Source organism: Bacillus sp. FJAT-25509 (genome assembly GCF_001420605.1).
GTDB lineage: Bacteria > Bacillota > Bacilli > Bacillales > Bacillaceae_G > Gottfriedia.
Map to the genome: position 1 here is coordinate 1 of NZ_LJIZ01000022.1, position 53181 is coordinate 53181.

At 31.6% G+C, this 53181-nt stretch carries 45 protein-coding genes; 9 read left to right on the forward strand and 36 right to left on the reverse strand.

The window, feature by feature from the left end; translation table 11 throughout:
- Positions 1–182: 182 nt before the first annotated feature.
- Positions 183–1394 carry a serine hydrolase domain-containing protein gene (locus AN960_RS15005; RefSeq protein ID WP_056473139.1) on the reverse strand — a complete coding sequence of 404 codons (1212 nt, stop codon included), beginning with the start codon at positions 1392–1394 and terminating at the stop codon, positions 183–185.
- Between the two features lie 172 nt (positions 1395–1566).
- Between AN960_RS15005 and AN960_RS15010 the strand changes: the two genes are divergently transcribed.
- Entirely contained in the window at positions 1567–2193 is a 627-nt protein-coding gene (locus AN960_RS15010) for a trimeric intracellular cation channel family protein (protein ID WP_056473142.1), read from the forward strand.
- 64 nt (positions 2194–2257) lie between these two features.
- Here the strand turns inward: AN960_RS15010 and AN960_RS15015 are convergent, their stop codons facing one another.
- A complete protein-coding gene (locus tag AN960_RS15015) occupies positions 2258–2809 on the reverse strand; it encodes an NADPH-dependent FMN reductase (RefSeq protein ID WP_056473145.1) in 552 nt (183 codons plus the stop codon).
- A gap of 385 nt (positions 2810–3194) precedes the next feature.
- Between AN960_RS15015 and AN960_RS15020 the strand changes: the two genes are divergently transcribed.
- Positions 3195–4109 (forward strand): DMT family transporter, encoded by a 915-nt coding sequence (locus tag AN960_RS15020; protein WP_056473147.1) that lies wholly within the window; start codon positions 3195–3197, stop codon positions 4107–4109.
- Positions 4110–4813: 704 nt separating this feature from the next.
- Here the strand turns inward: AN960_RS15020 and AN960_RS15025 are convergent.
- Positions 4814–5395, reverse strand: a complete 582-nt coding sequence (locus tag AN960_RS15025; RefSeq protein ID WP_056473149.1) for a MerR family transcriptional regulator — start codon at positions 5393–5395, stop codon at positions 4814–4816.
- A gap of 722 nt (positions 5396–6117) precedes the next feature.
- Positions 6118–9288 carry an ATP-binding cassette domain-containing protein gene (locus AN960_RS15030; protein ID WP_056473152.1) on the reverse strand — a complete coding sequence of 1057 codons (3171 nt, stop codon included), beginning with the start codon at positions 9286–9288 and terminating at the stop codon, positions 6118–6120.
- A gap of 317 nt (positions 9289–9605) precedes the next feature.
- Between AN960_RS15030 and AN960_RS15035 the strand changes: the two genes are divergently transcribed.
- The gene (locus AN960_RS15035; RefSeq protein WP_056473155.1) at positions 9606–11207 is read left to right on the forward strand and encodes a glycoside hydrolase family 10-like protein; all 1602 of its coding nucleotides are present in this window, start codon (positions 9606–9608) and stop codon (positions 11205–11207) included.
- Between the two features lie 52 nt (positions 11208–11259).
- On the opposite strand, the gene recQ is transcribed toward AN960_RS15035, so the two are convergent.
- The 11 genes from recQ to AN960_RS15090 form a co-directional block, all read right to left on the reverse strand.
- Positions 11260–13371 carry a DNA helicase RecQ gene (gene recQ, locus AN960_RS15040; RefSeq protein ID WP_056473157.1) on the reverse strand — a complete coding sequence of 704 codons (2112 nt, stop codon included), beginning with the start codon at positions 13369–13371 and terminating at the stop codon, positions 11260–11262.
- Between the two features lie 41 nt (positions 13372–13412).
- On the reverse strand, positions 13413–13853 hold the full coding sequence (locus AN960_RS15045; RefSeq protein WP_056473159.1) for a YaiI/YqxD family protein: 441 nt from the start codon (positions 13851–13853) through the stop codon (positions 13413–13415).
- On the reverse strand, positions 13837–14553 hold the full coding sequence (locus AN960_RS15050; protein WP_056473162.1) for a pseudouridine synthase: 717 nt from the start codon (positions 14551–14553) through the stop codon (positions 13837–13839). The genes AN960_RS15045 and AN960_RS15050 overlap by 17 nt, the downstream gene beginning before the upstream one ends.
- A gap of 83 nt (positions 14554–14636) precedes the next feature.
- Entirely contained in the window at positions 14637–15140 is a 504-nt protein-coding gene (locus tag AN960_RS15055; RefSeq protein ID WP_056473165.1) for an ankyrin repeat domain-containing protein, read from the reverse strand.
- 2 nt (positions 15141–15142) lie between these two features.
- Positions 15143–16087 (reverse strand): 5-oxoprolinase subunit C family protein, encoded by a 945-nt coding sequence (locus tag AN960_RS15060; protein WP_056473168.1) that lies wholly within the window; start codon positions 16085–16087, stop codon positions 15143–15145.
- Between the two features lie 4 nt (positions 16088–16091).
- Complete coding sequence (locus AN960_RS15065; RefSeq protein WP_056473169.1) at positions 16092–16850, reverse strand: 5-oxoprolinase subunit PxpA; 759 nt, start codon at positions 16848–16850, stop codon at positions 16092–16094.
- A complete protein-coding gene (gene pxpB, locus AN960_RS15070) occupies positions 16837–17580 on the reverse strand; it encodes a 5-oxoprolinase subunit PxpB (protein ID WP_056473172.1) in 744 nt (247 codons plus the stop codon). Before pxpB ends, AN960_RS15065 begins: the two co-directional genes overlap by 14 nt.
- Positions 17573–18184: a pyroglutamyl-peptidase I gene (locus tag AN960_RS15075; RefSeq protein ID WP_056473175.1), complete on the reverse strand. Its 612-nt coding sequence runs from the start codon at positions 18182–18184 to the stop codon at positions 17573–17575. Before AN960_RS15075 ends, pxpB begins: the two co-directional genes overlap by 8 nt.
- A gap of 525 nt (positions 18185–18709) precedes the next feature.
- Complete coding sequence (locus AN960_RS15080; protein WP_056473178.1) at positions 18710–22081, reverse strand: carbohydrate-binding protein; 3372 nt, start codon at positions 22079–22081, stop codon at positions 18710–18712.
- Positions 22082–23089: 1008 nt separating this feature from the next.
- On the reverse strand, positions 23090–23941 hold the full coding sequence (locus AN960_RS15085) for a hypothetical protein (RefSeq protein ID WP_056473180.1): 852 nt from the start codon (positions 23939–23941) through the stop codon (positions 23090–23092).
- A 205-nt stretch (positions 23942–24146) separates the two neighbouring features.
- Positions 24147–24980, reverse strand: coding sequence for a protein-glutamine gamma-glutamyltransferase (locus AN960_RS15090; protein ID WP_056473182.1), 834 nt, complete (start codon positions 24978–24980; stop codon positions 24147–24149).
- A gap of 469 nt (positions 24981–25449) precedes the next feature.
- Here AN960_RS15090 and AN960_RS15095 point away from each other — a divergent pair, with 469 nt between their 5' ends.
- Positions 25450–26295, forward strand: coding sequence for an MBL fold metallo-hydrolase (locus AN960_RS15095; RefSeq protein ID WP_056473185.1), 846 nt, complete (start codon positions 25450–25452; stop codon positions 26293–26295).
- Positions 26296–26792: 497 nt separating this feature from the next.
- Here the strand turns inward: AN960_RS15095 and AN960_RS15100 are convergent, their stop codons facing one another.
- From AN960_RS15100 to AN960_RS15140, 9 genes are all read right to left on the reverse strand, one after another.
- Positions 26793–27821, reverse strand: coding sequence for a Gfo/Idh/MocA family protein (locus AN960_RS15100; RefSeq protein WP_056473188.1), 1029 nt, complete (start codon positions 27819–27821; stop codon positions 26793–26795).
- 39 nt (positions 27822–27860) lie between these two features.
- Positions 27861–28829, reverse strand: a complete 969-nt coding sequence (locus AN960_RS15105; RefSeq protein ID WP_056473246.1) for a sugar phosphate isomerase/epimerase family protein — start codon at positions 28827–28829, stop codon at positions 27861–27863.
- Positions 28830–28853: 24 nt separating this feature from the next.
- A complete protein-coding gene (locus AN960_RS15110) occupies positions 28854–29570 on the reverse strand; it encodes a ThuA domain-containing protein (RefSeq protein ID WP_056473191.1) in 717 nt (238 codons plus the stop codon).
- 42 nt (positions 29571–29612) lie between these two features.
- Positions 29613–30359, reverse strand: coding sequence for a sugar phosphate isomerase/epimerase family protein (locus AN960_RS15115; protein WP_056473192.1), 747 nt, complete (start codon positions 30357–30359; stop codon positions 29613–29615).
- Between the two features lie 21 nt (positions 30360–30380).
- Positions 30381–31457 (reverse strand): Gfo/Idh/MocA family protein, encoded by a 1077-nt coding sequence (locus AN960_RS15120; protein ID WP_056473194.1) that lies wholly within the window; start codon positions 31455–31457, stop codon positions 30381–30383.
- Between the two features lie 86 nt (positions 31458–31543).
- Positions 31544–32395, reverse strand: coding sequence for an AraC family transcriptional regulator (locus AN960_RS15125; RefSeq protein WP_056473196.1), 852 nt, complete (start codon positions 32393–32395; stop codon positions 31544–31546).
- A gap of 170 nt (positions 32396–32565) precedes the next feature.
- Positions 32566–32940, reverse strand: a complete 375-nt coding sequence (locus AN960_RS15130; protein ID WP_056473198.1) for a DnaJ family domain-containing protein — start codon at positions 32938–32940, stop codon at positions 32566–32568.
- Positions 32941–33170: 230 nt separating this feature from the next.
- The gene (locus AN960_RS15135; protein ID WP_056473200.1) at positions 33171–33854 is read right to left on the reverse strand and encodes a hypothetical protein; all 684 of its coding nucleotides are present in this window, start codon (positions 33852–33854) and stop codon (positions 33171–33173) included.
- A 424-nt stretch (positions 33855–34278) separates the two neighbouring features.
- On the reverse strand, positions 34279–34764 hold the full coding sequence (locus AN960_RS15140) for an AraC family transcriptional regulator (RefSeq protein ID WP_056473202.1): 486 nt from the start codon (positions 34762–34764) through the stop codon (positions 34279–34281).
- A 220-nt stretch (positions 34765–34984) separates the two neighbouring features.
- Here AN960_RS15140 and AN960_RS15145 point away from each other — a divergent pair, with 220 nt between their 5' ends.
- The gene (locus AN960_RS15145; RefSeq protein WP_056473204.1) at positions 34985–35752 is read left to right on the forward strand and encodes a HipA family kinase; all 768 of its coding nucleotides are present in this window, start codon (positions 34985–34987) and stop codon (positions 35750–35752) included.
- Between the two features lie 65 nt (positions 35753–35817).
- Here AN960_RS15145 and AN960_RS15150 read toward each other — a convergent pair whose 3' ends face one another.
- Together AN960_RS15150 and AN960_RS15155 are read right to left on the reverse strand one after the other, a co-directional pair.
- Positions 35818–36321: a CcdC protein domain-containing protein gene (locus tag AN960_RS15150; RefSeq protein WP_056473207.1), complete on the reverse strand. Its 504-nt coding sequence runs from the start codon at positions 36319–36321 to the stop codon at positions 35818–35820.
- A 203-nt stretch (positions 36322–36524) separates the two neighbouring features.
- Positions 36525–36965, reverse strand: coding sequence for an NUDIX hydrolase (locus tag AN960_RS15155; protein WP_056473210.1), 441 nt, complete (start codon positions 36963–36965; stop codon positions 36525–36527).
- A 226-nt stretch (positions 36966–37191) separates the two neighbouring features.
- Here AN960_RS15155 and AN960_RS15160 point away from each other — a divergent pair, with 226 nt between their 5' ends.
- Positions 37192–37656 (forward strand): NUDIX hydrolase, encoded by a 465-nt coding sequence (locus tag AN960_RS15160; protein WP_056473213.1) that lies wholly within the window; start codon positions 37192–37194, stop codon positions 37654–37656.
- A gap of 175 nt (positions 37657–37831) precedes the next feature.
- Here AN960_RS15160 and AN960_RS15165 read toward each other — a convergent pair whose 3' ends face one another.
- The 4 genes from AN960_RS15165 to AN960_RS15180 all read right to left on the reverse strand — a co-directional run bounded on the left by AN960_RS15165 (position 37832) and on the right by AN960_RS15180 (position 41084).
- Positions 37832–38350 (reverse strand): hypothetical protein, encoded by a 519-nt coding sequence (locus AN960_RS15165; RefSeq protein ID WP_056473216.1) that lies wholly within the window; start codon positions 38348–38350, stop codon positions 37832–37834.
- Between the two features lie 247 nt (positions 38351–38597).
- Positions 38598–39653 (reverse strand): hypothetical protein, encoded by a 1056-nt coding sequence (locus tag AN960_RS15170; RefSeq protein ID WP_056473217.1) that lies wholly within the window; start codon positions 39651–39653, stop codon positions 38598–38600.
- Positions 39650–40528, reverse strand: coding sequence for an ABC transporter permease subunit (locus AN960_RS15175; RefSeq protein WP_056473220.1), 879 nt, complete (start codon positions 40526–40528; stop codon positions 39650–39652). The genes AN960_RS15170 and AN960_RS15175 overlap by 4 nt, the downstream gene beginning before the upstream one ends.
- Positions 40529–40562: 34 nt before the next feature.
- Positions 40563–41084 carry a hypothetical protein gene (locus AN960_RS15180; RefSeq protein WP_056473223.1) on the reverse strand — a complete coding sequence of 174 codons (522 nt, stop codon included), beginning with the start codon at positions 41082–41084 and terminating at the stop codon, positions 40563–40565.
- A gap of 219 nt (positions 41085–41303) precedes the next feature.
- On the opposite strand from AN960_RS15180, the gene pepF reads away from it, so the two are divergent.
- On the forward strand, positions 41304–43115 hold the full coding sequence (pepF, locus tag AN960_RS15185; RefSeq protein WP_056473226.1) for an oligoendopeptidase F: 1812 nt from the start codon (positions 41304–41306) through the stop codon (positions 43113–43115).
- 53 nt (positions 43116–43168) lie between these two features.
- On the opposite strand, the gene AN960_RS15190 is transcribed toward pepF, so the two are convergent.
- The 5 genes from AN960_RS15190 to AN960_RS15210 form a co-directional block, all read right to left on the reverse strand.
- Positions 43169–44557 (reverse strand): APC family permease, encoded by a 1389-nt coding sequence (locus AN960_RS15190; RefSeq protein ID WP_056473228.1) that lies wholly within the window; start codon positions 44555–44557, stop codon positions 43169–43171.
- A gap of 264 nt (positions 44558–44821) precedes the next feature.
- Positions 44822–45469, reverse strand: coding sequence for a nitroreductase family protein (locus AN960_RS15195; RefSeq protein ID WP_056473231.1), 648 nt, complete (start codon positions 45467–45469; stop codon positions 44822–44824).
- A gap of 11 nt (positions 45470–45480) precedes the next feature.
- Entirely contained in the window at positions 45481–47316 is a 1836-nt protein-coding gene (locus AN960_RS15200; protein ID WP_056473233.1) for an ABC transporter ATP-binding protein, read from the reverse strand.
- Positions 47297–49036 carry an ABC transporter ATP-binding protein gene (locus AN960_RS15205; protein WP_056473236.1) on the reverse strand — a complete coding sequence of 580 codons (1740 nt, stop codon included), beginning with the start codon at positions 49034–49036 and terminating at the stop codon, positions 47297–47299. The genes AN960_RS15200 and AN960_RS15205 overlap by 20 nt, the downstream gene beginning before the upstream one ends.
- A gap of 148 nt (positions 49037–49184) precedes the next feature.
- Entirely contained in the window at positions 49185–50966 is a 1782-nt protein-coding gene (locus tag AN960_RS15210) for a M3 family oligoendopeptidase (RefSeq protein ID WP_056473238.1), read from the reverse strand.
- A 627-nt stretch (positions 50967–51593) separates the two neighbouring features.
- Between AN960_RS15210 and AN960_RS15215 the strand changes: the two genes are divergently transcribed.
- Positions 51594–52148 carry a 3D domain-containing protein gene (locus tag AN960_RS15215; RefSeq protein WP_056473241.1) on the forward strand — a complete coding sequence of 185 codons (555 nt, stop codon included), beginning with the start codon at positions 51594–51596 and terminating at the stop codon, positions 52146–52148.
- An 11-nt stretch (positions 52149–52159) separates the two neighbouring features.
- Here AN960_RS15215 and AN960_RS15220 read toward each other — a convergent pair whose 3' ends face one another.
- Entirely contained in the window at positions 52160–52534 is a 375-nt protein-coding gene (locus tag AN960_RS15220; protein WP_056473243.1) for a hypothetical protein, read from the reverse strand.
- Between the two features lie 152 nt (positions 52535–52686).
- Between AN960_RS15220 and AN960_RS25100 the strand changes: the two genes are divergently transcribed.
- On the forward strand, positions 52687–52821 hold the full coding sequence (locus AN960_RS25100) for a hypothetical protein (RefSeq protein ID WP_056473244.1): 135 nt from the start codon (positions 52687–52689) through the stop codon (positions 52819–52821).
- Positions 52822–53181 lie beyond the last annotated feature (360 nt).

The window sequence follows — 53181 nt, forward strand, 5'->3', positions numbered from 1 at the left end:
TCCCCATAAAAAAATCCCCTCCATAATAGACAGTACGATCCTTTTTTTTGACTGTCTACTATAAGGGGATAATAACAATAAAATAGATCCTTTTTTCTTAGACTACAGATATTCAAACAATTTAAGTATGTGGGTGATTAAAAAGTGTATAGTTTAGATTCACTGTTTTTTCATTATTTACCTTAAATAAGTTTTAATACACGTTCACCAAGTACATGTTTAAAAATTACGTCTGCTAATTCTTTTTCTACTTCGAATCTAGAATTTTTTAATAAATCAAACTGACTTCCGTTCAAGATAAAGATCATGCCGAATTGTTTTTCTTCATGCCAATATAAATTACTGATTAATCCGTATGCTTCACCAGCATGTCCAATCATTTCTTTGTAGCCAGGTAAAAAGTCGTGGCTAATATGAAAACCAAGAGCCATTTTACTAAAGAAATGATTATTTTCTTCTCTAGACCATTGAATTGATTTCATTAATTTTGACGTTTTTTGTTCAAGAATTTGGTGCCCATTTAGACTCCCGTTTAACATATGTGCTCGTAAAAACTTACTTAATTCAACTGCAGTTGTTCTTAGTCCACCTTGAGGTTCAAATAATCCTCCATGGTTTCCGATGATGTATTGATCCCAATGAGTTTCCGAATATCCACTTTGCCTAACATCCTCAATTGTTACTTTATATTCGTTCGTATCTTTATTTTTTTCATATAAGTTTGCTAATTCATGGCTTTTATTAATATTTGAATAGGAAAAAGCTACATTCTTCATTTCTAGAGGTTCAAATATATTTTGATTGATATACTCGTCAAAGCGTAAATTAGTGACTTTTTCAATAATTGCACCGCATATGATCGCACCTATATTTGAATACATCCAATGATCTCCTGGTTTCCAATCCCCCCATATTTCTTTCGTAAAATACTTTCCATTTTCATCAAATAATTCTGTAAGTTGTAAAGAAAAATTAGAATGTCCATCTCTAATAAATTTTGCATACACACTATTTGATGCATCGTCTGAGTTAAGTGAAGATGTATGAGTTAAAATTTGTCTCAACGTAATATAAGATTTTGGGAATTTAGGATTTCTTATTTTAAATCCTAAATAATGACTAATATCTTGATCTAAATCTAGTATTTTTCTTTCAACTAATTGCATGATTGCTGTAGCAGTAAAAAGTTTTGAAATAGAAGCAATTCGAAACATCGTATTTTCCGTAACTAAGTCTCTTGTTTCTAAATTACGAAAACCATACGCATCAGACCAAATCAGTTTATCTTTTATAACGACTGCTGCTTGACACCCGACAATATTAAATTTGTCCATTATTAATTGAATTTCTCCCGATACCACTTCATTTTTTTGTTGTTTCATATTGTTTAGCATTTTAACCTCTCCAATCTATAAATTTCAAGTGAAATTTATGTAAAATACTGTAAATTTTTTATGTAAAAATTTTTTTTAAAATGAAGCGTTTTCAAAGTTATTTTAATATTGTAATACTCCCTACCTGTTGCTAAAATGAATCATAGAAAATGGAATTAAGGGGATAGAATGGATGATTTTGATCGAGGTTTTTGTTTATGCAGGAATTATAGCTGCTAGCATTTCTGGTACTTTGGTTGGTATTCAAAAGAAATTGGACTTATTTGGTGTTGTTTTTTTAGCAGCTTGTACTGCGCTTGGCGGAGGGTTAATTCGTGATATTATTTTAGGTCAAACGGTACCGAATGCTTTTGCAAAACCTCAATACTTTATCGTAAGTACAGTCGTTTCAATTGTAACATGGTTATTTTATCAACGAACAATGCAGTTCCAATCAACTTTAATCATTACTGATGCAATTGGTCTTGGTGTTTTTACTGCAGTTGGTTCATATTCGGCAATTGATCACGGTTTAAAAGGTTCTTTTTTAATTATTTCGATGGGTTTAATCACTGGAATTGGTGGTGGAATTATGCGAGATGTATTCGCAAGAGAAATTCCATTTGTATTCCGAAAAGAAATTTATGCAATCGCAGCAATTATTGGCTCTGTAACAATTTTGTTTACACATGGCGAATTTACTAAACTGCAATCTTTGTATATTTGTTTTCTAATTACAACAGCAATTAGAATTATTGCTGTACGATATAAAGTAAACTTTCCTATTAGAAATGTTAATGATAAATCGTTTTTACTTTAAGCTTAACAAATATGTTAAGCTATTTTTAATGGTCCTAACCATTAATTGATTAGGACCATTTTTATTACTTAGAAACACTATTTGATTCTATGTATTCTTTATATAAAATTTCTTTTTGTACATATTCTTTTAATTCATCAATTACTTCAGTTACTTTTGCAAAAGCTTCAGGCTTCACAATTGTATCATTTTCAAAATCAACAGGGTCTAAAACTAGTTGTTTTGGTAATGCATTTCCATAAACACCACGAATTACTGTTCTCAAACTATTTAAAGCATTAATACCACCTTTTCCTCCACCAGCTACTGCTAATAAAGAAATTGGCTTTTTCTTGAATGGCTCAGAACCTAATAGTTCAACTAGGTTTTTTAAAGCTCCACTCATCGCATTATTGTACTCCGGCGTACAAATAACGATTCCATCTGCTTTAACTAGTAATTCTCTAACTGCTTTAACTGCTTCTATTTCTTTTTGTTCAGCTTCCCCATTATAAAGAGGAATTTGTTCAAATGCTAAATCTAAATTTGTATAATTATTAGATTCCGCGATTTGTTTTGCTAAGAATCTAGTTCGACCATTTGCTCTAGGTGAACCATTTACTACGACGATATTCATTAAAATTCCCCTCACAATTTAAAATAGTTGCCAACTAATTGACAAATTTTAACTAAAAATACTTTAAAACTACAAAATATAGTATAAATGAAAACTATTTATTTGCCTATTAATTTAAACTGAATTTAATGAAAACTTCGATTGTATTAATCTTAAAAGTCGTGGAAAATATATTTATTTTGAACTTATGAGTAAGAGATTCTCATCTTCTTGATTTTTTTGCTCCTTATGAACACCTTATGAGGAAGTTAATCTCAACCCAAGAAACATCAATGAGTAAGGTTATTCCTTATACATACACTATTCGATTGATATAACACTAAAGTTTAGTATATACTTATTTGACAGAATATTGAAATTACACTTGGAATGGATGTGATACATATTGGGGAATTTGGCAGTAAATAAAAAGGCGACAATTAGTATCATTATTGCAATGGCTACTTTTGGAACAGTAGGTTTCGTCGCTCCTAAAACGGGCTTAAAAGCCATTGATTTAGTTTTTATTAGATGTGTTTTTGCGAGTATATTTTTATTGTCTGTTTGGTATTTTTCAGGGTTAGCTAAAAAAGAAATATTTAATAAAAAAGATATATCTCTTTCATTATTTAGTGGAATTTTATTAGTTTTAAATTGGGTATTTTTATTTAAATCATTTGAAAATTTATCAGTTACAATTTCAGTTTCAATTTATTACTTAGCTCCAGTTATTTTATTCTTATTAGGTAGTTTAATATATAAAGAAAAAATTACGCTAGTTCCATTACTTGGTGTTTTAAGTAGTTTTATCGGATCGATCCTTTTATCCGGGATTAATTCTGATTTTACAATTGATAAATTCCTTTCGTCTGGGGTCATTTGGGCATTTCTTGCTGCAATCTTTTATGGATTATTAATGATTGTGAATAAAGGGATTACACAAACAAGTTCATATTTTACGACTTTACTTCAGACAACATTAGGGTTTCTGCTTTTAATTCCTTTTGTTAAATTTGATTCTTTTCAAAACTTGCATTTAGAAAACTGGTCTTTTATTTTGATTATTGGATTTGTTCATACAGGCGTTATTTATGCATTATTCTTTGGTAATATTCGATTTTTACCTTCTAATATGATTGCTGTATTAACATTTTTAGATCCTGCAGTTGCAATTGTGTTAGATACAGTCATAACAGGTTTTAAACCAACACCAACCCAAGTTATTGGAATTTTTATGACATTTTTAGGTATCGCTTTAATTTTGCTCCTGAATTCACCAAAAAAGGTATCGCAAAATTCAAATGAAAAAATTGCAAATTAACGTTTATTCAGTTAAAAAGAACTTTAACTTCATTGTCAAACTATACTAAAAGGACTATAATAAAGTCATAAAGAATATACTAAAAAGGGATGTGCTGCGAACACACCCCTTCCGAGTAGTAATTGGTAAAGTTGCTTTCCTCGGATCCAGTGAAGAAATAATCACCACAACCTTTTCGAGGGGTAGGGTGGTTATTTTTTTTTGCTAATAGAAATGATTATACCGATTATGCTTAAGATTACAGTTGCAGTTATCCCAACACTTTGAATAATTAAATTTGCAATCTCATAACCAGTCACATTCTCACCTCCCTTCTTTACGAAGAAAGGCACCTACCACAACTCTACTCTAGCTAATTTTACCATAAGTATATTCAAAATACCAGAATGTATGTTCTGTTTTTGTGATATTTGATTACAACCCATTTCGTCAATTTATGAAGAGTAACCATTAACCATACCTCAACAGCATTTTTTGAACATAATAAGGATACTAGAATAATGGATTAATGAAAAACCTTCATTCCTGAAGAACGATCAATAAGAAACAAGTTTACATAATAATTTCAGTTAAAAAAAAGAACACTTGTTTTAAGTGCTCCCTAATTTCTGCTATTAATTATTAAGTGTAAAACTCCATATAAGTTGGCTATTATCATTACAACGAAAAAAAGCACTGCGAAATCGCTAAAATGTAATATAAGCTCAAATTTCGAAATACCATTTTTTTAATTCTACTATTTTTTCACTTACTTTCTTTCGTAATGAATTCTTTTCTTGAGTGGCTGCCGTTTCTAATAACAGTTGTTGATCTTGTTTTCTTTGTTCTCTCCATTCTTCTAACAGTAAGCTAGTCTGCTTTTCTCGTTGCTTTAATACTTCTTTATGTTGTCGATCCATCTTTTTAGAAAGTCTTTCTTCCATTTCATTCATTAGTTTTTCAATTGTTTGCAACTGGTGTTCATTGTTTATCTGTATTAGGTGCTCTGTTAAGTTTAAAGACTTTTCTTCGACTATCATGTCAGTATGAGGTATTAATCTATTGGTTTGCTCTTTTATCATTCTCGCAGACTTCTCTAACGTCATACCATCATGCTTACTTAATTCAATTAGTTTTTCGAAGATCAAGACATCATAATTTGAATATTGTCGATGTCCTCTACTATTCTTCTTGATTGTATAACCAACATTCTCTAAGATGTCCTGATATTTTCTGAAGGTGCTTGGTTTCAACTCCAACTGCTCTCTTATTTGAGTACTAGTTAATATTACATCTCCGTCTATCATACCCCTCACACTCCTTACAATGCTTATATTCTATACTGGCATGCTATCTCCTTTTTGCATTGCAAAAGGTTTACCGAATTTAGCACCAGAGTTTATTGAAAGAGGAAGTTTTGATAAGCAAATAAATGAACTTTTAGAAAAGAGGACCACAACTTAATTGTGATTCTCTATTTAATTTCTACTAGGATAATTTATTAAAAGTAACGTACATTTGTATGTATGTTATCTTTATATAATCTTGATACATTGTTCTAATTTACAGTTCTATTTTTATACTAATGAAATGATCTAATAGTTTCTTTATTTTTAAAAGAAATATAATAAAAAACTCATTTGTATTTTTACAAATGAGTTTTCAAATCAAATTATTATGCAAAATACAATATTTTAGTTTAAAAGATATGTCATCAAGAATATTACAAATACTGTTAAACCCGCTGATATTTTTAAGTTCCTACCTAAGTTTAAATGATTCATCATATCTCCTACTTTCAATTAAAATATTGGTTGAAATATTATCTATTAATAATATATTTTTAGAAAATTCGTTTTTTCCTACAGAATAATCATACTAAGTATACTGTTTTATTACCATGTATAAAGTGTGAACATTATTCTATGAAAATTTTTTAACAATTTTAGCTGTTATATTGACACGTATATAAATGCTCCAAAATAAAAAACTCATTTCAAAACAATCTTCGAAAATGAGTTTTTTATTGTTAATTATTTTGAATCAAACATTGATAAACTGCCATCATATCACGTTTATTGAGTTCTCTTATGCGATTAAATATCGGTATATCTTTAACTTCCTCAGTTAGTAGGTTTTCAGGAACTATTTCACTTACTTTACCAGTGAGCCATGTTTGAACCGCAATGCCCTCAACAAGCTGTTGACGTCCACTCTCATTGATTCCACTAGCTAAACAGCTAACACAAGGTATTGTTAATTTATATACTCCGTCATGTAGATTATCTTCAGAAATTACTTTCTTTCCCTTACAGAACGGACAAGGGTTACTCGCTTTTACTTTATTAATTAGTGTAACGATTTTTTTATAGCCAAATGCTTCATAAACATATGTTAGTTTTTTGAATTTACCATTTGTAAAATATTTGTCAATAATGTCTTCTCTAGTCTCAAATATATCTTTAAAATCAGTTATCGTTACTAAGTTTTTATTACTTACGTCTTCTATATTTGACTCAACACGATCCCAAAACGGTAAGGCATTTTGTAATACTACTTCATATCCAACGAAGCTTGCTTGTTTTATTTCTAGCATTTTTAAAGCAACTTGTTGCTCTCGGTATAGTAAAGAAACTTCTTCTGTTAATGTTGTTTCTCCACCAACAATTGATTTTATTTCCTCTAGGACTGGTAGCTGGCCAACTGTTTTAATTACTTGATCTACAGGTTGATTGATGATTTCACGAATATCAAATTTGCCAAACATTAATTTTTTTTGGTGGTTTAATACTGTACCTTCGCAAATAGGGCATATAATTTGCTCTTTGGAAACCTTCATTTGTTCTTTAATAGGAGATTTTGAAATTGACATATATCGTCCAATAATCGTATTAAAACCTTCCCATAATCTTTGCGTCTTTCCAGCTTTATCGTAAAAAGTTTTTTCATAGTATCCATATAAAAAAGTATGCTTTTCTGCTTCTGACATTTCATTAAAACTTTTACTAATGTCTTGTCCAAGTTCATTTTTTATTTCATCAAATAGGAATTGTAATTTAGGATATTGGTAATATTTTAAAACTTCCATTACATCTGAATGTAATAAACCTTCCCAAAAAGGTACTATTTTATCTTGTATGACTACATCAATATCAAACTTTTCAATTACTCTACGGCCAGAGCAGGATGGACAATGATTTTCTTGGTTATAAAAGTCAAAACTTCTTGTGTCTTTATTAGTCGGATGTGAAGCAACGATCTGATTAATAAGTCCGCCGATTTCAAATAAAAATGTATATTGACTATATAAATGTCTTTCTAAATCAATTGCAATTACAGGAAGAATAGCATCAGATTCATATTCTCCATAAATAAGTCGTGCCATCGATGATAAACTTTTTAATATACCACCTTTATAAATGTTTTCTGCATTTTTGAAATAATTTATATTATTTTCTTGTAAATATTGAACTCCCTTTTGTACTTTTAGTGCTGATGAGATATGCGCATGAGGCTTTTCAGAATCCTGTTTTATGTGATTAAAATAATCATCATGACTTACAACTTCAAGATGTTCAACAGGGGTAATCTTTCTTTTCCCAAAATCAACAATATAATCCGAACTGTCTAACATGTAGGCATTATGTTCAATCATCATAATAGAAATTGATTCATCTTTTAGAATTTCTCGAACACTATCTATAAATTGATTTAATATATTTTGTGATAATCCTTTTGAAGGTTCATCAAAAATGAATAGTGTATGAGGATTTCTTGAATTAGTAAATAGTTCAGAAACTAAATGTACACATTGAAATTCACCGGTTGATAGTGTTTGTGTTTTTCTTTCAAGAGTAAGATAGCCAAGACCAAGTTTAATTAATAAGCTTAATCGTTTATGAGCAATGTCTTCGTTCGGTAGTTCATCAATGATATCCTCGATTGAACGCAGGAAAATATCATCTATTTCTTCACTATATTTTGTTAACTTTCTTTTTATATCTAGGAATGTAGCAACTGTTGATCGACTCGTAATCGATTGGTTTCGATCTTGACCTACCATCACTAATTTATCTTTTGGATATCGTTTTAAAAAGTCTTTTGCCATACATTCATTTACTAAAGTAGATTTACCACATCCAGATTCGCCAGTAAATGTTACTAGTCTATTTTTAGGGATTTGTATTTCTTGAATTTGGATATTACGACAATGAAGATCTTTAAACTCATAGAACTCATTTGGCAAAATCTCGTTTCTTTCCCAAAGAATCGGTTTAGGTCGTGGTGATTCTTCTACAATTTTCCCACCGTATTTACCACTTCCAGGTCCGAAAAATACTTGATCATCTGTTGCATCTAACACATTGTCGGAATGGTCAATTAACCATATTTGATTTTTAAATCCTAATTCTTTTATCTCGTCTAATATTTTATTTAAAGTATCATGGTCAAGACCAACCGAAATTTCATCGATGATAATAACAGTATTTTCACTAGTTGCCATAAATTCGGCTAAATAAAGTCGAGTTATTTCTCCACCGGATAATGTACCTGTTATTCGATTTAAGGATAAATAGCCAATATTCATTTTGATTATATTGTTGAGTAAATGCTGTTTAGCTTCACTAATTTGTAATTCTTCAGCTAATGATAAGATTGTTTCTACACTTAAGTTATTAATATCTGAAATAGTATGTGGACGATCAAATAACTCAATTGTATATTCTTCAATTATTTGATTATATCGGTTTCCTTTACACTTTTTACATTCAATATTTTTTGTAATTCCGCGGCCTTTACAATCCGGGCACCAGCCTAATTCATTATTAAATGAAAAAACTTCTGGAGAAAGATTAAACTTTTCTGCAAGACAATCACGAATGTCCTTAAAAACACCAGTATGTGTTCCAAGTGTTGAACGTGGATTCGTAGAAATGGATGATTTGCCAAGGAATAGTACTAATGGCATTTCTTCCATTTTAATCGCACTAAAATTTGTTTCCATTATGTTTGGAAATAAATATTGATATTCAGCCTTTGGAAGTAAAGACACTAGTCGTTTCTTTGACTCCTCACCAATTGTTTGACAAAAAGTTGTTTTACCAGAACCAGATAATCCTGCAATTCCCAATGATTGGTTCTCAGGTAAAATTGCATCTAATTTATTAATATTATTTGCAATTAATTGACTTATCTTCAAATTCTTATCCTCTCTTATCTCGTAAAATTTGAATAAATTATGTATGCTCTTTCCTTATATGACCTTTAATTTCTGCAATTATACTTACAATCAATATTTTATCAATTTAAGACAATCCAAGCTATAGATCGTGAATGATAATATGATTTATATTTGAGGGATTTCACAAAAATATCAAACAAACCGAAATTTAATTTCTTAATTTTTTAGATTTTTTTGAAATTTTATTTCAAAAACCATAGACAATACTTTCCATTTTTGGTAGTTTTATATTATGTAAGCGCTACTAATTTAATAGAAAGTAAGGTGGAACACTTATGAAGAAAAGAAAACTAGGTAAATATGCGATTGCTGCTACAGTAGGCGCATCTCTATTATTTCAACAAATTCAAAATGTTCATGCTGAAACTACTTCACAGTCCCCAATCCCGCCTAAGCATGAGCTGCGAGCAGCTTGGATTGCTTCAGTAGTAAACATAGATTGGCCATCAGCTACAGGCTTATCTGAAATGCAACAAAAATCGGAGTTTATTAAACTACTAGATGATGTGGAAAAGATGGGAATGAATTCAGTTGTCGTCCAAATTAAGCCGACTGCAGATGCTTTTTATCCATCTAATTATGGTCCATGGTCAAAATACTTAACAGGTACACAAGGTAAGGATCCAGGCTACGATCCACTTGCATTTATGGTTGAAGAAGCACATAAACGTAATATTGAATTTCATGCCTGGTTTAATCCGTATCGTATTACAATGCCACGAACTGCACCAGGAGATGCGACTTTAGAGGATTTAAATACTTTAGCAGAAAACCATCCTGCAAGAAAACATCCTGAGTGGGTAATCCCATATGGAAAGCAATTATATTTTGATCCGGGTAATCCTGATGCACGTCAATTTATTATTGATGGGATTATGGAAGTTGTAAAAAAATATGATATTGATGCAGTCCATTTGGATGATTATTTTTATCCATATCGCATCGCAGGTCAAGAATTTCCAGATAAATCTTCGTACGAAAAATATGGTAAACAAAAGTTTGCTAATATTGATGATTGGCGACGAGACAATGTAAATGAGTTCGTCAAAATTCTTCACAATTCAATAAAAGATGAAAAATCTTATGTGAAGTTTGGGATTAGTCCTTTTGGAGTCTGGAGAAACATCGCAAAAGACCCTACTGGTTCAAATACTACTGCTGGACAAACAAATTATGATGATTTATTTGCAGACACAAGGGAATGGATTAATAAAGATTATCTAGATTATATTACTCCGCAAATCTATTGGAATATAGGATTTGAACCAGCTGCGTATGATATACTTGCGAATTGGTGGACGAAGGAAGTAAAAGGTAAGAATATTGATTTATATATTGGACAAGCTGATTACAAAATTAACGATAACAATGCAGCTTGGGCTTTACCTGATGAATTACCAAAACAAATTGCCTTAAATCGTACAATTCCTGAAATCAAAGGTAGTATGCATTTTTCAATTAAAGACTTAAATCGTAATCCACTTGGTATTAAGGATCGTTTAAGCCAGGACTTATATAAAACAAAAGCATTAATTCCTTCAATGCCATGGTTAGATGACCAGGCTCCAAAGAAACCAAAATTCGAAAACGCTCTTCGTACAAAAGATGGAATCCAACTCACTTTGAATACTCACCCTAATGATCAAGATGTTTCCTATTATGTTGTATACCGTTTTGATGGATTACAAAAAGATAGCATAGATGATCCAAGAAACATCTTAACTACCGTTCGTAAATCAGATAATGGCAAAACAACATATCTCGATTCAACAGCAAATATAGATAAAGACTACACATATGAAATAACTGCTGTCGATCGACTTCATAATGAAAGTAAAGAAAGTAGTCAAATAAAGGTTAAAGCTAGTAAGAAATAGGTATAATAAAGAGCTTCCAATTCAATATAGGAAGCTCTTTATACTTTTAGTGCTATGTTGCAGATTTCATAATCACTGCTTTTATCATAAAATAACTAATTTCAGTTGGTAATTCATCTTTAATAGGTCGAAGTTTTTCACTTCCAACTGTATTAATCACTTCTTTAATTTGTTTTTCAATATCAAAAGGCACTATTTCATCCCAATCAAAATGATCATCTTCCATTGCACTTTGCAGAATATGGTTTTCAACGGTAGTCGTATTTAATCCTCTCTCATTTGCAATTTCAGAAATAGTAAGTCCGTTTTGATAAGATTCATATGATATTTTGTGTGAAGGTACTTTATTAATTGTAGTCGCTTTTGGTCTCGTAGTTTCTACTTCAATTTCGTTCTCTTCTTTATATTTCTTGATCACCTCTATAAATTGCGTACCAAATTTTTGTTGTTTTTGTAATCCGACACCTTTTGCTTGTAGAAACTCTTCATCAGTTGTAGGGAGTAATTTACTTAAATCTCTTAAAGTACTATCTGCAAATACGACAAATGGCGGAACTCCAAGTTCTGTAGCAATTTCTTTACGTAAACTTCGTAGTTGATCAAATAAATTATTATCTACGTTTGTCATTTCAGTAACTTGGATTTCTTCTTTTTTCATTACGTTTATTTTATTTAATAATACTTCTCTTCCCCTATTTGTAACAGTTAACAGTGGGAATTTACCGCTTGTAACGCCAATAAATTGTTCCGATGTTAAATAATCAATTAAATCACCGACACTTTTTAATGTACGATTTTTAAATAAACCGTATGTCGTTAAAGTATGAAAATTTAAGTCTATTAATTTTTTATTCATTGATCCTGTTAGTACGGATGCAACCATCGTTTTACCAAATCTTTCGCCCATTCGGATAATGCAAGATAAAACGATTTGAGCATCAATTGTAATGTCTATTGCAGTCCGCTTGTCAATACAATTACTACACTTACCACAAGCATGGTCACTTTCATCACCGAAGTATTTTAAAATAAATGCTTGTAAACATGTTTCGCAATAACTGTAATCTTTCATAGATTGTAGTTTTGAGATTTCTTGTTTTAGTCGATTAGGTTCGAATGTAGATTGCTCAATTAAAAATCTTTGTATTTGAACATCTTGTGCAGTAAAAAGTAAAATACATTCACTTTCTAATCCATCTCGACCTGCTCTCCCAGCCTCTTGATAATAGCTTTCCATATTTTTAGGCATTTGGTAATGGATTACATATCTAACATTACTCTTGTCAATTCCCATACCAAATGCATTTGTAGCGACCATAACGTTAATATTATCTTGTAAAAATGCATCCTGTTGTTTTGAACGTTCTGCATCGCTTAAGCCTGCATGATATTTACCGACAGAAATGCCAAGCTTTTTTAATTTATTCGTAACATTATCTACTTCTTTTCTAGTTGCGGCGTATATAATACCTGATTCGTTTTTATTTTGATTTATGTAATTACAAATATAATCAAATCGGTTTTGACCTCTAATGACTTTAAAAGATAAATTCTCTCTTTCAAAGCCTGTAATGATTGTCGTTTCCTCAACTATTCCTAGTTGATGACATATATCAGATTTAACTTGTGGAGTTGCTGTTGCAGTAAGTGCCAATATTGTTGGGTTAGTAGGCAATTCTTGTATTAAGTTTTTTATACGTAAGTAACTTGGTCTAAAATCATGTCCCCATGAGGATATACAGTGTGCTTCATCTACTGCTACTAGTAAGATCGGCAATCTTTTTAATTCATTAATAAAGCTTTCTGATTCTAATCGTTCAGGTGCAACATATAGAATTTTGTATTCACCATAGCTTAAATCCATCATTCTTTCATTTACTTCATTATAAGAAAGTGAACTATTAATAAATGTGGAAGGGATACCTACTTGATGCAATGCATCTACCTGGTCTTTCATTAAAGAGATTAAAGGAGAAATGACGAGGGTAACTCCTTGGAGAATTGTCGCTGGAATTTGATAACAGATCGACTTTCCACCACCTGTAGGCATGATACCAGCTGTATGCTTTCCTGATAAAACTCGTTCAATAATTTGTTCTTGTCCAGGTCTAAAATTTTCATATCCAAAATATTTTTTTAAGTTTTCTCTTGCAAGTGTTAACATGCTTGCCTCCTTTTTTATTTTATTTGTACAATTCTATTTTACTATAAAGAAATTGAAGAAAGTAATTTTCTTAAGCCGTTTTCGAAATTTGCATTATCAAGCTTCTGACGTTTTTTTGGTCCCTTCACTCGTCCACCTGCATTTCGAATTTTCTTTGAAACATATCGAGTATGTAAAAGTGAGTCAATATTTTCATTTGTATATTGAAAACCGTTTTGATTTAATACATAAGCTTGCTTTGATAAAACCATTGCAGCAAGACCATAATCTTGAGTAATGACGAGATCTCCGTTTACAACTCGATTTACTAAAGCAAAATCAACTGCATCTGCACCTTGTGAAACAACGATCGTTTCAGCGCCCTCTCTTTGCATTATATGGGCAGTATCACATAATAAAAGAACGTTGATCTTAAATTCTGCTGCAATTTTAATTGTTTCTGAAACTACTGGACAGCCATCTGCATCAATTAAAATTTTCATTTGATTCTTCCTCTTTCAATTGTTCTTTTAAATTAAATAATTCGTTATCTGTTAATTTTCTCCATTTACCTATTTCTAGATTTTCCATATGGATATTCATAATTCGAATTCTCTTTAATTTAATCACTTTAAATCCAAAACTTTTTGCCATTTTCCGAATTTGACGATTTAAGCCCTGCGTTAAAATAATTCGAAATGTATATTCATCTATTTTTTCTACTTTACATTTTTTAGTTAAAACATTTCCAATAAGAACACCATTTGACATGCCATTAATAAAATCAACATCTATTGGCTGATCGACTGTGACAATATACTCCTTTTCATGTCCATGTTCACTATGTAAAATTTTATGTGCAATTGGCCCATCATTTGTAAGAATGATTAATCCTTCAGAATCTTTATCTAATCTACCTATAGGAAAAACTCTCCTTGGATAATTGACAAAATCAATTATATTTCCTTCGACAGTTTGTAATCCTGTACAAGTAATTCCTACTGGTTTATTAAGGATGATATAGTCCTTTTCACTCGTTAAGTAAATAACTTCATCATTTACTTGTACAAGATCATCTACTTCTACTATGCTGTTTTTTTCAGCAGTAAGTCCGTTAATTTTAACTTGTCCCGAAGCAACTAGTCGTTCCGCCGCCCTTCTAGAACAATACCCTGATGCGCTAATATAAACATTAATTCTCAAAACTTATTCCTCTTTTACTAGTCTTTCTTTTATCATAACAAAAAGTGCTGTGACATAACAGTCATCACAACACTTCGGGTTAATTATAGAGTCACTTCTTTTATAAATTTGATAAACTCTGAATTTCCACGTTCTTCAGCAATTTCAATTGGCGTTTTACCAGAATTATTCGTTTTAATTTCAGCACCGTTTTTAAACAAACGTTCAGCTATCGTCATATTTCCTTCAAATGCTGCGATATGTAATGAAGTGTGACCTTCACTGTCGCTAATATTAGGATCTGCTCCATTTGTTAAAAGAAAATCGATCACTTCTAAAGACTTAGCACCTGCAATTGCTGCATGTAGAGCTGTGTTTTGTGGAATGAATGACAGCTTTGAGTGAGAAAGTGCATTGACCTGGGCACCATTTTTTACTAAAGTTTTTACAACCTCATATTGACCGTAATGTGCTGCGATACCAAGTAATGTTAACCCATGCTCATTTTCTTCATGTATCAAATCTGGCTGTTCACTTATTATTTCAATTACAATTTCATTTTCACCTTTTTCCGTCGAATCAAATAATTTTGCAAGTAAATTCTCCATCGTTATCTCTCCTTATTTCTACATTCAATTTGTAAATGCTTTAAAAATAAATGAAGCTTTTTATTTAAATGACTCGCCTCATTTATCTCTACAGGTATTAATTGAATTGTAGTTCCTCGTTGCATTTGTACAAGTTTCCAAAGGTCAGAATAAATTACTGTACCAATTGATGCATATCCCCCTGTAGTTTGAGAGTCTGCTAGTAAGATAATTGGTTGACCAGTTGGTAGTACTTGAATCGTTCCAAAAGTAGTGCCTTCTGATAGAATATTTGAATCAAACGGTTCTAAATTAGCATTTTTTGAACTCAAATACATCCCCATTCTATTAAACGTACCAATTGTAAGTGGTTCAGATAATATTTGTGATTTTATATGGTTTGGTATTTTCTCAAAATGACTACTTTTTATAAAATGAACCAAATTATGCGTTGGATAAACTGGAATATACTCATGTTTTAGTCCATTTTTCACCAGTTTATAAGATGGGCTTGAACCATAAATTATTGTACCTTTTTTAACAATTAATCCAAGAGAAGCAGACTCATACGATGACTGACTTTCGAAATGACATTCACTAGTAATTCCGTCTGGTACTGATATATATGAATAAACACCAGTATTTCCCCCGTTAAAAGTTAAAATCTCTCCCTTTGCTATGTCAATTATTTTATTCATCTCAACTAATTTACCGTTAATTGCAGGTTTCAAATTTCCACCTGTAATGATGATTGAGAATTGATTTAATGCTTTTAGGACAGTACCACCAATCGCAATTTCGATACTAGCGGCGTTTAATTTATTTCCTATTATTAGATTTCCAATTTGATAAGCTAATTTGTCCATAGCACCAGAAACAGGTATACCTAAATGTCTAAATCCATTCCTACCATTATCTTGAATGGAAATAGAAACACCTTTTTGTAATACTTCAAAAAACTCTTTCAAAGTATTACGCTCCTATAGACTTAACAAGTATATTATTTTCACTAAATACGTTACGTAATTCCATCGCTAATTTAATTGAAATGTCTGAATCACTATGTATACAAATGGTATCAGCTTGAATTGGAATATCTTTACCAGAAATTGTAGATACGGTTTTGGTTGTTACAATTTGAAGTGCCTGATTAATGGCATCTTTCGTATTGTGATGAACCGAGTTTAATTGATTACGAGGTACTAATAAACCATCTTCACCATATGCTCGATCTGCAAATACTTCCGAAGAAAAAGGAATATTCATTTCGATCGCTGCTTCTATTAATTTGCTATTTGCAAGTCCATATAAGGTTAGTGAAGAATCGAAGTCTTTCATTGCTTTTGTAATCGCTAAAGCGAGTTTCAAATTTGTAGCTGCCATATTATAAAGTGCACCATGAGGTTTTAAATGACGAAGTTCAACTCGGTTTACTTTGCATATCGAATAAAGTGCTCCAATCTGATAGAGAACTAATTTATATATTTCTTCATCACTGAAATTCATTTCTCTTCTACCAAAACCAAGTAAATCAGGAAAACTTGGATGTGCTCCAATTGATAAATTATACTGTTTTGCTAATTTTACTGTTTCATAAATGACAAACGGATCTCCTGCATGATATCCGCAAGCGATATTGGCTGAAGTAATATGTGGCATAATCTGTTCATCATTTATTTTGTAATTCCCAAAACTTTCACCTAAATCACAATTTAAATCAATTTGAATCAATAAAACGCACTTCCTTTTTAATTGAATAGTTGTCCTCTTTCACTAACTGTTCAATCTGATTAAATTCTTCGATATTAATCTCCAAAAATTTGACTAGATCTCCAGGTTTAAAGTTTTCTGTGCCATTATTTTTCGTTGAAAATATGGAAATTGGAGTACGTCCAATAATATTCCACCCACCAGGAGATTCAAAAGGATAAATCCCTGTTTGATTTCCCGCAATTCCAACTGAACCTTTTAAGACTGTTTTTGGCTTTGTTAGTCTCGGAGTTGATAGTTTAGGGGTTAACCCGCCCAGATATGGAAATCCAGGTATAAAACCAATCATATAAATAGGATATGTTTTTTCTAAATAAAGACGAATTACGTCATCAGTTTTTAGTTTATTATGTTCTGCTACTTTTTGAAGTTCTGTCCCGAAAGTGGAACTAAAACAAATAGGAATTTCATAAATTGCATGCACTCGCTTTATTTTTGAACCATTATAATGATTAAAATGACACTTTATTTCTTGGATTATTTCTGCATATGAAAAGTTAAAAGAATCATAAAAAATCGTAATGGAATGATAAGACGGTACGACTGCTGTTATTTTAGTCATTAATTTAATTTTTAGATAGTCTGAGAAAGCATGTACTAGATTATTTGTTTCCATTGAGATCGAATCACCTAAATAACATACTAAGCCTGAGCAACCTAATGGAAAAATATCCAATTTGGTGCTAGTCATTTAGACTAATCACTTCAATTACAAGTTTTATAGCATTCATCAAATCTGATTGCGACCAACTTGGCAACTTCCGATCTATTACGGCCATTTCATGTGAAGCTGGAATATGAATAAAGCCACTTGGAATTTGCTTGTTTATTTTTTTTAATTCATTAAGCATTTGATACATAACGTTATTACACAAATAAGTACCTGCAGAATCGGATATTTCAGCTGGAAATTTATGATTGTTTAATTCATTAACAACTTTCTGAATTGGCAGTGTTGAAAATAGTCCATCAGGGCCTTCAGCATCAATTTTAGCTCCATCAAATTTATTCCCTTTATTATCCGCAGCTCCATCATTGCAATTTATGGCAATCCGTTCTGGCGTTATTTTATATCTTCCACCAGCTAATCCTAGTGAAATCACTGCGGAAGGATTATAAGTATGGAATAAATTTAGTAATTCATTACCCGCTGTATTAAAATCAACAGGTAAAACTTTGCCGATAATTTGATAAGAACCGACGACCTGATCGTTTAATTCTTTTACTATTTCTTCTGTAGGATTAATTGAAAAGTTCAAAAAAGGTTCAAAACCTGTTAACAATAATGTATTCAAGTGCTCTCAGTCCTTTAGTAAAATTTATATAGTAGAATACTTCTACAAAATCAAGTTGATATCCTTTTAATATAAAAAGTTTAGGTCCTATGTATGACTTGTTCTCTTTCAAAAATGGAACTACTTTCTTAATTTAATATAGACTGTATTTAGGGTTGGTTTTTCTACTAAAATATGTTTTTTGGCAACTCTTTGACTCTTAATAACTTAATATTTTCGTTTTTTCTAATATATTACGGTATGTGAAATTTTGTTATATTTTTTGTTATATTTCTCACTTGGCGTTTTTTGTCACTAATATTAATGGAATTCTCTAATTAAATAACAATAATAAACAAAGAAAACGGGTAACTTATTCGCTATCTAATACCGATAGTCGAAGAATGATAGAATTTAGAGCAAAAAAATCCTCAACCAAAAGAATTGTTGAGGATCTTGAAAACGTGTTACATTAAAATTTTTGAGAATGGGAGTGATTGAATTGTTATAACTTAACATTTCAATCATTCTTTCTTTTTAAACAAATTATTGTTGCGATAACAAATATTGAGCATCTCGAAGTAAATACTCTGTGGCCTTATTTGTTATGTGTTTACCGCTTTGTGCCTTAACTTCATTCATAAAGCTTTTCAAATTATTTTGTGCTAATTTTACTTGAAGGCTATTTGCTATTCCAGCATTATCAATCCATTCAGTATTAGCAAAGCGTCTTACTAATCCTTTTAAAGAATCGTTACTTGCAATTGTTGTAAACTGGATTGTTTTGGTCTCAAGATTCCCCGCTTTATCAACCGCGTTTATGACTAGGAGATGATTACCAAGTGGTAACGTATAAAATGGAATTGATGCTCCAGTTTTGTATGGATAATCCTCAAGTGTTACCATCGTTTTATTGTTATCAACACCTGAAAAGTTGTCTGTTAGTGTAAACTCAGGAGTTATTTCGCCATCATTTTCATAAACACTTCCATTCAATGGGACAGATTCTGCAATTGTTGGTCCTGTCTTATCAATTCTAATAGAAAGTTGCTTTGAAACCTCCTCATTACCTACATTATCGATAGCACGATACTCAATTGTATGTATACCTTCAGTTGTCAAAGTTAATTCGCTTTGGTTTACCCATTCGCCATCGTCTATTCTAGTCTCGATACGATCGACACCAGTACCAGTTGAATTGTCCACAGCATTGAACTTCACATTCACATTCCTTGTATTCCACACCTCATCACCGATAACCCCATCTGTTATTGCCGTAGTCAAAGGAGGCTCAACATCAATGCTTCGTCCATATACTTCAAATTCATAAATATTTGCAGTTCCTGTTTCAGCATAATTTTGAGGCGTCGTAATATAAAGCCTTACATACCTTACATTGGTTTTGTTAAAATACCTGTCTGTGCTATTCGATACGTTTCCTGCAACCGAGTCCAAATCCCTCCAAGTCGTCCCATCGAGACTGCCCTGAAGCTTATAATTTTTTGTATTAAGAGATAAACTCTCTCCACCTTCTCCAGAGTGCTTCACAATCCATCTGCTAATATCATAGTTTTGTCCAAGATCAACCATCAACCATTTCTCCCCAGTCGTATCTGAGGACCACTTTCTACTAATCTCAGTAGAACCATCTACTGCCTTTGAAGGTTCATATCCTACTAAACTTCCATTAGCTGTAGCTGTTTTGTTCAAAGTCAAATTGATCGGAGCTGGATCAAATGCTAAGGTTGTAACTTTAAGAGCACTACTTTCCTCTGATACATTACCTGCTGCATCCTGTGCTTTAACCCTAAACTGGTATGTGGTCTTAGGTTTTAATCCCGTTACTTTAAAGTTAGTTCGTCCTGTTGTCGAGCCAATTAATGTATCACCGTTATATATTTCATAGCCTGTAACGCCTACATTACCTTTAAAATTATCTGATGATCCATCCCATGATAGCATTGCCATCTTGTCTGTTACTAAATTTGTGTTAACATTGACCGGTACAGTAGGTGCTTGTTTATCTGCAAGAAGTGCATCCGGTGTATAATTATTTATAGTCCAAGTTGCGATCGTACTCTTTGTAGCGAAGTCTCTTCCGTTTATTACAATCCGATCGGCATAAATATCAAAAATCAACCCTTGAGCACCTGGCTCTTTAGTATAAGAAGGAAAATACTTTATTGCACCATCTCTTATCATTGAAAAATACTGTTTGTTAAATAAAGTCCCTGGCAATCTTATATCATCATGCACATGTCCTGTTACTAATACGCTTTGAGGATATTCACCTACAATATCCTTAAATTTTTGATCCTGTACCTCATCGCTTTGATAGCCGTCCTCAGACTTTGTCATTGACACTGTATTCCCTAATGGTTGGTGAATGAATAAAAAGATTGGTTTTGGTTTATTTGCACCCTCGGCCAATTTTACTTTCAACCAGTTAAGTTGAAGATCCGAAAGATAAGCACTGTCCTTATCATCCGTCTCAGTTGCTAAATAGATAAAATGATATCCACTAATCCATTTATCAAAGTACACCGCTGGCATGCCTGTATGGGATAGAAATCTATCTTTTGCAGTATCAAATCCAGTCATCCATCTTACATCGTGGTTCCCAAATACATAGTTGCGGTCTAATTGGGGATATTTATTCATAGTTGTCATAAAAGTGTCATATTGTGTATCTGTTCCATAATCAGTAAGATCCCCACCAACACTAACTGATTTCACATTATTACTTACCGCATCTTGCATCGCCTCATTTAGGATAATATCATTGGTATCTCCTTTTGCATTAGCATGTGTATCAGATATTGCCATAAAACTGAATTTATAGCTAGTATCCTTCTCTGGTGTATTTGAAGCAAGTACTGTTACGTTGATTTGTTTTGATAAGGCTACATTATTCGGATTTGTAACCTCTACAGGAGGAATAGCTGTTCCCGTTACTGTAAAAATCTGTTCATTTCTATTGGATGGATCATAACCTGAAGAGTCAATATTCCATTTCACAGGAGCATTAACATTTCCACCATCCGTAACTAGAACTAAATTACTAGGTAAGCCTAAGGCAACATTAGTTGGTGCTGTACCGTTTTCCACACCTGTAATCGATTTAGGTGCTATAATGCTTTCTAGAATTTTGGGCTTTATTTCTACTATGAAAGTAACTTTCTTACCAAGTACTGTTACAGTTAAAGGCTGGCTTTGTGTTGGCGAAGAACTGTTAAAACCACTTAGATCAGATGCTCTAATTTCTTCTACACGTGTAGTACCATCAATATATGTACCAGTGACTACTATGCCTGTGAGATCAAGGCTTTCACCAATTCGGTATGTAGTTTTCGTTGGTAGTTTCGTAAGAGAGATGCTGTTCAACGTTTTCGAAAACTGAAACCAGTTAATGTTGGCTACATATGTTTTTCCAGGATTAACTTTTAATACAAGGTATACTTTATGAACTCCAGTAACCTGAGTAATTTCAGTTGACATTGTTTTATAAACATTCCAGTTGTCTGTTGCAGTAGCAGTAGTTGAAAGTGTACCTACTTTGTTTCCATTTGTACTATTAGGACCATCAATCCATATTTCAATATCCCCACCGGCATTCGAACCCTTAACTGAGACTCTTGCACTGAAATTTGTAGCACCATTGATCCCGCTGCCAAAATCAATATTGGTGTATTCTAAATACTGGTTATCATTAGTTCCTCCAATGCTTTGTCCACCATCTGGACAAGATTCAACTTTAAGATATGAACCTGACTTGGAACTAAAATTTTCTGCTTCAATCTGACTATACCCATCAGTAGCTGCATTCACCGGAATATAGCCAACAAAATTTCCGAGTATGTATGAAACGATCAATATTAAAGAAAGTAATGATTTGTTAAACCTCGTTAAATTAACCATAAAAAAAATCCCTTTCTCAAGCAGAATACTAAGTAAATTTAATGTAATAAATCAGACTACAACAATTAATACACTGTGAAGATTAATTAAATATCAGTTAAATATCGTTCCTCCTTTTTCAAAATGATCCCTAACTTTCCTTACGACTTCTTCACCTAGTGAATTCAACTACCCTTTAAAATCTTAATTTCACTTTTTTCAGTGAGAAGGTGCAGAGTATTACACGGACAATTATATTTTCACTATGTAAATTAAACATTAATTTTATATTAAACAATTATTCTTGAAATCATTGTGTTAAGTAATCCGTAATGATATTTGGAACACACACTTAGATAATATTTAAATTTACAATTTTTCCTTTTAAGTGATTTCCTGCAGGAGGTAATATAAATATGAAGTACAAAACTAACTTAACATCAAGTATCTATTCCTCCCATTTCCATATCCTTAAGCCAGAATGGTTATTCAATTTTCGAATAAACACAAAAAAAGTTCAAAAACATTTACGTAATTGAACTTATATAGATGAATTTTCAGTCGTGTCTGCTAGCTTTTTTTCAGGTTTATTATATATTACGGATCCTTCAAGATTTAAAGAACTGTTAACTAAATTACTTAAAATTAACTATTAATTATACAGTTTAATTGTTAAACATATATAAAGGAAACATACTTTTTATGTTAACCAATAAATACTATTAAGATATTCTTAATGATGATTTTATTAATTTCTACATCATCTACAAATTGAACTACCCTCTAATTTGGAGAAACACAGCATAGTCTGTTACACAATTTCTATCTACTTTCTATAAAATCTTATGAAAAAGATTCAATCCAGGTGTAATCCCATTTTGAATTTGCTTCAAAAAGTTTATTGATTTTTATAATTTGAGCGAACTATAAACATTATTTATATATTTTCTTTTTCAACTAAACTGCTATTTTGCTCCATAAAAAAAATCGACTTTTCAGCCGACTGTCTTGTTAAACTAAAGCAATGGGTTAATTCAACAAGCTATTTTTCTTTTCTTCCAATCTGTCACTTAATTTGTTAAAGTTCTGAACTACCTCAGGCATTGATAATTTTTTTGCTAACAAACTCCCTTTTTCAATTGATTTAGATGCTTCTTCGAATAAATTTGATTTAATTTGAGCATCTGCAAGACAATACCAGTAAAACCACGCATTCATTTTTGAAATTTTATCACGATAAAACTTTTCAATGAAAGGATAGTATTTAGAATATAATTCTTTATCATAAACTAATTTTTCACTATTCCATTTTAATACATCTACTAAATAACTATCAGCAATATACGATCGCCAAACTGCCAAACCTTCTTTTTGATTTCCATTCAAAAGGTCGACTTCATGATAAGGAACTTCTGCGATATTTTTAAATGAGTTATCAATCCACTGAAAAATTTCAAGGTTGCTTCCTGCTGCTGCCCCAATTGTAACACCAAATAAATATTCTTTTACACCATCACCAGTAATATCAGCTAATCCCGAAAAATCTAAATCTACTCCTTGAATTTTTGTCTCCCAAACCTTTTCCCACTCATTATTAATCTTCTTAAATACCATTACTCCATATAGGGAAGGAGAAGGTTGTACTTTTGCTTTAATTTTAAATGTTACGATTAATTCTTTCTGCCCATCCTGGTTAAAGTCATAGGCTTGAATTGATGATGCGTACAAAGGTTTTTTAGGAGTTACAAGTAAAGCGTTCGACGGAGTAAACTCTTTAACAATCTTCATTAGCTCTTTATTTGGTTGTTCGTCAGCAAGAACAAATATCGGTGATAGATTAAGTGCCACGAATAGTAAGGTAAATTGTATTATTTTCTTCATTAAATATGTCCCCTTATACTAGTATAGGTTTATAATTCCCTATTATCGATTTGTATATTTTGGACATTATTTAGAAATCCCTTTTTTACTGTTAAAAAAAGAGCTTAAATTTCTCTTTATTTAAAGAGAAACCTAAGACTCAAATTTAACCTCTTACCTTAAGAAGAACCACCAACAGTTAAGTAATATTTATAACTATTGAATATCACGAAAAGAAATTTAACAAATACATATAAAAATCAAATGAAATCGAACTTTGGTTATGATGTAAGACAATATTCCTATTATTATTAATTGAATAGTCTCGTTGCCAATTCGATAATCCCGCCAATTGTTTAAAATTCGGCCTTGTAACTGAATTAGTGAGGTAGGCAGAACGATATGCTCCTGGCCATCTCATTCTATTTAGGTTAAAAATCATTTGTTCAGCCGTCATTATTCCTAATCCATGTCCAAAATACGTACCATCTCCTAGAACAACGGCATTTTCTCCTCTCCACTCAGGGGTTAGTGGACTAAATTCTGGATTATTAAAATAAACGATATCACCAGGTAAAATTCGATCAGAATACTGGGCACCTATTCCTAAGTCAGGATTAGCATGCCAGCCGTATAAATAGATATTTTGAAAAATTTGATTAAATAAGTTTTCACCAATCAGATTTAAAACCGCATGGTAATAAATAATGACCATTGCCGTTGCACATTCAAACGCGTAGAGTGAACTATTAAAGTAAATATCATTAATCGCGTCAGAAGGTTTTACACCTGGCCTTAATTGGAATGCTCCTGATCTCATTAATTGCCAGTACATTGGATTACATCGCGATCTTTCAAATACGGCAAAGCTCAATCTACTTTGAAACATAGCTCTCGCACTTAAAGTGATATTATTTCGCAACATACTTTCAAACTCATCAAGGGATCGAAATTCATGAACCGTCGGATTTTCATTCATCTGTTGAATTTCCATACTTATAACACGATCAGACGCCCCTGTGTCATTTTGTTGAACTGGCATCCTCGATAAATGATTCATAATATACCTCATTTCTGCATCAAGCATTATTTTCCATATATACCCATCATATTCAAAGATCGCTTTGAAGTGTATATTCGACGCAGAACCTTTCTAAGTGGTTCTTTTTTTGTTTTATACATCTTTAAAAGTGTACTGAAGATGGTAAAGGAAACTTAGCCATTAAGATACTGCATCTCCAATAGTTAGATATTTTTAAATTCACATTGTTAATCAGAAATGAATAGGAACTTTGAAGTACCATAAGCACAAAAAAGTACCATATATACCTATAATATTGGTAAATGTATAATAAATCTGACTTACCTTTATATTGCTTTTTTTAATTAGTTTGCTGTAAAAGTAAGTTTATGAAATTACGTATGTATTATTAAACCAATTAGAAAAAGGCAATAATGTTCGAAGGAAAATTAAATTAGGATAATGATATCTATAAATACTATTTTTGATAAAGGTGAGGAATTGAAAAATGAAAGAAAAACTTACTATTGATGTTTACCATGCAGAAGAAGCTAATGTAAATGCTTATATTTTTTCAGATAATAAAGGTACCTTTATTGTAGACTGCACACGAAACAGCGAGGAGGCACGAAAAGTTGCGGCACTTGCACTGTCAAAAGGTTCAATACCAAAGACAATGCTAATTACACACGGACATCCGGATCATTATCTCGGTATGGGGGCTATGTTACAGGAATTTCCTGATCTTAAAATTGTCGTTGCTTCCCAAGAAGTAAAAGATGATATCATCAATTTTACAGAATGGATGGATTCTGTTAATTGGCTTGAGGGTGAACCGCAAATGAAACCAAAATCCGAACAATCTCCAGATGGATTTGATTATAATATGCGATTGGAAGTATTACAAACAAATGAAATAGTTCTTCCTGGAGGAAGCGTACTCGAAGTCAAAGCAGATTATCCACCAACAGAGAGTGCCCATGTGACAACTCTTTACTCTCGTGACCTAAATGCGCTAATCAGTTCAGATCTTTCTTACAATAAAGTTCATATTTGGCTAGGTGTTGGGGTTGAGCGTGAGCATATCAAAAACTGGCAGGAACAGTTAGTACTACTTAAAGAGAAATACGGACCACTCGAACCGACGATCTATCCTGGACATGGTGACCCGACGGATGTTTCAATTTTTGAAATCGATAAGAAGTACATGGATGATTTATTGAATGCAGTCCAAACATCTGACTCGGAGGAAGAGGCAAAACAGAAAATGATGCAACTGTATCCGGACTGGCAAAACACCGAGTTCCTTTTAACTGAGAGTATTAAGAATCAAATAGAATTATCTCGTAAGTAAAATATCATATATGATATTTTACTCAAGTCCTATTACACTTCCGTACCGTTATTTTTATGGCGGTTCATATTCAGTCCATATTGAAATCACTATCTTTGGTAGAGACTTTATGATTGAATAGGTTAATGCCTATTGGTTTTAATTGATTTCAAACAATTGTGTAAATGTACTAATATTTAATTGTTTATATTTAGTGTCACACATAAAAATGAAGGATAGAAAAGCAGATATGATATCTACTATTTCTATCCTATTTTTCTACTACATATATCCTCTTTTGCGTTCTTTGTATGTTCTAGTAAGCATTTTTTGTTTTAGTTAAATTAAATGAACTACTTTCGGTAAATGAAATTTCTTCATTTAAAATATTAAAATCCTTTGTTATTAAAAGGTAATCACTAAATCCTTTTAATGGCTAAACAATTAACATGAACGAAACAGTCCACATCATTTGCTTTTTCTCGGTCTAACAATTAATTTTTGGGGTATTTAATTGTTTATAAATAGATCCTCTCTTTTTTCTTACCTGATTCATAGATTGCACAAATCATTTTTTGAGTTTTCATTGCTTCTTCACCAGTAATATGTAACTGAGAATGATGTTCCAATGATTCATAAAAATTATTAATCTGTTTTACATGACTAACGCCCCAGTATCCTTTCGCACCATTGCCGTAGTCAAATGTTTCATTTGGATTGTTATCAGAGGCGAATTCTCTTCCATCTTTTAAAGAGACAACTCCACGGTCAGCAACTATTTTCGCAATTCCATTTTCACAATGCAGTTCAATCGTAACTGGTGCATCATATGAATAATAGTTTATCGTATGAAATGCCGTAACTACTCCGTTTCTATACTTGATAACTCCTTCTGCACAGTCCTCAACTTCAATAATTTCATGTGCCCTATTACTAATTGTTGCGTCGATATATTCAATCTCATCATCAACAAACCATCGCATTAAATCCATCGTATGAATAGCTTGGTCAATGACTACCCCTCCACCTTCTTTTTCCCAAGTCCCTTTCCAATCACTATTCAAATAGTACTGGTCAGAACGGTCCCATGTTACTGATAGTTTTCCAGATTTTATTTTTCCTAAAGTACCATTTTGTAACATTTCTTTAATGAGAACTGATCCTGGATTATATCTATTTTGAAAAATGACACCTAATGTTACTCCATTATTTTTTGCTGTTTCTACCATTTCTTGTGCATCAGAATAATGGATAGACATTGGCTTTTCAGTAAGAACATGTATTTTTCGCTTCGCGGCTTCAATTGCAACCGGCGCATGTAAATAATGCGGTAAGCAAATATGGATAACATCTAAACTCTCTTTCTCAAAAAGCTCTAGATAATTTGTATAATAATTACAATTGAATTGTTCAGCTTTCTCTTTTGCTCGCTCTTCTTTATTATCACAAACCGCTACTAATTCTACATTATCTCTAATAAAAGCAGGTTGCGCATGCATTAGAAAAATATTTCCACAACCAATAATCGCAACTCTTAATTTTTCCATTATTTCACCATCTTTTATTGGATTAGTTTCCTATTTAGATCAAGTCCACCACATTTGTGATGGCTCTTCATTTATTAATACAGACTGTAAATTTTTAACGGCACGTGAAAAACCTTCTTCTATCGACATGATTGGGTCTTCATGTTCAATACTAACTACATAGTCATATCCAAACGTACGTAGTGCACTCATCATATCTGACCAATCTTTTAAACTATGTCCACAGCCTACTGATCGGAATGTCCAAGCTCTTGTTTGAACTTCACCATATGGTTGCATATCAGTTAAACCATACATATTTACATTATCTTGATCGATATAAGTATCTTTTGCATGGAAATGATGAATCGCATTTTCTTTTCCAAGTATTTTAATTGCTGCTACAGGATCAATCCCTTGCCACCATAGATGACTTGGATCCAAGTTAGCACCAATTGCCTCACTAGTTTCTTTGCGTAACTTTAATAATGTATATGGAGTATGAATTAAAAAGCCACCATGTAGTTCTAACCCAATTTTCACTTGATGATCTTCCGCAAATTTGCCCATTTCTTTCCAATAAGGAATTAGCTTTTCTTCCCATTGCCAATTTAGTATATCTCTATACTCATTTGGCCAAGCGGTTACAGGCCAACTTGGGTATTTTGCTTCTTCATGGTCACCACTTGTTCCAGAAAAACAATTTACAACTGGTACCCTTAATAACGAAGCCAGTTTAATCGTTTTTGCAAGTACATCATGAGATTCCTTCGCAAACTCTTTATCAGGAGATATTGGATTACCATGACAACTAAAAGCGCTAATCGTTAATCCACGTTTCTCAACTTTTTCAATATACTCTCTTCTGAGTTGCTCACTTTCTAATAAACGATCTAACGGACAATGAGCATTACCAGGGTAACAACCAGTTCCTATTTCAACAGCCTTTAGTCCGGAATCTGCAACTTTATCAAGCATTTCTTCAAATGATTGATCCGCAAATAATACCGTAAATACTCCTAATTTCATCATTTTCTCGCTCCAATCTATTATTTACGTTAGTGCCTCTATGGCCTCTTTATGTCCATATGAAGGATATTTTCTTTTTGATTTATTCGCCCAATTTACTGCATTAATGATGATTTTTTGAACTTCTTTATGATGATAAGTTGGATAAGTTTCATGACCTGGTCTGAAATAAAAGATTTTCCCATTCCCTCTTTTAAATGTACAACCACTTCTAAATACCTCTCCACCTTTAAACCAACTAACTAAAACTAGCTCATCTGGAGTAGGAATATCAAAATGTTCACCATACATTTCCTCTTGATCAATCTCAATATATTCGCCAATACCATCTACTATTGGGTGAGACGGATCAACAACCCAAAGTCTTTCCGTTTCCGCTGCTTCACGCCATTTTAAATCGCAGCTAGTCCCCATTAATTTTTTAAAAATCTTAGAAAAATGTCCAGAATGTAGGACAATTAACCCCATTCCTTGCAATACTTTTTCATAAACTTTTTGAACAATTTGATCTTCCACGTCATTATGAGCAATATGTCCCCACCAAATTAATACATCAGTATTTTCTAGTACTTCATTCGTCAATCCATGTTCGGCCTGCTCTAATGTAGCCGTCGTAGTATCGTAACCTGCTTCATTTAAGAAAGTAGCAATGGTTGTATGTATTCCGCTTGGATAGATGCTTTTTACAGCTGGATTAATTTGTTCATGTCGATTTTCATTCCAAATCGTTACTTTTACCATATAACTCACCCATCTCTATTTTTTTACTTAAATTTTTGCGTCTTAAGCTTCAGCTAAAATCAATCTTAAGTTATTCAATCCAATTTCAACACTTTCTAATTGTGGTTTAGTAAAAGCCTCTTGCTCGACAATTAACCATTCGGCTGAATTTAGTTTTGCTTGTTGTACAATTCCTTTAATATTCATAATTCCATTTCCTACTTCGGTACTTTCATCTTTGGATGGAGCCATATCCTTCACATGAATTAATGGAGTTCTTCCTTTATACTTATTCATGAATTCAACAGCATCTACACCAGCAAATTCTAACCAATAAGTATCCAACTCTGCTTTTAAGAGATTAGTTGGAACTGAGTTTAATAAAATATCTAGTATATATTCGCTTTCTAATCTGACTAATTCATGAGCATGATTATGATAAACTAAAGAAATTCCCGCTTCAGCTAACTTGTTTGCAGATTGTTGTAAATGTTCCGCGAATTCTTTCCATTCTTCTATACTAGTAAAATTTGCCCAAGGACATACAACATATTTGTTTCCTAATTCTTTTTCGAAAGCTATTACGTCATCAATATGATGAATAATTTGATCTGCACTTACATGGGCTCCAGCTATCTTTAATCCTAGTTTGTTTAAAACAACTTTTATTTCCGAAGCATTTTTACCATAGTATCCAGCGAACTCGACACCGTCATAACCCATTTGTGCTACTTTTTCTAAAGTACCGAAAAAGTCGATTGCTGCGTCCTCTTTTACACTCCATAATTGTAAGGCGATTGGTAGTGTCATTTAGTTCATTCCCTATATTTTTTAGTTAAAATATACCGGTTTCTTTGATTTTGAAGATTCATAGATTGCCTCTAAAATTTGAGTTACAACTAATGCTTGCTCAGGTTTAACGGTTGGTTCTGTATCATTAATAATACTGTCAATCCATTGTCTCGCTTCTAACACTTCAGCGGAATCGGTTGCACTTTCATAAAAAGCTACGCCACCAGTTTGAATATCAATTGTTTTATCGTAAAGTCGCCCATATGCTTCCCCATTAATTCGGAGGCCATCTCTCATATCAGCTCCACCTTCAGTACCACAAAGTGTAGTTTGAGCTTCTCCTATTTCAAGAGTATTTAAAGCCCAGCTCGATTCTAGGATAACGGTTGCACCATTTTCCATTGTAATAAAACCAAATGCAGAGTCTTCCACTTTAAATTCATTTGGATCCCATGGTCCAAAAGCATTTGCAGCCTTTTCTTTATGTGATAATTCGTGGTAAACGTTTCCAACTACAAATTTAGGTTTATAATTATCCATTAGCCATAATGTTAAATCCAAAGCATGAGTACCAATATCAATTAATGGTCCGCCACCTTGCTCTTCTTCATTTAAAAATACGCCCCAAGTAGGTACCGCTCTTCTTCTAATCGCATGAGCTTTTGCAAAATAAATTTCACCAAGTTCATTATTTTTACAAACTTCGCTTAAATATTGTGAATCGTTTCGAAAACGATTTTGATATCCGATCGTTAATTTTTTTCCAGTACGTTTAGAAGCTTCTACCATTGCTTTTGCTTCAGCTGAAGTTTTTGCCATAGGCTTCTCACACATAACGTGTTTACCTGCTTCCAAAGAATCAATCGTAATAAATGAATGAGATTTATTTGGTGTACAAACGTGAATTACATCAATTGATTCATCAGCTAATAATTCCTTATAATCTGTATATGTCTTTGCTTCCTCAACACCAAATTGTGCCTTAGCTTTAAAAGCGCGTTCTTCAATAATGTCACAAAAAGCTACCATTTCTACATGATCTAATGCTGCTAAACTTGGCATATGTTTACCATTAGCTATTCCGCCACAACCGATTATTCCTACTTTTAATTTCATTATGATAACCTCCGGAAATGTTATTTACATTCCCAGTTTATAGAAAAATTCCAATTCAGTCTTCCTTACACCTTGCCTAAAACTTCTCAAATATTGTCTTTTTTATATTGGGTGGGGGATAAACCAACCTCGTTTTTAAATAATCGATTAAACGTTTTCACATTGATGAAACCAACATTATAAGCAATTTCTGTAATTGGTAAATCTTCATTAAATAGATACCATTGAGCCTTCGTTATTCTATATTGATTTACAAAATGACAAAATGTTGAACCAGTGTATTTTTTAAAAAACTTTGCAAAATATGAATTCGTAAAGCCGATATAATTCGCAACATCATTTAATGTAATATCATTCATATAATTCTCTTCTATATAATGAAATATTTTTTCTAATTTTAAAAGACTAGCCTTCCTATTCGGATAGTTAAGCTTATTATTTTCTGTATGAGGTAGATCTCGATAGATTAGTAGTAACATATCATATAGTCTAGCTCTAATTGCCAATTCGTATCCTTCTTTTTTATCGATAAATTCACTTTCAAGTTCTTTTAAATAGCTAATCATCTTCTGTTTAACTTCTTTAATCCAATAAACACTAGATTTTTGAATACAATTAAACAATTCGATTAGTTCCATATTATTTTTTTTCAAAAACTGTACATCTTCGAAAATAGTAAAATCAAATTGCACGACCAATCTCATACTATTTGGTGAAGATAAAAAATAATGTATGTCACCACTATTAATGATATAAAATTCTCCTTCTTCTAAATGAAGTAATTCATCATTTACACCAATCTTTAAAGTGCCTTTTTGTACATAAATGATTTCTACGAGTTTATGCCAATGATGACCAACTAACGTCAATCCATCATTTGAAAATAAACAAAATGGAAAATTTCGATCTAATCTCCTTACTTCAAGAGTGGCGCTCATTTCTAATTCCCCCTGTACAACTATACTTACTATGTATTTATTTTACATTAACATTAATTATAGATTTTTTCATAGATTTACTATTTTTAAGCTGGAAAATAAAAAGATGCTTATACCGTCTAAAAAAGTATAAACATCAATATAATGAAAACGTTCATTTTTTCACAAACTTATTTCCAATAAATCATTTGATTCTCAAGGTTTTCCTTATTAACATAATTTCTTTGCATTGGAAAAGGACAGCCTAAGTTATATTTCTTAATTTCATCATTTACTTCCGTGATCATTTTAGCTATTTCTTTACTATTTTCATCAGAATTGATTTTCATCAAAATCGTTTCAAGTTTCTTAAATATTTTCTTTTGTTGTATAACCCAATCTGGTTTATAACCCGACTTCTTAACAACAGTTGTTAATAGATCATCTTTTAAGAGCTCCTTAGGTAATGGTTTACCTAATCCAGGTAAATCTTCAAATCCACCTTCTTTTTCATGACGCTTTACAATTTCACTTAACCAATCTACATATTTTCCATTATTCGTCATCGTTTTAGCCACCTTTTTGGTAAGTCTTATATTTAGTATTCGTTACTTTTTAACTATTTCCTTTCTATAAATTATGCAAACGAATGCTTTAAGTTAGTTTCTAACTTTGTACAAATAATGAACTTTTTTTGAATAAACAAAAAGAGAAACTGATTAATCTAGTTCCTCTTGGATTTAATATGTATTTTTTAAACCAAAATTCATCGTTATATTAGATTTAATGAAAAAATCTATGCTCGATGTCTTTGAATAAACACATTCTCTTTATAATTTTTTAACAAGCCTCTTTCTCTCAAATATTCCTTAAAATACAAGTTCGCTTCTTTTCGCTCATCATAAGGATTCTTAGAAAGTACAAACCCTAACTTATCTTCTTTTTGAAGTTCAACACCTGACATATATAAATGAATTTTATTTTGATGATAAATTTCTTTTAAGGGTTCCATGAAATTAATAGCGAAAGCAGAAAGTAACTTCATTTCAGTTTCGAATGTAAACCTTGTAATATAGGATAAATCCACAAAAATGACGCCAATAAATCCTGTATTTGAAATTTCAGCCCTTATTGTTTTTTCATTATTTAAGTGACCAATCTCACGAAGATATTCTATAAAATAACGAATTCCTTCTTCTTTTTCGAATGGCTTTTTTGATAAAATTAAGCCTATTTTCTTTTCTTCACGTAAATATTCACATGCGATATATGCTGGAATATTTTGTTTCTGAAATAATGCAGATGCAGCTTGTAATAGACCATTTAATACTTCATGTATAATTAAAGGTTGCTTCCTTGTGAAATAATATTGATTTTCTTGCAATTCTTCCATATCAATGAAACTTGCTCCGATAAAACCTGTATTGGATATAATAGGTGTTTTTGAATTCCTTTTAGTGGCTCCATTTCTTTTCATCATGCAAGTTCCTTTCCTTCTAAAATCTATATATAGAACATTAGTTCGCTTTTTATATTTTAATCATACACAATATATTTTAAAATGTAAATCTCAAAAATGAAAAAAGGATACGAAAATTTTTCGCATCCTTGAAATAATTCTTATTAAGATCGGTAGCTTAAGAAACAGTTTCTTCCTCAATGTCTACATAACAATCCATTGTATGTACTTCTTTATCTTCATGATTTCCAAAATAAATAGTGAAATTCATAGTCTAACACCCTTTCACAAAGGATATAATTTTAATTTAAATTCTGTTTAATTATATTATTATTACCAAGAAATAACAATACTTACATCATTTTGAAAGAAGATGTTTAGGTTAGTAGATAATCATTTTAATTATTTACTATACTTTATAACATTTATTAAAGTAACAAGTAAGTTAAAGTGTACGATTTTTAACCGGCACAAATAAATGAACTTTAGCTTTTCCCTCTGGGTCTTCTGCAGGATTATTCATACTAAATTCTAAGTTAAAGCGGTCGTAATCAGGTTCAAACTCACTATTTGGTAACCATTCTTCATACATAAATTTATAACCACTATTTAACATATTAGGAGAATCGTAATATTGATACAAAGCGTACTGCCCACCATCTAATTTTCTAAATTGCATATTTTCATGTTTCTCTTTATTAAAATTATCAGGTATGGTTACACATGCATCATGACGACAATTATGACTTTCTACTAGATTTGGATTATCTAAAGAAATTCCTATGAAAGATTGCTGAGGTGGAAAAAGTCCATTATTTATTGCCCAATTTAATAGCTTATCCCAATGTTCCTCATTTTCTTCAATGTATGAACCAACGCGCCTGAAAAACGCAACCTCATATTCAGGTAGTTCTTTAATTAAAATTTTCATTTTCTCAACTCCTAAGTAGTAATCAAGTCCTTTATTCTCTATCCTTTATTCAAAGTCCTTTTCTTACAAAAATTAAATTCAGAGCATATAAATCGACCGAATATGATATTAGTGAAAAGCAACAAATTCTTCTAGTTCATTAATTCTTTTGTCCAATAACCTTCTACTTATATAGAATAGAGTAATATGTTCTACCTAATAAGGAGGATGAGTTATAACAATGATTGTACCGATAAGTTATATAGAAACGCTGCCAGGAAATGCTGCACATTTATTTTTGTTTAGTGATGGTAATCATTATGCAGTTAAATGTAAAAATAATTTCCATGGAACAAGGGAACTTGTAAACGAATACGTTGTCGCTAGATTGGGTCAACTGTTGAATTTGCCTGTTGTACCATTTGAAATTGTAAATATGTCTGAAAAGCAAATTCAGCAAATACCCAAAAAATTTTCTTCTCAATACCAACCAGGCAAACAGTTTGCTAGCCTTTTTATTGATAACTGTACTGGCCTTGCGAAAAAACCTCCGCGCCCTGCAATACATGAAGTTAATAATCCCCATGTTTTAGCTGGAATTCTCGTTTTCGATTATTGGGTGCATGATGCAGATCGCACTAAAAGCAATATACTTTTAAAACGAGTCCCAGATGAACGGTATGACATTCATATGATTGATCATGGAAAATGTTTTCCAGGAGGTTACAAATGGAATGCAGAAACTCTTCAAAAATCCAAAAAGTTTAAAAAGGATTCAATCGTTCATATTTGGACGGTAGACATGTTAAATGACTTAAACATCATAACGTCTTATATTGAAAAAATCCTAGCATTATCAGAAGCCTCAATTGATGAAGTAATTCAGGATATCCCAGAAGACTGGAATGTTTCATACGAAGACAAAGTAGCACTTTTTAACTATTTGAAAGAGCGCAAAAAAACATTTGCTGATTCAGTTTATACATTTGTAAAAAAATATTTAAACTAAGGTACGTCGGAGTCAGATGTATTTTTCGTAATGGTGTGAATCTATTTTAGAAACGAAAATACCCTTCAGATATTTTTCTGAAGGGATTCTTTATTATTATAGTTTCTTTTATTATATATTCGCCGAAACTTGAGAAATGAAACAATTCTCCAAGGGCAAATATATCCGATTGCGACAGTCATAAAAAGTGCTGCCTCAGTCTCATTGCCGAGCCACTTTAAATAATCGCGAAGTAGGAATCGGATAATAAAAATTATAACAAAGACGATGATGAAACTTCTGTTCTTTGTAGCGTAGATTTGTTGATCGGATCGAAGTTCATAGTTAGTCGTCCAAATAAGTGGAATAGATAAAATAAATCCAAAGAGAAGTGCACAAATCCATTCCCAGCTAGTTGCTTGAGCCTTCGGATTCAAAACAATAGGAATACTAGGGATCAGCAAATATAGCATTGGGAGAAGAAGGCGAACTCCTCTTCCTTTAATAGGGTGATACATAGCTCTCGTTCTTCGCCATAATACCAAAGCAGCAACCACAATAACAATCATGTAAAAAGAAGAAGCGTTCATATATTCCCCCGAAATTATAATATTTTAAGAGTTGAAAAACATTAAACATCTTAATGTATATTCCCCAGATAAAGAGATAAGAAGTGAAAACGAAATTGAGAAATGCTTTTGGAAATTCAAATATTAGGAGAAAGATTTATTTTTGAAAATGATATTGTCATATTTTATGTATGCTAAAATATCGAAAATTTGTTAGTTGAATATTAAAACTCTATATAAAAGGGATGCATGTTTTCATTCAAACAATATTCAATTCTCTGCTTGAAGTTTTTCCAAGTTACCATCGTTAAAGCTTTCTCAATTGGAAAATATCCCACTTCTAAACTTTCTGATGAAGTTGTCAACTTTCCCCCAATTGGTTTAGCTAAAAACAAAGTGTTACAAATCGAAGCACTAACATTTTGAAATACTCCACAAAATTTCAAAACTTCAATATTAATCCCACTTTCCTCTTTTGTTTCCCTAATTGCAGCTTCTTTTAATGATTCGCCCTCTTCAACTTGCCCACCTGGCATTTCCCAACCTCTAAGCGGACCTTTAATTAATAAAATCTCATTTTGCTCATTAATTACAATTGTCGCAGCTGAAATAATATGTTTAGGTGGCAAAAAAATATTTTCTGTATTTTTGTCCTTAGATAACATAAGAATACCCCTTTCTACTTTAAACACTTAAATAATACTTTTTATATATTCTATTAATACTTAGAGAGTCCTTTCTTGCTAAACTAAACACAACTTTTTAAAGTAAAAGATCTCTATGGATGAAAATATCAATTATTCCGTTCAATAGACAGTCAGTTAAAAAAGAAGGATAATTTATCCCTTCTGTCGAATTTTGAAGGATTAGTACGATGAAGGAGATTTTCAAATGGATTATATTAAAAATATGAGGAAATATATTGGTAACGAAACCCTTTTCACTGTAGGTTGTGGGATCATTATTGAGGATAATGAACAAATATTATTGCAACACAGAACAGATGAAGACAATTGGTGCATTCCAGGTGGCATTATGGAAATTGGAGAAACTTTTGAAGAGGCAGCAAAAAGGGAATCCCTTGAAGAAACGGGACTTACTGTAACGAGCTTAGAGTTGTTTGGTATTTACTCAGGTGAAAAATGTTTTGTTCAGTACCCTAATGGAGATAAAGCATTCAGTGTTCAAATAATTTTTAGATCTAAACAATATACAGGAGAATTAAAACAAAAGGATATTGAAAGCAGAGAACATCGTTTTTTTAGTAAGACAGACCTTCCTGCTAACTTAAATCCACGCCAAAAACCATTTATAAATGATTGGGCAGAAGATAAAAGACATCCAATCATTAAATAATTAACTTAACAGCCATTATATGGAATAAGAAATTCAAAAAAAGTGAAAGAATCAGAACAATTAGGATTTGGTTTTTTCACTCTTTTCATATACTGCTAAATGCATAATTCACTTAACATTATCTTTCACTGCAGCTATTTCAGTAAAACTCCTACAAACTCAAAAATTATATTTATTAATCGTTGAAGCATTTGCCAGACTCAATTGTCTTAAAAATTTGTGTGTATACATCCTTAATGTTACCATCGTTTACTTTGTCATTGTATAGTCCATATCCACAGAAATGATTTTCATCTAAAATACCCTCAGCATAGGATTGTTCAACCATATCAGGTGCATCTTTGTAGGATATTTGACCATTAATAATTAATACAAATGATTTTTTTGAATCTATAAAGAAAAATGGAAGACCAGAATGTTGATATATAGCCAGATATTTATGATTGGCAGCTTCAGAAAGATGCTCCTTCTTTATCAATACGGCATCAAATTCCGACGAAAGATTTTTACTTTCTTCAATTTTATCCAAATTAATATGTTTGAATTTCAAATTCTCTTCTCTTACTTTCGGAAAATTACCGATCACACCAACAATTAATTTTTTCCCATTATAAAGAGGTGTATAAATCGTATCAGAATTACAACCAGTAAATATGACTAATATTAGTAGTAAAACTGGAATTATTTTTTTCATAAAATTAGACTCCTGTTATGTAAATAGTTGATTTGTTAGTAACTCCACAAAAGTAATTATACATTCAAGATCCCCTCCTGTAATTTGGGGGAATTTCGTCTTTTTCCACTAAATTAATGTTCAATGTCTCTGCTCCATCTTTTTGTATAATTTTTATTATACTTCTATGCGAATTTTGAGGTTACCTCTATATTCAAAAACAAAAACCTTTATTCACTATTTAGAACAAAGGTTTTCTATTACATTATTATCTAGTTACTAGCTGTCCACTCGTTTTAGGTTCGTCTTCTACGATCCTGCTAACTTCATATAACTTTTCCTTATTCACAAAATCAAAATCATTTAATCCATGGTATAAACCTTCATTTTTCATAGGTTGTTTCTTTTGAAGACCAGTTTGGTTTTCCATTAAACGCTCAATGCCCAATTTAATTAGATTAAAAGCAAATATCGAAACAATAAAAGCTATACTTGGTCCAATGATTACCCATGAATCAATAGATAACTCGATATAATTTGCACCAATCATTGCAGACCATTCATTAGCTTGTGACATCGGTCGATCGACCCCAAGATCTAAGTAAAGTACTTTTACACCACCAATAAAAAGTTTAAAAACGCCTAATTGGGTTAGTAAAAATAAAGTTTGAATAGTTTGTTGTACAAATAATAAAAGAATACGGCTTCGTAAATATGGTATTACATGTTTTCGACGGATCCAGCCATTTCGTGCACCTATGACTTTAGAGCTAGTAATGAAATCATTTTTCAAAAAATCTCTAACCTCTTCACCGATTGAATTCATCAATACAGGTATCGAAATAATGATTAGTAATGATATTTGAATTGCAATCGTTTTTTCTTTAGCTGCTTCTGGAACGTCATTTAATCTCTCAAAAAATGGAAATATAATGATAACAGCTGGCACAAATCGAAATGCATTCAAAATTGGTTCAATCATTTTTAATAATTTTTGATTCATGAATCCAAAAAATGTGCCTAATAAACCGCCAAATATGACTCTCATTAGTCCTACAACGATGGCAATGGATAAAGTGTATTTAGCACCATCAATTACCATCCAAAATACATCTCTTCCAAATCGGTCGACACCAAAAAGATATTTCCAACTTGGAGGATAACCATATGTGTCTACTAATTTACCTTCTGCATTGTATAACAAAGCAGGGGCTGGTTTTATCGAATCCTTTATAAAGTAAGTATAAATAAAACTAAAGGTGATTAAGCCAAGTATGATAAAGCTACCTATTATGATTGGTGAATACTTTTTAGCTTTTATCATACAGCTTGTCCCCCTTTCATTCTAATAACAATTTGTTTAAATATAATTTCTAGCAAAAAGAATGGGATAAATAGTAAAACTAGCGCCATAAAAAAGATTTCAGGTGATCTGCTGTTATTAAATAGAAATGAAAAATAGCCCTTCATATTAAAGAACTTTTCTACTATTAATAGATTTGAAATCATCATCCAAAATATTAGCTTACTATTACTTAATAAAGTAATCGTTACATTACGAAATATATGACGGATAATAATCCAAGAATTAGAAAGTCCCTTTGCTTTTGCGTATTCTACATAGTCTCTAATTCTTTCTTCCTGTATTGCTAGAAATAACATCTGGAAAAGTTGAATCGTAGGAATAATCGAAACAAGGATAATCGGTAATGCGTAAGCTTTCGATTCAAAGCCACTTATTGGATCCACAATTTTAACGCCTGTTTTATTAAAAATCCAAAAAAAGAAAATTTGAAATGCGCAAATCATTACGACGTCTGGTATAGATTGTAGGAAAAATAGGATGCTATTCATTATTTTTCTAAATGATTTTGGACCTAAATTTACTATATAAGCAATAAATAATGCGACGAAAATTGAAAGCAAAAACGCTGAAAAAAGGATCGTAAAAGAATAAACATATGGCTCTAAAAATACAGAAGAAAACGGAACATATTGATATTCTTTTAAGTAAACTTCTAAATTATCGAAGTAAAAAAAACTCCAAAAAAAGATTTGTATCTGATTCCAAAACTCTGCTAGTCGCTCTCCTTTTGGTAAAAATAACGTAAAAGAAGTAGCCGTAATTAAACCAATTCCAAATATAGTTAAACAAAACTGAAGAAGATATTTTGATATAGTTCTACTTGTTTGTATCATGTTTTATACACAATCTTGTTCATCTAATTGTGTATTATTCCCCCTCCTTTTCTTGCTTTATCTTATCTTTACCAAATACTAGAAAACCGCCATCACTTAATTTACCGATTTTCCAAAATGTCCCAAACTGTTTAATATACATATATTTTTGGTTATTCTTTTTCCCAACTCTATAACCTTCTGTAGTGGAGCGAATGTTTTCACCATATTTGCCAAATTTGTCTTGAATGTTTTTTGGTTGCTCTTCAGGCCTAAAAAATAATAAACCGGTTAAGTTTTTATTTTTTGTATCTAATAAAATTTTCTTATTTGCAGTACCATTTTCATCTGTTTTAATAGTAGTTTCGTAGATTACTTTTTTTGTATCATCATCTTTAAACAGAAGATTAAATTTAGCATTTTTAGGAAGTGATGATTCCACTTTAATCCCAACATTTTTTAAATCATAAGTACCTTGTGGTTTAATAGCTAAATTTTGTGGAGGTTTTTTAATTGTACATGCTGATAGTGCAACAGTTGCCAAAGTTAGTAAACAGATCATTTTAAGTTTTTTCATTCGTTCTTAAAAAACTCCTTTCTAGGTAATAAAATTTATTTCCAAAATTATTTCTAAAAGTTAAAATTTTTAACCAAATTCAATTAATTTTATCAAAATAATGACGGCTTGTGCAGTAAAATTGTTATAATTTTCAATTTTATCGAATAATTCCACCATTAAAATGTTTTTATACAGTATAATAGACTCGTACCAACTACTACTAAAGGAGGCAATTTGATGGAAAAAATGTTAGTAAAACGTTTAACTCGTGCTGAGGTTCCAACAGAAATGACATGGAAATTAGAGGACTTATATCCAACTCGTGCAGAGTGGCTAGTTGCTTTAGAACTAATTGAAAATGATTTAATAGAGGCAAAATCGTTGAAAGGTTCTGTCCTAAAATCTGCTGAATTTTTAAAAAAGGCATTATTAACTTATGAATCTATTATGCTTCAATTAATTCGTTGTGGTACATATGTAAGCTTACTTCAGTCTGGAGATGGTTCAGATTCTCAAAATCAATCGGATAGTTTACAATTTTCAAGCTTAAGTACAAAAGCAAATACTACTTTAACGTTTATTCAGTCAGAGCTTTTACATTTAAATAATGAAATGTTAGAGGCCTTTATTAAGGAAGAAAATGAAATTGAGGTTTTTAAATTATTATTAGAAGAAATTATTGCATCTAAAAAACATAGATTACTCCCTGAAACTGAAGAGGCTTTAGCTGCACTTGGTGAAGTTACCTCTGCCCCATATCGAATTTACCAAACTAGTAAGGCCGCTGATCTAGAATTCGATTCCTTTGAAGATGAAAATGGAAAAGAATTAGAAAACTCGTTCGCCATGTTTGAAAACTTATATGAATTCTCTCCGAATCATACAGTTCGTAAACAAGCATATGAATCTTTTACTAAAACTCTTACCCAATACAAAAATACATATGCTTCAATCTATGCTACTCAAGTAAAAAAGGAAGTCGCTTTAAGTAAATTACGAAATTATGATTCAGTTACGCAAATGTTACTTGAAGACCACAAAGTATCTTTAGAAATGTATCATAATCAATTAAATATCATCTTTAAGGAACTAGCTCCACATATGCGTAGACTAGCTAACTTAAAGAAAAAACAACTTGGACTTGAAACGATTCATTTCTATGATTTAAAAGCACCACTAGATCCTGATTTCAACCCAAGTACTACTTATGAAGAAGCAAAAGAAACAATCTTAAAATCACTTGAGATTATGGGACCTGACTATATTTCGATTATGGAAAAAGCGTTTGATGAGCGCTGGATTGATTATTCCGATAATGTTGGAAAATCAACAGGTGCATTTTGTTCTAGTCCATATGGAGTGCATCCATACATTTTAATTAGCTGGCAGGATACGATGAGAAATGCATTTGTACTTACTCATGAGCTTGGACATGCTGGTCATTTCTATTATGCAAACAAATATCAACGTGTTGTAAATACTCGTCCTTCTATGTATTTCGTTGAAGCACCTTCGACATTTAACGAGATGTTATTAGGCCAATATTTATTAAAACAAACGAATGATCCTCAGATGAAGCGTTGGGTCATCCTTCAATTACTAGGTACTTATTATCATAACTTTGTAACTCATTTACTTGAAGGTGAGTTCCAAAGAAGAGTTTATGAACTAGCTGAAAAAGGTACACCACTTACTGCGTCAACATTCTGTGAAGTTAAAGGTAATGTTCTGAAAGAATTTTGGGGCGATTCTGTTGAAATCGATGAAGGTGCAAGTTTAACATGGATGCGCCAGCCTCATTATTATATGGGACTATATCCATATACTTATTCTGCTGGATTGACTGCATCAACTGCTATTTCAAGAAGAATTGAATCAGAAGGCAAACCTGTTATTGATGCTTGGATTGAAGTATTAAAAACAGGTGGATCGAAAAAACCTGTTGAACTTTTAAAAATGGCTGGTGTTGATCTAACAACAAGTGCACCGATTAAAGAAGCTGTTGAGTATGTTGGTTCATTAGTGACAGAATTAGAGTCACTTTTCTAAAAAAATCAAAAAACACCTAAATTATTTTAATATAAATAATTTAGGTGTTTTTATTAGTTTTTCATTTGTTTCTTCTTCCCTTTTGTTCCATTACTATAAAGAATAAAACCAATACATCCGAATAAAATCGGTCCAAGTACGATTGGTAAATATTCTAATACTGTAGTATCTGGAGCTGGAATAAGTGTTAGTCCGATTGTTCCAACTACTGAAACCATTCCAATTAGTGCAACGAATATAGCTAGTGAATTGTTTTTAATTTTAAACGGTCTGTTTATCTTTTTATCAGTCATACGAAGTTTAATATAAGCACTAATTAAAAATACATAAGGGATAAAAAATGCCAATGTTGACATTAAAATTAACATATTTAATGCCTTTGAAACACTTGGTACAAAAGCAGAAAGAATTAAAATGAAAGTAACTGCAACTGCTTGACCTAATACTAAAATCGATGGCATACCATCTTTATTTTCTTTTAATAAATTTTTAGGAAGAACCTCTTTTGCACTTTCAGCAATCATCACACTAGGATTCAAAATTAAAAATGAAAGAGATCCTACAAATGCTAATACAAAGCAGATACCTAAAATTTGAGAGAGTGAGAAATTCAGTCCAAATTGAGTAGTTATTTTATCTGCAAATAAGTATAGTGCTGTCGCAGTTTGGTCAGATGAAATTGTAATCACAAACTGAAATGCAACTGTTGCAAGTATATAGACTAATGCAATTATGATTGATGTGATAAAGATTGCCCTCGGAAATGTTTTTTGTGGGTTTCTTACATTCCCCGCAATCGTTCCTAACATTTCTGCACCTGAAAAACCAAACATTAATGTTGATAAAAACATAATCGTGCCAAAGGATAAATTATTTGGCATGATTGTACTTTGAGTAAAATGAGTAGCGCTTGGTTGACCGCTAAACATACTATAGAATCCGAAACCAAAAATTAAAATTGCAGGAACTAACACCCCAAGTGGCGCCCCAATCGACGCAAGCCTTCCGCTCATTTTAGTACCTTTTAATGTAAGTAATGTAACGACCCAAAAGATAATACTGGATATAATAGCTGTTTTCATAGGATGACTTGCCATTTGTGGCTGGTTAATTCCATATGCGATCGCAATTGTAGTTGTTAATAATAGCGACGGATAATATGTAAAATTAGCAATCCAAAAAAACCACGAACATAAAAATGAAGCTTTTTCTCCAAAAGCCTTTCGAACCCAAACACCCATACCGCCTTGATTTGGATAGGTTGTAGATAACTCAGCTACAATTAATCCAATTGGAATAAAATAGATTAATGCTGCAATAATCCAATAAAATAAAGCTGAAGGACCAATTGTTGAAGCAAAAGCAATATTACGTAATCCTAATATTGCATTTATACTTAAAAATGATAAACCCATTACACCTAATTTTTTAGTCGAATCCATGATGATACTACACCTTTCAATAAAAAAATCTTCTACTTATTAATCACTTGAGTAATTATACAGATATATTAATATAAATTCAAACGTTATTTTATACTAGAATAATATTTTGAATTGATGTAAAATTTCATCTTTAAATCATGAGTTATTGATAAAGTTTTGAACTTCGTTAATCGAATAGAACTTCTTGTCAAAATCTTAGTTGAATCTTTTGTAAAAACATAAAAAACCCACGAGTGATTTCCTCGCGGGCTACTTAATTGATTAATCAACGTAACGAATAATCTCTGCAACTTCTTTACGTGCAAGTTTTTTCGCAGGTTCAGATGGATATCCAAGTGAAATAACCATGTTAATTTCACGGTTATCCTCGATCTCTAAATACGTTCTAAGTTTATCTTGAGCTAATAGGACCGGACCTGTCATTGGACATGTTCCTAAGCCTAATGCATGTGCAGCTAACATTAAGTTTTGAGATGCTAAGCAGCTACTTTTAATTCCTTCTTCTTTCCAAACTTCATTTTCAACAAAGCCAATTGGATCAAATATTTTTGTTCTGAATTTTGATTCATAAGGTGTTGCTAAACAAATTATTAAAACCGGAGCTTCTCTAAATGCTGTTGCATAAGGACCAAAAGATCGAACTAAAAGTTTACCTTCTTTTTCTAATCCTTTTTCTTTTGCTTTTTCAGCAACTTCATGTAGAGAATCCCATGTCATCTCTTCAATTTTTTTAATTTTGTCAGTGTTTTTAATAATGATAAACTCCCAAGTTTGTGAGTTTGTATCACTTGGAGCATAACGTGCGCAGTCAATAATTTCTTCAATTATTTCATTTGAAACAGCTTGATCAGTAAATTTTCGAATACTTCTTCTTCCGTGAATAATTTCTTTAAACGAATTGTAATCCATGCTTCCACCCTTTATTGTATATGCTGATCTTCATTCATCCCTTGATGTTTTACTAATTCATAGTAAAAGCCTTGTTTATCAATTAATTCTTCATGTGAACCTCTCTCTATACACATTCCATTTTTCAAAACAAGTATTTGATTAGCATTTTTAATTGTATTTAGTCGATGAGCAATGACAAAGCTTGTTCGGCCTTGCATTAGTCTTTGTAAAGCTTCTTGAATTTTAATTTCAGTAATTGTATCAATACTACTTGTTGCTTCATCTAAAATTAAAATTGCAGGATTTGCTAGAATAGCTCGAGCAATTGAGAGAAGTTGCTTTTGACCTTGACTAATTTGCTGATCATCTTGTTGTAAAATTGTATCATATCCTTTTGAAGATTTCATAATAAAACTATGTGCATTCGCAAGCTTTGCTGCCTCTTCTACTTCTTCATCCGTTGCATCTAAACGACCATATCGAATATTTTCTCGAATTGTTCCTTTAAATAAAAATGAATCTTGTAAAACAAATGCCATTTGTTGTCTCAAGTTTTTCCTAGAATATTGACCAATACTTACACCATCTATGAGTATATCACCACTATTGATTTGATAAAAGCGTGAAAGTAAATTTACTACAGTCGTTTTACCCGCACCAGTTGGTCCGATTAATGCGATTGTCTCCCCTTTTGTTACTTTGAATGAAACATTTGTTAATGTATTTGAATCTTTCCCATAAGAAAAATTAACATTTTTATATTCAACTTCACCTTGAATTACTTTTTGGTCATTAATAATGTGAGATTCATCAATCGCTTCAATATCTTCATCAATGATTGAGAATACCCTTTCAGCTCCAGCAATCGCAGAAAGTAATGTATTAAACTGATTTGATAAATCGTTTAGAGGACGAGTAAATTGCCTTGAATACTCAGTAAATACAACAATTGTCCCAATTGAGATATGTCCTTTATAGGCAAAGTAACCACCAATACCTGCAATGATCGCAAAGCTTACATTGTTTAATACATTCATGAATTTAGGAATAAATCCGGCAAAGATAAATGCCCAAAATCCCGAGTTTTTCAATTTTTCATTTTTATTTAAAAAGTCTCGAATCATTTTATCTTCTTGAGAAAAAGTCTTGATGATTCTTTGTCCGGACACTGTTTCTTCTATAAATCCATTTAACTCACCTAAGTTCCGTTGCTGGATTTTATAAAGTTGGCCAGTACGATGCGTAATCCATTTTATACCAATTATTAACACAGGAACAATTGATAAAGTCAATAAAGTTAAGATTGGACTATACCAAAGCATAACTGAAACAGTACCAACTAAAGTTATAACACTTGAAAATACTTGGATTACTGAAGTATTTAAAGTCGAACTTACATTTTCCAAGTCATTTGTTACACGACTCATTAACTCACCGTGTTGTCTTTTTTCAAAAAATGACATTGGCAATTTATGAAACATATTAAATAATTCTGTTCTCATTTTTGTTACAGTGTTTTGAGCAATATCGATCATCCAAAAATTTTGCAAAAACAAGGATGCTGAATAACCTAAGTAAATAAACACTAAAGCAAGGATTAACCAACTTAAACCACTTAAATTATATTTTAGAATATAATAGTCGATTGAATATCCAACTAATACAGGCCCAAGTAAACCAAGTACCGAACTTGCTAAAACCATTATCAGTACGACAGCTAGTTTACCTTTCATTAGTGCTAGGTAAGACCATATCCTTTTCAATGTTGAGGAAACGTTATCTGCTCGAGAAGCTTCCTTTTTCTTCTTATCCTTCGATAATTGTAATTGTTTATATTGGAAAGGTTTAGTTAGCTCCTTTAACATTATGAATTTCCTCCTTTCCATATTGTGAATAGTAGATTGCTTTATATAGTTTTGAACTCTTTAATAAAGATTCGTGTGTACCCTCTTCTACAAGTTCACCTTCATCAATAATTAATATTTTATCTGCATTTTTAGCAGTGCTGATTTTTTGAGTGATGATTAATGTAGTACATTCGTAATTTTTTAAAGCTTCTATTAAACTAGCTTCGGTTTTTAAATCTAATGCACTTGTACTATCATCAAGTAATAAGATACTAGGTTTTCTAAGGATTGCTCTTGCAATAGAAAGTCTTTGTTTTTGCCCACCTGAAAGGTTAACACCTTTTTGACCAATTAAACTTTCATATCCATTTGGGAAAGTTAAAATTGAATCGTGAATTTGCGCATGTTTTGCAGCTAAATAAACTTCTTCATCTGATGCACTTTCTCTACCCATTAGTAAATTTTCTTTTATTGTTCCGGTAAATAGTAGAGCTTCTTGTGGGACATATCCAATTTGTCCTCTTAGTTGCTTACTGTTTATTTTACGTATGTCTTGATCATCAATTAAAATTGTTCCAGAATTAACATCGTATAAGCGAGGGATTAATTGGAATAAAGAAGTTTTTCCTGAACCTGTTGAACCCAATATTGCAATAGTTTGTTCTGGGTATGCAACAAATGAAATATTTTTTAGCACTTCTTTTTCAGAATTAGGATAACTGAAAGAAACTTGATGGAATTGAATTTTTCCTTCCAATCGATTGGCTAGTTGGTTTCCTTCATTCTTTTCTACAAAGTCTTCTTCAATCGTTAATATTTCATCGATTCGTTCAGCAGAAGCTCTCATTCTTGAAAACGCACTAATGATAAATGAAAAAACAGTAAATGATGAAGTAATACGAGAAATATAATTTACGATTGCAACAATATCTCCAATATTTGTTTCGTGTGAATGAACTTTACTATTTCCAAACCACAATACAATCAAAATAGAAGCATTCATAAATAGAAGCATAACTGGCATCGTAATTTCCATTGTTCGTAATGCAACAGAAGTTTTTTGTTTTAAATTTTGATTTATATGTTGAAATCGATTATTTTCATGGTCATTACGTACAAAGGCTTTAATTAATTTCATTCCAACTAAATTTTCCCTAAGAACACTATTTACAATATCCACATTATCTTGAACATTCTTAAATAGTCTTCTACCTTTTTTAACCATCCAATTTAGGAACATAAATAAGAAAGGCAAAATTAAAAATAAAATAAATGAAAGCTTCCAATTCAAAATTAATGCCATTACGACACTACCAGTTACAATCAATGGCGCTCTCAAAATAATTCTTAAACTCATAAATACTGCACTTTGTAATTGTGAAACGTCATTTGTCAATCTTGTAATGATTGATGAAGTTGGTAAATAACTAAACGTCGTAAATGAAAAAGTTTGTACTTTCTCAAATAGTGTTTTCCTTAACGTAAATGAATAGCTTTGAGCAATATGAGTAGCATAAAAAGTATTTAATACTCCTCCAATAAATGCAACGATCGATAACACGATCATGACGATTCCCCATTTTGTAACATAAGCCATGTCCTTGTGAACTATTCCATTGTTAATGATATTAGATAAAATATATGGTTGAAATAATTCAACGACTAATTCCAAAAGTAAAAAGACGATTGCTGCGACAATTGTTATTTTATATGGTTTTAGAAATTTAAAACTATTCACTCTAGTCACTCCCCTACTAAAGAGGTAATGATTAAAAACCCCTCCGTATTTTCTTATCTTTTTTTAATAAAACTACAAAAAACTTAATAAAAGTATTTAAAACAGGAAAAGAACTCGTAATTAAACGAGTCCTCCTCATAAAAAGTTATCATTCAGTGATCGATAAAAATTCTTCAACGTCTTTAAGAGATAGTTTTACTGCCTTCTCCCAGAAATCACGTTTAGTTAAATCTACACCTAAATGTTTTTGAGCTAATTCTTCAACTGTCATAGAAGCTGTATCTTTTAGAAGGGCAATATATTTCTGTTCATAGCTCTTGCCTTCTTCCAATGCTTTTGCATAGATTCCTAATGAGAATAAGTATCCAAAAGTGTAAGGGAAGTTGTAGAACGGCACATCTGTAATATAAAAGTGTAGTTTTGATGCCCAGAAATGTGGATGATACTCTTCTAAAGCCCCACAATACGCTTCTTTTTGAGCTTCTTCCATCAGTTCATTTATTTTATGTTTACTTACAACACCATTTTTACGCTCTTCGTAAAAACGCGTTTCAAACAAGAAGCGAGCATGAATATTCATATAAAATGCAACACTTCGTTGGATTTTATCTTCTAATAGAGCTAGACGCTCTTGATCTGAACTTGCATTTTTAACAGCTGCATCAGCTACGATCATTTCTGCAAATGTAGAAGCTGTTTCAGCAACGTTCATTGCATAATATTTATTAAGCGTATGAACGTCTTTCATCGCAAATGAATGGAAAGCATGACCTAATTCATGTGCTAATGTTGAAACATTTGAAGGTGTTCCTGAAAATGTCATAAAAATACGAGATTGACTGCTCTCAGGGAATCCTGTACAGAAACCTCCTGGACGTTTACCTGCGCGATCTTCTGCTTCAATCCAAGAGTCTTCGAACGCCATCTTTGTAAAACTAGTTAATTCATCACCAAATTTACCAAATTGATCTAATATAAATTCTGCACCTTCAGAATATGAAACGGAAGAATCAATATCAGCAACAGGCGCATCTAAATCATACCAACTTAATTTCTCAACGCCTAGTAATTTAGCTTTTCTTTCTAAATATTCAACAAATGGAGCTTTATTGTCGATTATCGCGCCCCACATTGAATCAAGTGTTTCTTGACTCATACGATTGATCGATAATGGTTCTTTTAATACATTATTCCATACACGTTGTCCATATACACTTAAACGGAAACCTGCAAGATGGTTTAATATTTTAGCGAAGTAATCTGACTCATCACTCCATGTTTCTTCCCATTTTTCGAAAATCTCTTTACGAACATCGCGTTCCTTAGAAGAAAATAGATTTGATGCTTGACCAATAGATAAAAGTTTATCATCATGTTCGATCTGCATTTTTCCAACAACAGTGTCGTACATTTGGCCCCATCCGTGATATCCGTCAACTGAAAGGGCAGTAATTAATGCCTCTTGTTCAACTGATAATAATTCACTAGCATGTTGACGACGCTCATTTAATGCGAAAGAAATTTCCTTAAACTCATCAGTTTCTAAAATATTTTTCCAAACAGAATCTTCAATTTTTGTTAATTGACTATGGAATTTTGTTAAACAAGTAGAGAATGTTGCATAAAGCTGTGTTAATGTTCCTTCTAATAAATTAGCTTTTTGATCTCCCATATTTTGAGCTTGTAAACAGCCAACAAATCCACCAGCTTGCGATAATTTCTTTCCTATTACTTCAATATTACCTATGATATCAGCTAATTCCTCGACCTCATCACTACTTTTAGGAGCAGAAAACAAAGAAACCTGTCTCTCTATTCCTTCTACTAAATTAGTAATTTCTTTTATGTATGTTGCAAATGCAGGAGATTCACTGCCTCCTTTAAAGAAAACATCTAAATCCCATGTAAGTGAATATGTATTGGTTGACATACGACCCCACCTTTTGGTTTTATAAGTACATTTGTTATTATACATTATTCAAAATATTTAGTCTAATCATACTACTTTTTACCAATTTTAAATCCTACACAAGTTTGTTGAATTTTGGTTTACTCATACATTTTGTCTATTTATGAAAATATGAAATGTTAAAATGTTTCCATTTGAAGGTAGTTTTTAGTAAATTTTAGTAGGTTTTTGTACTTAAATTCAGGATTTGTAACACATTAAATTATACGCAAATGTTACAAAACCTCACGATTTGTTACATAGTTTTTAATTCTAAATTAATAAAACCGATCTTATTTGTGATAAAAAAGTTTATTTTTCTAGTCAATTTCATACCTTTTTGAAGAGTTTTTACTGTTTAACCTTCTCCCTATTACCATTTAATTTCGGCTCAAAAGTCCTTTAAAATCAAGCATCCAAGCTCAAAAATTAGCGATAAACAATCTTAAATTGGAATTGTGTCGAAATAAGCTGTAACTATTATGCAGAATTTATAGAATATTATAAAAAAAGGTAATATATTTGTAATATAAAATAAAACTACTGAAATCTTACTGTCACATTTCCATGGTAAAGTATTATACATAGAAGACGACAGGAGCGGGAAATATGAAAAAATTAATGACATGTTTTGTTACTACTGTTTTTCTAACAATGGGATTTACGACAAATACATACGCAGCAACTTACAAAGTTAAATCTGGTGATACTTTATCTGCTATCGCTAAAAAACAAAAGGTAACAGTTTCTCAGATTAAATCTTGGAACCATTTAAAATCAGACCTTATTAAAGTAAATCAAGTATTGCAAATTAAACCTGCAACTAAGAAAACAACGACTAAAAAAACAACAGCTAAAGCTGCTACACCTTATAAAGTAATTAAAATGAAAGCTACAGCTTACACTGGTAGCTGTAAAGGATGCAGTGGTAAAACTGCTACTGGAATAGATTTAAAAAAGAATCCAAAAGCAAAAGTTATTTCTGTGGATCCAAAAGTAATTCCACTAGGTTCTAAAGTATATGTCGAAGGTTATGGCTATGCAATTGCTGGTGATACTGGCGGTTCACTAAAAGGAAATAAAATTGATGTATTTATCCCAAGTCAGAAAAATGCCCAAAAATGGGGAGTTAAAACAGTTACAGTAAAAGTTTATAAAAAATAAAAAACGAGCCGTTAATTCGGGCTCGTTTTTCTATTTCTAATTCCAATTGGATTTAAGTCAAATAATCGCCGATCTAATTCAGATAAGAATTCATTTCTCTTTTCCTCATTCGATTGAATCTCTAACATCTTTAATTTTACGATTAATTTTCGAATACTTTTTCTTTGAAACATTTCCAATGTATAGATTTTGTATGGCTCAAACCAAAGTTCCTTTTCTAATAAGTAAATTTTCCCTTGTATTAATTCATCATCTTTCTCATGAAAAGGATAACCAAAAAACTTTTTTGGCAAATAATCAAAGATCCACTCAACAACTATTTGAAAGATTAATTGAAATAATATTCGAAAAATAAAAAATAAAATTTTCAATACAACCTCGTGCATCGTTTTATCCCCTATTCCTTATATTACCAATAATTTTATCATTTCTTTAGTACATTAAAAATAACGATTTAATTACATAATTTTTAAAAGCATATTTTCCGTTTTAGATATAAATAATAAAATTAAATATTTTGTTTTGGAGATGAAACCTAATGGAAGATAAACGCTTTACGATAACTGGGACCGACATTAACGAAGTGAAAAGAAAAAATGCAAAGTCTGGTTTGACTTATAATCAGGTTAAACAATTACTTGCAGAAAAATATATGAAAGAACGGGAAAAATAAAGAATTAGTCATACCTTATTCTTATTTATTGTTATCTCTTGATTTTCACGTAATTTATTTACAGATCATTTCTTATTTGCTGTTTTAGTGATTTTATTTGCGATTTACCTTTTTTATTTGCACTTTAGATTTAATTGCAGTTCCCAACTTTTTATTGCAGTTCCACCTTTTTATTTGAACTTTCACAGATTTCAATTGCAGTTCCATCTTTTTATTTGCAGTTTCACAATTTTTAATTGCACCTCAAATAGATCTCAAAAAGAAACCACCCAACTATCCATAGTGTAGTGACCCCATAAAGTTAGACTGGTTACTTCAATTAGGCAGCCTGTTGGGCATGAACTCGGTATTTTACTGGGC

Bases quoted from the DNA above. Each gene is read 5' to 3' on its own strand.
- AN960_RS15005 (WP_056473139.1), bottom strand. From the start codon at position 1,394: ATGCTAAACAATATGAAACAACAAAAAAATGAAGTGGTATCGGGAGAA.
- AN960_RS15010 (WP_056473142.1), top strand. From the start codon at position 1,567: ATGATTTTGATCGAGGTTTTTGTTTATGCAGGAATTATAGCTGCTAGC.
- AN960_RS15015 (WP_056473145.1), bottom strand. From the start codon at position 2,809: ATGAATATCGTCGTAGTAAATGGTTCACCTAGAGCAAATGGTCGAACT.
- AN960_RS15025 (WP_056473149.1), bottom strand. From the start codon at position 5,395: ATGATAGACGGAGATGTAATATTAACTAGTACTCAAATAAGAGAGCAG.
- AN960_RS15035 (WP_056473155.1), top strand. From the start codon at position 9,606: ATGAAGAAAAGAAAACTAGGTAAATATGCGATTGCTGCTACAGTAGGC.
- recQ (WP_056473157.1), bottom strand. From the start codon at position 13,371: ATGTTAACACTTGCAAGAGAAAACTTAAAAAAATATTTTGGATATGAA.
- AN960_RS15045 (WP_056473159.1), bottom strand. From the start codon at position 13,853: ATGAAAATTTTAATTGATGCAGATGGCTGTCCAGTAGTTTCAGAAACA.
- AN960_RS15055 (WP_056473165.1), bottom strand. From the start codon at position 15,140: ATGGAGAATTTACTTGCAAAATTATTTGATTCGACGGAAAAAGGTGAA.
- pxpB (WP_056473172.1), bottom strand. From the start codon at position 17,580: ATGACTAGCACCAAATTGGATATTTTTCCATTAGGTTGCTCAGGCTTA.
- AN960_RS15080 (WP_056473178.1), bottom strand. From the start codon at position 22,081: ATGGTTAATTTAACGAGGTTTAACAAATCATTACTTTCTTTAATATTG.
- AN960_RS15085 (WP_056473180.1), bottom strand. From the start codon at position 23,941: ATGAAGAAAATAATACAATTTACCTTACTATTCGTGGCACTTAATCTA.
- AN960_RS15090 (WP_056473182.1), bottom strand. From the start codon at position 24,980: ATGAATCATTTATCGAGGATGCCAGTTCAACAAAATGACACAGGGGCG.
- AN960_RS15095 (WP_056473185.1), top strand. From the start codon at position 25,450: ATGAAAGAAAAACTTACTATTGATGTTTACCATGCAGAAGAAGCTAAT.
- AN960_RS15100 (WP_056473188.1), bottom strand. From the start codon at position 27,821: ATGGAAAAATTAAGAGTTGCGATTATTGGTTGTGGAAATATTTTTCTA.
- AN960_RS15105 (WP_056473246.1), bottom strand. From the start codon at position 28,829: ATGAAATTAGGAGTATTTACGGTATTATTTGCGGATCAATCATTTGAA.
- AN960_RS15110 (WP_056473191.1), bottom strand. From the start codon at position 29,570: ATGGTAAAAGTAACGATTTGGAATGAAAATCGACATGAACAAATTAAT.
- AN960_RS15115 (WP_056473192.1), bottom strand. From the start codon at position 30,359: ATGACACTACCAATCGCCTTACAATTATGGAGTGTAAAAGAGGACGCA.
- AN960_RS15120 (WP_056473194.1), bottom strand. From the start codon at position 31,457: ATGAAATTAAAAGTAGGAATAATCGGTTGTGGCGGAATAGCTAATGGT.
- AN960_RS15125 (WP_056473196.1), bottom strand. From the start codon at position 32,395: ATGAGCGCCACTCTTGAAGTAAGGAGATTAGATCGAAATTTTCCATTT.
- AN960_RS15130 (WP_056473198.1), bottom strand. From the start codon at position 32,940: ATGACGAATAATGGAAAATATGTAGATTGGTTAAGTGAAATTGTAAAG.
- AN960_RS15135 (WP_056473200.1), bottom strand. From the start codon at position 33,854: ATGATGAAAAGAAATGGAGCCACTAAAAGGAATTCAAAAACACCTATT.
- AN960_RS15140 (WP_056473202.1), bottom strand. From the start codon at position 34,764: ATGAAAATTTTAATTAAAGAACTACCTGAATATGAGGTTGCGTTTTTC.
- AN960_RS15145 (WP_056473204.1), top strand. From the start codon at position 34,985: ATGATTGTACCGATAAGTTATATAGAAACGCTGCCAGGAAATGCTGCA.
- AN960_RS15150 (WP_056473207.1), bottom strand. From the start codon at position 36,321: ATGAACGCTTCTTCTTTTTACATGATTGTTATTGTGGTTGCTGCTTTG.
- AN960_RS15155 (WP_056473210.1), bottom strand. From the start codon at position 36,965: ATGTTATCTAAGGACAAAAATACAGAAAATATTTTTTTGCCACCTAAA.
- AN960_RS15160 (WP_056473213.1), top strand. From the start codon at position 37,192: ATGGATTATATTAAAAATATGAGGAAATATATTGGTAACGAAACCCTT.
- AN960_RS15165 (WP_056473216.1), bottom strand. From the start codon at position 38,350: ATGAAAAAAATAATTCCAGTTTTACTACTAATATTAGTCATATTTACT.
- AN960_RS15170 (WP_056473217.1), bottom strand. From the start codon at position 39,653: ATGATAAAAGCTAAAAAGTATTCACCAATCATAATAGGTAGCTTTATC.
- AN960_RS15175 (WP_056473220.1), bottom strand. From the start codon at position 40,528: ATGATACAAACAAGTAGAACTATATCAAAATATCTTCTTCAGTTTTGT.
- AN960_RS15180 (WP_056473223.1), bottom strand. From the start codon at position 41,084: ATGAAAAAACTTAAAATGATCTGTTTACTAACTTTGGCAACTGTTGCA.
- pepF (WP_056473226.1), top strand. From the start codon at position 41,304: ATGGAAAAAATGTTAGTAAAACGTTTAACTCGTGCTGAGGTTCCAACA.
- AN960_RS15190 (WP_056473228.1), bottom strand. From the start codon at position 44,557: ATGGATTCGACTAAAAAATTAGGTGTAATGGGTTTATCATTTTTAAGT.
- AN960_RS15195 (WP_056473231.1), bottom strand. From the start codon at position 45,469: ATGGATTACAATTCGTTTAAAGAAATTATTCACGGAAGAAGAAGTATT.
- AN960_RS15200 (WP_056473233.1), bottom strand. From the start codon at position 47,316: ATGTTAAAGGAGCTAACTAAACCTTTCCAATATAAACAATTACAATTA.
- AN960_RS15210 (WP_056473238.1), bottom strand. From the start codon at position 50,966: ATGTCAACCAATACATATTCACTTACATGGGATTTAGATGTTTTCTTT.
- AN960_RS15215 (WP_056473241.1), top strand. From the start codon at position 51,594: ATGAAAAAATTAATGACATGTTTTGTTACTACTGTTTTTCTAACAATG.
- AN960_RS15220 (WP_056473243.1), bottom strand. From the start codon at position 52,534: ATGCACGAGGTTGTATTGAAAATTTTATTTTTTATTTTTCGAATATTA.
- AN960_RS25100 (WP_056473244.1), top strand. From the start codon at position 52,687: ATGGAAGATAAACGCTTTACGATAACTGGGACCGACATTAACGAAGTG.